The organism is Jiella avicenniae (genome assembly GCF_021390325.1).
In the GTDB taxonomy this organism is placed as follows: domain Bacteria; phylum Pseudomonadota; class Alphaproteobacteria; order Rhizobiales; family Rhizobiaceae; genus Jiella; species Jiella avicenniae.
The window spans coordinates 110,845-166,182 of record NZ_JAJUWU010000015.1 but is presented as its reverse complement, the minus strand read 5'-3'; the positions used below and the strand labels follow the sequence as shown (position 1 = coordinate 166,182).

56 protein-coding genes (2 of these 56 cut by a window edge) are annotated in these 55,338 nt (G+C 67.1%); 25 read left to right on the top strand and 31 right to left on the bottom strand.

The features are described from left to right. The 4 genes from dapB to LZD57_RS15210 all read left to right on the top strand — a co-directional run. Positions 1-352, top strand: partial view of a 4-hydroxy-tetrahydrodipicolinate reductase gene (gene dapB, locus LZD57_RS15225; protein ID WP_233720332.1) — the end only. 458 nt of this gene lie to the left of the window's left edge; the window shows 352 of its 810 coding nt (coding positions 459-810); its start codon lies off the left edge, out of view; the stop codon is at positions 350-352. 68 nt (positions 353-420) lie between these two features. Continuing rightward, positions 421-1,041, top strand: a complete 621-nt coding sequence (locus LZD57_RS15220) for a 2,3-bisphosphoglycerate-dependent phosphoglycerate mutase (RefSeq protein WP_233720331.1) — start codon at positions 421-423, stop codon at positions 1,039-1,041. Between the two features lie 83 nt (positions 1,042-1,124). Then, positions 1,125-1,673, top strand: a complete 549-nt coding sequence (gene fae / locus LZD57_RS15215) for a formaldehyde-activating enzyme (RefSeq protein ID WP_233720330.1) — start codon at positions 1,125-1,127, stop codon at positions 1,671-1,673. Between the two features lie 142 nt (positions 1,674-1,815). Next, entirely contained in the window at positions 1,816-2,079 is a 264-nt protein-coding gene (locus LZD57_RS15210; protein WP_233720329.1) for an HNH endonuclease, read from the top strand. A gap of 94 nt (positions 2,080-2,173) precedes the next feature. On the opposite strand, the gene LZD57_RS15205 is transcribed toward LZD57_RS15210, so the two are convergent. The 10 genes from LZD57_RS15205 to LZD57_RS15160 form a co-directional block, all read right to left on the bottom strand. Further along, a complete protein-coding gene (locus LZD57_RS15205) occupies positions 2,174-2,323 on the bottom strand; it encodes a hypothetical protein (RefSeq protein ID WP_203560823.1) in 150 nt (49 codons plus the stop codon). Between the two features lie 330 nt (positions 2,324-2,653). Beyond that, positions 2,654-2,917 (bottom strand): cell division topological specificity factor MinE, encoded by a 264-nt coding sequence (gene minE, locus LZD57_RS15200; protein WP_163460530.1) that lies wholly within the window; start codon positions 2,915-2,917, stop codon positions 2,654-2,656. After that, positions 2,914-3,729 carry a septum site-determining protein MinD gene (gene minD, locus LZD57_RS15195; protein ID WP_233720328.1) on the bottom strand — a complete coding sequence of 272 codons (816 nt, stop codon included), beginning with the start codon at positions 3,727-3,729 and terminating at the stop codon, positions 2,914-2,916. Before minD ends, minE begins: the two co-directional genes overlap by 4 nt. Before the next feature lie 34 nt (positions 3,730-3,763). After that, on the bottom strand, positions 3,764-4,534 hold the full coding sequence (minC, locus tag LZD57_RS15190) for a septum site-determining protein MinC (protein ID WP_233720327.1): 771 nt from the start codon (positions 4,532-4,534) through the stop codon (positions 3,764-3,766). 155 nt (positions 4,535-4,689) lie between these two features. Continuing rightward, positions 4,690-6,531: an ABC transporter ATP-binding protein gene (locus LZD57_RS15185; protein WP_233720326.1), complete on the bottom strand. Its 1,842-nt coding sequence runs from the start codon at positions 6,529-6,531 to the stop codon at positions 4,690-4,692. A 19-nt stretch (positions 6,532-6,550) separates the two neighbouring features. Continuing rightward, on the bottom strand, positions 6,551-7,537 hold the full coding sequence (locus LZD57_RS15180) for a hypothetical protein (protein ID WP_233720325.1): 987 nt from the start codon (positions 7,535-7,537) through the stop codon (positions 6,551-6,553). Then, a complete protein-coding gene (locus LZD57_RS15175; protein WP_233720324.1) occupies positions 7,534-8,910 on the bottom strand; it encodes a M20 family metallopeptidase in 1,377 nt (458 codons plus the stop codon). The genes LZD57_RS15180 and LZD57_RS15175 overlap by 4 nt, the downstream gene beginning before the upstream one ends. Then, positions 8,907-9,827 (bottom strand): ABC transporter permease, encoded by a 921-nt coding sequence (locus LZD57_RS15170; protein ID WP_233720323.1) that lies wholly within the window; start codon positions 9,825-9,827, stop codon positions 8,907-8,909. The genes LZD57_RS15175 and LZD57_RS15170 overlap by 4 nt, the downstream gene beginning before the upstream one ends. A 5-nt stretch (positions 9,828-9,832) precedes the next feature. Further along, positions 9,833-10,672, bottom strand: coding sequence for an ABC transporter permease (locus LZD57_RS15165; protein WP_233720322.1), 840 nt, complete (start codon positions 10,670-10,672; stop codon positions 9,833-9,835). A gap of 3 nt (positions 10,673-10,675) precedes the next feature. After that, positions 10,676-12,169 (bottom strand): ABC transporter substrate-binding protein, encoded by a 1,494-nt coding sequence (locus LZD57_RS15160; RefSeq protein ID WP_233720321.1) that lies wholly within the window; start codon positions 12,167-12,169, stop codon positions 10,676-10,678. Between the two features lie 134 nt (positions 12,170-12,303). On the opposite strand from LZD57_RS15160, the gene LZD57_RS15155 reads away from it, so the two are divergent. Next, a complete protein-coding gene (locus tag LZD57_RS15155; protein WP_233720320.1) occupies positions 12,304-13,011 on the top strand; it encodes an FCD domain-containing protein in 708 nt (235 codons plus the stop codon). A 38-nt stretch (positions 13,012-13,049) separates the two neighbouring features. Here LZD57_RS15155 and LZD57_RS15150 read toward each other — a convergent pair whose 3' ends face one another. From LZD57_RS15150 to LZD57_RS15125, 6 genes are all read right to left on the bottom strand, one after another. Beyond that, positions 13,050-13,592, bottom strand: a complete 543-nt coding sequence (locus tag LZD57_RS15150; protein WP_233720319.1) for an adenine phosphoribosyltransferase — start codon at positions 13,590-13,592, stop codon at positions 13,050-13,052. Positions 13,593-13,614: 22 nt separating this feature from the next. After that, positions 13,615-13,935, bottom strand: a complete 321-nt coding sequence (hmuQ, locus tag LZD57_RS15145) for a heme-degrading protein HmuQ (RefSeq protein ID WP_233720318.1) — start codon at positions 13,933-13,935, stop codon at positions 13,615-13,617. 216 nt (positions 13,936-14,151) lie between these two features. Next, positions 14,152-15,090, bottom strand: a complete 939-nt coding sequence (locus LZD57_RS15140; RefSeq protein WP_233720317.1) for a cytochrome c1 — start codon at positions 15,088-15,090, stop codon at positions 14,152-14,154. 22 nt (positions 15,091-15,112) lie between these two features. Continuing rightward, positions 15,113-16,408 carry a cytochrome b gene (locus tag LZD57_RS15135; protein ID WP_233720316.1) on the bottom strand — a complete coding sequence of 432 codons (1,296 nt, stop codon included), beginning with the start codon at positions 16,406-16,408 and terminating at the stop codon, positions 15,113-15,115. A 19-nt stretch (positions 16,409-16,427) separates the two neighbouring features. Next, positions 16,428-17,045: a ubiquinol-cytochrome c reductase iron-sulfur subunit gene (petA, locus tag LZD57_RS15130; RefSeq protein WP_233720315.1), complete on the bottom strand. Its 618-nt coding sequence runs from the start codon at positions 17,043-17,045 to the stop codon at positions 16,428-16,430. 299 nt (positions 17,046-17,344) lie between these two features. Then, positions 17,345-17,518: a hypothetical protein gene (locus LZD57_RS15125; protein WP_233720314.1), complete on the bottom strand. Its 174-nt coding sequence runs from the start codon at positions 17,516-17,518 to the stop codon at positions 17,345-17,347. Between LZD57_RS15125 and LZD57_RS15120 the strand changes: the two genes are divergently transcribed. The 3 genes from LZD57_RS15120 (at position 17,517) to LZD57_RS15110 (ending at position 22,866) form a co-directional block, all read left to right on the top strand. Next, complete coding sequence (locus LZD57_RS15120; protein WP_233720313.1) at positions 17,517-18,527, top strand: helix-turn-helix domain-containing protein; 1,011 nt, start codon at positions 17,517-17,519, stop codon at positions 18,525-18,527. The genes LZD57_RS15125 and LZD57_RS15120 overlap by 2 nt on opposite strands. Positions 18,528-18,734: 207 nt before the next feature. Then, entirely contained in the window at positions 18,735-22,235 is a 3,501-nt protein-coding gene (locus LZD57_RS15115) for a S8 family serine peptidase (protein ID WP_233720312.1), read from the top strand. A gap of 196 nt (positions 22,236-22,431) precedes the next feature. Beyond that, positions 22,432-22,866 (top strand): response regulator, encoded by a 435-nt coding sequence (locus LZD57_RS15110; RefSeq protein WP_233720311.1) that lies wholly within the window; start codon positions 22,432-22,434, stop codon positions 22,864-22,866. 97 nt (positions 22,867-22,963) lie between these two features. On the opposite strand, the gene LZD57_RS15105 is transcribed toward LZD57_RS15110, so the two are convergent. The 3 genes from LZD57_RS15105 to betI are packed head-to-tail and all read right to left on the bottom strand — an operon-like array spanning position 22,964 to position 25,946. Continuing rightward, positions 22,964-23,665 carry an endonuclease III domain-containing protein gene (locus LZD57_RS15105; RefSeq protein ID WP_233720310.1) on the bottom strand — a complete coding sequence of 234 codons (702 nt, stop codon included), beginning with the start codon at positions 23,663-23,665 and terminating at the stop codon, positions 22,964-22,966. Continuing rightward, positions 23,644-25,332, bottom strand: coding sequence for a choline dehydrogenase (betA, locus tag LZD57_RS15100; protein ID WP_233720309.1), 1,689 nt, complete (start codon positions 25,330-25,332; stop codon positions 23,644-23,646). The genes LZD57_RS15105 and betA overlap by 22 nt, the downstream gene beginning before the upstream one ends. Continuing rightward, complete coding sequence (betI, locus tag LZD57_RS15095; protein ID WP_233720308.1) at positions 25,329-25,946, bottom strand: transcriptional regulator BetI; 618 nt, start codon at positions 25,944-25,946, stop codon at positions 25,329-25,331. The genes betA and betI overlap by 4 nt, the downstream gene beginning before the upstream one ends. 259 nt (positions 25,947-26,205) lie before the next feature. On the opposite strand from betI, the gene LZD57_RS15090 reads away from it, so the two are divergent. Together LZD57_RS15090 and LZD57_RS15085 are read left to right on the top strand one after the other, a co-directional pair. Next, positions 26,206-27,807 carry a bifunctional metallophosphatase/5'-nucleotidase gene (locus LZD57_RS15090; RefSeq protein WP_233720307.1) on the top strand — a complete coding sequence of 534 codons (1,602 nt, stop codon included), beginning with the start codon at positions 26,206-26,208 and terminating at the stop codon, positions 27,805-27,807. A gap of 109 nt (positions 27,808-27,916) precedes the next feature. Beyond that, positions 27,917-28,501, top strand: coding sequence for a DUF2585 domain-containing protein (locus LZD57_RS15085; protein ID WP_233720306.1), 585 nt, complete (start codon positions 27,917-27,919; stop codon positions 28,499-28,501). Positions 28,502-28,559: 58 nt separating this feature from the next. Here the strand turns inward: LZD57_RS15085 and LZD57_RS15080 are convergent, their stop codons facing one another. From LZD57_RS15080 to LZD57_RS15070, 3 genes are all read right to left on the bottom strand, one after another. Continuing rightward, a complete protein-coding gene (locus LZD57_RS15080) occupies positions 28,560-30,179 on the bottom strand; it encodes an alanine/glycine:cation symporter family protein (protein WP_233720305.1) in 1,620 nt (539 codons plus the stop codon). A 92-nt stretch (positions 30,180-30,271) separates the two neighbouring features. Further along, positions 30,272-30,703, bottom strand: a complete 432-nt coding sequence (locus tag LZD57_RS15075; RefSeq protein ID WP_233720304.1) for a universal stress protein — start codon at positions 30,701-30,703, stop codon at positions 30,272-30,274. 278 nt (positions 30,704-30,981) lie between these two features. Next, complete coding sequence (locus tag LZD57_RS15070; RefSeq protein WP_233720303.1) at positions 30,982-32,211, bottom strand: ROK family transcriptional regulator; 1,230 nt, start codon at positions 32,209-32,211, stop codon at positions 30,982-30,984. 298 nt (positions 32,212-32,509) lie between these two features. On the opposite strand from LZD57_RS15070, the gene LZD57_RS15065 reads away from it, so the two are divergent. From LZD57_RS15065 to LZD57_RS15055, 3 genes are all read left to right on the top strand, one after another. After that, positions 32,510-33,499, top strand: coding sequence for a sugar ABC transporter substrate-binding protein (locus LZD57_RS15065; RefSeq protein ID WP_233720361.1), 990 nt, complete (start codon positions 32,510-32,512; stop codon positions 33,497-33,499). A gap of 83 nt (positions 33,500-33,582) precedes the next feature. Then, positions 33,583-34,668 carry an ABC transporter permease gene (locus tag LZD57_RS15060; protein WP_255699973.1) on the top strand — a complete coding sequence of 362 codons (1,086 nt, stop codon included), beginning with the start codon at positions 33,583-33,585 and terminating at the stop codon, positions 34,666-34,668. Continuing rightward, on the top strand, positions 34,644-35,450 hold the full coding sequence (locus LZD57_RS15055; RefSeq protein WP_420844821.1) for an ATP-binding cassette domain-containing protein: 807 nt from the start codon (positions 34,644-34,646) through the stop codon (positions 35,448-35,450). The genes LZD57_RS15060 and LZD57_RS15055 overlap by 25 nt, the downstream gene beginning before the upstream one ends. Positions 35,451-35,652: 202 nt before the next feature. Here LZD57_RS15055 and LZD57_RS15050 read toward each other — a convergent pair whose 3' ends face one another. From LZD57_RS15050 to LZD57_RS15025, 6 genes are all read right to left on the bottom strand, one after another. Continuing rightward, positions 35,653-35,907: a BQ00720 family protein gene (locus tag LZD57_RS15050; protein ID WP_233720300.1), complete on the bottom strand. Its 255-nt coding sequence runs from the start codon at positions 35,905-35,907 to the stop codon at positions 35,653-35,655. A gap of 34 nt (positions 35,908-35,941) precedes the next feature. Further along, on the bottom strand, positions 35,942-36,394 hold the full coding sequence (locus tag LZD57_RS15045) for an Hsp20 family protein (protein WP_233720299.1): 453 nt from the start codon (positions 36,392-36,394) through the stop codon (positions 35,942-35,944). A 278-nt stretch (positions 36,395-36,672) separates the two neighbouring features. After that, the gene (gene msrB, locus LZD57_RS15040; RefSeq protein ID WP_233720298.1) at positions 36,673-37,167 is read right to left on the bottom strand and encodes a peptide-methionine (R)-S-oxide reductase MsrB; all 495 of its coding nucleotides are present in this window, start codon (positions 37,165-37,167) and stop codon (positions 36,673-36,675) included. Between the two features lie 212 nt (positions 37,168-37,379). Next, the gene (locus tag LZD57_RS15035; RefSeq protein WP_233720297.1) at positions 37,380-37,988 is read right to left on the bottom strand and encodes a fasciclin domain-containing protein; all 609 of its coding nucleotides are present in this window, start codon (positions 37,986-37,988) and stop codon (positions 37,380-37,382) included. A 512-nt stretch (positions 37,989-38,500) separates the two neighbouring features. Continuing rightward, on the bottom strand, positions 38,501-38,935 hold the full coding sequence (gene arfB / locus LZD57_RS15030; RefSeq protein WP_233720296.1) for an alternative ribosome rescue aminoacyl-tRNA hydrolase ArfB: 435 nt from the start codon (positions 38,933-38,935) through the stop codon (positions 38,501-38,503). A gap of 293 nt (positions 38,936-39,228) precedes the next feature. Then, complete coding sequence (locus tag LZD57_RS15025) at positions 39,229-40,830, bottom strand: phosphoenolpyruvate carboxykinase (RefSeq protein WP_420844822.1); 1,602 nt, start codon at positions 40,828-40,830, stop codon at positions 39,229-39,231. 647 nt (positions 40,831-41,477) lie between these two features. Here LZD57_RS15025 and LZD57_RS15020 point away from each other — a divergent pair. The 5 genes from LZD57_RS15020 to LZD57_RS24170 all read left to right on the top strand — a co-directional run bounded on the left by LZD57_RS15020 (position 41,478) and on the right by LZD57_RS24170 (position 45,719). Further along, on the top strand, positions 41,478-42,185 hold the full coding sequence (locus tag LZD57_RS15020; RefSeq protein ID WP_233720294.1) for a response regulator transcription factor: 708 nt from the start codon (positions 41,478-41,480) through the stop codon (positions 42,183-42,185). Between the two features lie 193 nt (positions 42,186-42,378). Then, complete coding sequence (locus LZD57_RS15015; RefSeq protein WP_233720293.1) at positions 42,379-44,199, top strand: sensor histidine kinase; 1,821 nt, start codon at positions 42,379-42,381, stop codon at positions 44,197-44,199. Further along, complete coding sequence (locus tag LZD57_RS15010; RefSeq protein ID WP_233720292.1) at positions 44,196-44,642, top strand: HPr kinase/phosphorylase; 447 nt, start codon at positions 44,196-44,198, stop codon at positions 44,640-44,642. The genes LZD57_RS15015 and LZD57_RS15010 overlap by 4 nt, the downstream gene beginning before the upstream one ends. Positions 44,643-44,908: 266 nt before the next feature. Further along, positions 44,909-45,310: a PTS sugar transporter subunit IIA gene (locus LZD57_RS15005; protein ID WP_233720291.1), complete on the top strand. Its 402-nt coding sequence runs from the start codon at positions 44,909-44,911 to the stop codon at positions 45,308-45,310. Positions 45,311-45,317: 7 nt separating this feature from the next. After that, positions 45,318-45,719 (top strand): HPr family phosphocarrier protein, encoded by a 402-nt coding sequence (locus LZD57_RS24170; RefSeq protein WP_338034706.1) that lies wholly within the window; start codon positions 45,318-45,320, stop codon positions 45,717-45,719. A 317-nt stretch (positions 45,720-46,036) separates the two neighbouring features. Here the strand turns inward: LZD57_RS24170 and LZD57_RS14995 are convergent, their stop codons facing one another. Next, the gene (locus LZD57_RS14995; RefSeq protein WP_233720290.1) at positions 46,037-46,408 is read right to left on the bottom strand and encodes a TIGR02300 family protein; all 372 of its coding nucleotides are present in this window, start codon (positions 46,406-46,408) and stop codon (positions 46,037-46,039) included. Positions 46,409-46,715: 307 nt separating this feature from the next. Here LZD57_RS14995 and aroA point away from each other — a divergent pair, with 307 nt between their 5' ends. The 4 genes from aroA (at position 46,716) to rpsA (ending at position 51,198) form a co-directional block, all read left to right on the top strand. Continuing rightward, complete coding sequence (gene aroA, locus LZD57_RS14990) at positions 46,716-48,074, top strand: 3-phosphoshikimate 1-carboxyvinyltransferase (RefSeq protein WP_233720289.1); 1,359 nt, start codon at positions 46,716-46,718, stop codon at positions 48,072-48,074. A gap of 21 nt (positions 48,075-48,095) precedes the next feature. Beyond that, complete coding sequence (locus tag LZD57_RS14985; protein WP_233720288.1) at positions 48,096-48,548, top strand: hypothetical protein; 453 nt, start codon at positions 48,096-48,098, stop codon at positions 48,546-48,548. Next, on the top strand, positions 48,545-49,198 hold the full coding sequence (gene cmk, locus LZD57_RS14980) for a (d)CMP kinase (RefSeq protein ID WP_233720287.1): 654 nt from the start codon (positions 48,545-48,547) through the stop codon (positions 49,196-49,198). The genes LZD57_RS14985 and cmk overlap by 4 nt, the downstream gene beginning before the upstream one ends. A 296-nt stretch (positions 49,199-49,494) precedes the next feature. Next, positions 49,495-51,198 carry a 30S ribosomal protein S1 gene (gene rpsA / locus LZD57_RS14975; protein WP_233720286.1) on the top strand — a complete coding sequence of 568 codons (1,704 nt, stop codon included), beginning with the start codon at positions 49,495-49,497 and terminating at the stop codon, positions 51,196-51,198. 107 nt (positions 51,199-51,305) lie between these two features. Here rpsA and LZD57_RS14970 read toward each other — a convergent pair whose 3' ends face one another. Beyond that, on the bottom strand, positions 51,306-52,385 hold the full coding sequence (locus LZD57_RS14970) for an alcohol dehydrogenase family protein (protein WP_233720285.1): 1,080 nt from the start codon (positions 52,383-52,385) through the stop codon (positions 51,306-51,308). Positions 52,386-52,454: 69 nt separating this feature from the next. On the opposite strand from LZD57_RS14970, the gene LZD57_RS14965 reads away from it, so the two are divergent. Then, positions 52,455-52,988, top strand: coding sequence for a TetR/AcrR family transcriptional regulator (locus LZD57_RS14965; RefSeq protein ID WP_233720284.1), 534 nt, complete (start codon positions 52,455-52,457; stop codon positions 52,986-52,988). Positions 52,989-53,020: 32 nt separating this feature from the next. Here LZD57_RS14965 and LZD57_RS14960 read toward each other — a convergent pair whose 3' ends face one another. Beyond that, positions 53,021-53,554 carry a glycosyl transferase family 2 gene (locus LZD57_RS14960; RefSeq protein WP_233720283.1) on the bottom strand — a complete coding sequence of 178 codons (534 nt, stop codon included), beginning with the start codon at positions 53,552-53,554 and terminating at the stop codon, positions 53,021-53,023. Positions 53,555-53,679: 125 nt separating this feature from the next. Here LZD57_RS14960 and LZD57_RS14955 point away from each other — a divergent pair, with 125 nt between their 5' ends. Together LZD57_RS14955 and LZD57_RS14950 are read left to right on the top strand one after the other, a co-directional pair. Next, complete coding sequence (locus LZD57_RS14955) at positions 53,680-54,837, top strand: PA0069 family radical SAM protein (protein ID WP_233720282.1); 1,158 nt, start codon at positions 53,680-53,682, stop codon at positions 54,835-54,837. A gap of 169 nt (positions 54,838-55,006) precedes the next feature. After that, positions 55,007-55,338 carry the 5' portion of a ribonuclease HII gene (locus LZD57_RS14950; protein ID WP_255699972.1) on the top strand. The gene runs 487 nt beyond the window's last position, so 332 of the gene's 819 nt are visible here — the first part of the coding sequence; the start codon lies at positions 55,007-55,009; its stop codon lies beyond the right edge, outside the window.

The following is a 55,338-nucleotide window of genomic DNA, read 5'->3' as shown; positions in this document are numbered from 1 at the left end:
GGAGATGCACCACAGGCACAAGGTCGACGCGCCGTCGGGCACCGCCCTCCTCCTCGGCGAGGCGGCGGCGACGGGCCGGGGCATCGCGCTGGCGGATCGTTCGGTCCGGGTCCGCGACGGCATCACCGGGCCGCGCGAACAAGGCACCATCGGCTTTGCGACGCTGCGCGGCGGCTCGGTGGTGGGCGAGCATTCGGTGATTCTCGCCGGCGAAGGCGAGCGCATCGAACTCTCCCACGCGGCCGGCGACCGGACGATCTTCGCCAGGGGGGCGATCAAGGCGGCGCTCTGGGCGAAGGAAAAGCCCGCCGGCCTTTATTCCATGCGCGACGTTCTCGGCCTTGCCGGCTGACGGCGCGGGACTTTCCGGTTCGCCCGCGCTACAAACTCATCCGACGATTCCATCGAAAGGCAGCCGCGATGTCCCGCATTCTCGTCCTCGTCCGCCACGGCCAGAGCGAGTGGAACCTGAAGAACCTCTTCACCGGCTGGAAGGACCCGGACCTCACCGAGAAGGGCGTCGAGGAGGCGAAATCCGCCGGCCACAAGCTGAAGGACGAAGGGTTCGTCTTCGACACCGCCTTCACCAGCGAACTCTCCCGCGCCCAGCGCACTCTCGACCTGATGCTGGAAGAACTCGGCCAGACGGGGCTTGCCATCACCCGCGACGTCGCCCTCAACGAGCGCGACTACGGCGATCTCTCCGGTCTCAACAAGGACGATGCCCGCGAGAAGTGGGGCGAGGAGCAGGTGCACGTCTGGCGCCGCTCCTACGATACCCCGCCTCCGGGCGGCGAGAGCCTGAAGGACACCGGCGCGCGGGTCTGGCCCTATTTCATCCACGACGTCCTGCCGAAGGTGATGGCCGGCGGCACCGTGGTCGTCGCCGCCCACGGCAACTCGCTGCGCGCCCTCGTCATGGCGCTGGACGGGTTGACGCCGGACGAGATCGTCGGCGAGGAGATCGCGACGGGCGTGCCGATCGTCTACCGCCTGAACGCCGATACGACGGTGGCGGAAAAGCGCGTCCTGAAAGACTGACGGCGGCGTGGCCGCGCTCGACGTTTGAGAGCGCGGTCCCGGTCTGATACCCCCGGGCGCGGTGGGACAAGGAGTGATTTGTCATGAGCGAAAAGATCATCATGCGCACCGGTGAGGCGCTCGTCGCGGGCGGCCCTCCGGGGACTGCGGCCGAGCCCGAGGTCGTCATCGGCGCGCTGGACGGCCCGGTCGGTACGGCGCTGGCGACGCTGACCGGCGATCAGGTGAAGGGCCACAGCCGGGTCTTCGCGCTGCTCAACACCGACATCATGGTGCGCCCGGCGACGCTTTGCGTCTCCAAGGTCACGGTGGACGATCCGAAATACACCAACATCCTGATGGGCACGGTGCAGTTCGCCATCGCCAACGGCGTTCTCGACGCGGTGCGCGAGGGGCTTCTGCCGAAGGATCAGGTCAACGATCTCGGGATCATCTGCTCGGTCTGGCTGGCGCCGACGATCGTCGACGTGAAGGACCTCGACCACAAGGTGCTCTTCGACATCCACCGCGAGGGGATGAAGAAGGCGATCGCCAAGGCGATGCGGAACGAGCCGTCGATCGACTGGCTGCTCGAAAACCAGGACCAGATCGTCCACAAATACTACCAGATGGGCCTCGACGGGAAGATCTGAGACTTCGGCCACGGCCGGGACGAGGACACGCGGGTGACGCGGGCTTCGTCCCTTCCCATCTTCGCCGACGATGGCAAGACGACGAGCTGCGAGCGAGGCCTTTCGAGCCCGCCATACCGACCAGCCTGGCGCCCCTCACCCGGTGACCTGCTGGCTCTGCGCGCGGCCGCTCGGGCGCCGGGTCGAATGGCACCACCCGCTGCCCAAGAGCCGCGGCGGGCGGGTGACCGAACCGGTCCATCCGATCTGCCACCGCACGCTGCACGCCACCTTCACCAATCACGAACTCGCCCGGATGGCTGCGGCCGGCGAGCCGATCGCCGAACGCCCGGAACTGCAGCCGTTCCTGCGCTGGATCGCCGGCAAGCCGCCGGACTTCCACGCGCCGACGAAGCGGCGGCGGTGAAAAAGCCGAAGAGGCGCCCGCCACGGGATGTGACGGACGCCTCGAAAGTCACTTACGCCGGCCTTTCGGGCGCGGTTTTCATCCCCCCCGCGCCTCAGCGCTGGGCGGCTTCCTCGCAGGCCTGGACGTGCTTCTCCAGCGCCTCGTTGGGCAGGAAGCCGGCGATCGAGCGGATGTCGCGCTTTTCGAACTTCGGCATCTTCTGCAGTTCCTGCAGTCGAGTGATCAGCTGTGCTCGGCTCATCATTCTCTCCTTTCGACTTGCCGCTCCCCGGCCTCATGCCGGAAGGCGGCGCTTCAGAGCACGATCCCGAAAAGTTGCAGACTTTTCGGACCAGATCGTGCGCAAAACCAATGCACGATCCCGAAAAGTTGCAGACCTTTCGGGCCAGATCGTGCGCAAAACCAATGCACGATCCCGAAAAGTTGCAGACCTTTCGGACCGGATCGCGCGAAAGAACCATGCACGGCCCCGGAAAGTCTCGGACTTGCCGATGGGCCATGCATCATTTGAATGTCCCGGAGCGCGATCGGCTCCCGAGAAATCCGATCGCTCCGGTGGAACTTCGGGGCGTCAGGCCGCCCGGACGCTGGCCGTCACCGGGATCTCGATGTCGACCTCGAGGGTCGAGACGTTTTCGCCCCGCTGCATCGTCACGTTCACCTTGTCCTGGTCGAGCTGGACGTGGCGGGCGATGACGGCGAGGATCTCCTCGCGCAACAGGCCGACGAGATCGGAATGGCCGACCTGGGCGCGTTCGTGGGCGAGGAGCACCTGCAGCCGCTCGCGCGCCATCGGCGCGGAGCTCCGCCTGTTCAGAAAGCTGAAGAGGCTCATGCGGCCCTCCGACCGAAAAGCTTGTTCATGAAGCCGCGGCGCTCGCCCGGGATGGTCATCGGCACCTGCTCGCCGGCGAGCCGGCGGGCGGCGTCGCGATAGGCGAGCGCGGGTGCGCAGGCGGCGTCGGCGAGCGTGACCGGCGAGCCGAGGTTGGAAGCGCGCAGGACGTCCATCGATTCGGGGATGATGCCGAGCAGCGGGATCGACAGGATCTCCAGGACGTCGTCGACCTTCAACATGTCGCCGCGCTCGGCCCGCGTCGGGTCGTAGCGGGTGAGAAGCAGATGCTTTTCCATCCGCTCGCCGTTCTCGGCCTTCTTGGTCTTGGCGTCGAGGAGACCGATGATGCGGTCGGAATCGCGCACCGAGGAGACTTCCGGATTGGTCACCACGACGGCGGTGTCGGCATGGCGCATGGCCAGCGTCGCGCCGCGCTCGATGCCGGCGGGCGAATCGCAGATGATCCAGTCGAAGGTCTTGCGCAGTTCGTCGATGACCTTCTCGACGCCCTCAGCCGTCAGGTTGTCCTTGTCGCGGGTCTGGGACGCCGGCAGAAGATGCAGGGTCTCCAGGCGCTTGTCGCGGATCAGGGCCTGGCTGAGCTTGGCGTCGCCCTGGACGACGTTGATCAGATCGTAGACCACCCGGCGCTCGGCCCCCATCACGAGGTCGAGATTGCGCAGACCGACGTCGAAGTCGACGACGACGGTCTTCTCGCCCCGCTGGGCGAGGGCAGCCCCGAGGGCGGCCGTCGACGTCGTCTTGCCGACGCCACCCTTGCCCGATGTCACCACGATCACTTTCGCCATTTCAGTCTCCTGCTATTGCCCGGCCGTCATGGCCTCAGGCCAGCCTTTCGGCCTTGATGGTGTCGCCTTCGAGCCAGACCACGACGGGCTGGCCGCGATGTTTGGGGTCCATGTCGTCGGGCATCTTGTAGAGCCCGTCGATCGCCAGAAGCTCGGCCTCGAGCTTGCGGCAGAAGATCCGCGCGGAGGCATTGCCCACGGAGCCCGCCAGCGCCCGGCCGCGCAGCGTGCCGTAGATGTGGATCGAACCGCCGGCGACGACTTCGGCGCCCGAGGCGACGGAGCCGAGAATGGTGACGTCGCCCTCAGGGAAGATGATCGACTGGCCGGAGCGCACCGGCTCGGTGATCACGATGGAGGAGGCCGCGCGCTGCGCATGGACCTCGATGGCGGGCTCGGCCTTCTTCGCCGGCTCCGGGGCCTTGCCATGGCTTGCCGCAGGGGCCGGCGCAGGATCGGGTTCGGGCTCGATGTCGCCGGCCGGCCGGCCGCCCTTCATCAGCGGCGGCATGTTGGGGGCAAGGACCGAGCCTCGCACGCCTTCGATCCCCATCACGCGGACGCCGCGTTCGCCGAGTTCGCCGAGCAGGTCCTTGAGGTCGGCCTGGGTGACGTCGACGCCTTCGAGGTCGAGGACGATCGGACGGCCGAGAAAGAAGCCGGTCGAACGGGCGGCGAGATCGTCGAGCCGCTCCAGCCAGTTGGAGAACGGCAACTCGGGCGACAGCACCAGCGCGAGGAAAGACCGTCCCTTGAGGCGGATCGGGCGGGTGTCGGTCAGCGTCTTGGCAAGCGTCTTCGTCATGGTCCACGGTATCTGTTGGCGAAAGGAGCCGGTTAACGATGGTTAACCATTGGAGTTTGCGCCGGGCTGACTCTGACGCCGTCGGGCGGTGGCCGGCACGGCCGCCCTGCCGGGAGCTTCGCCCGATCGGCACGAGACGGACGCCAGGCCGTCGCTCAGGCGGCTCCGGGGCGGTCGTGCCATTCCTTGCCGAACACCTGCACCTCATGGCCGGGCGAGACCGTTCGCCACTGCCGCAGCGGCGGAACATGATCGACCGGGCGGATCGGGTTCTTCACCTCGGTCTCGTCGATCACCCGGCGCAGGCCCTTTCGGGCGGGGTCGGGGATCGGCACGGCGGCGAGCAGGCGCCGGGTGCAGGGATGCTGCGGGTTCTCGAAGATCGCCGCGCGCGGCCCGATCTCGACGATCTCGCCGAGATACATGACGGCGACCCGGTGAGCGATGCGCTCGACCACGGCCATGTCGTGGGAGATGAACAGAAAGGCGAGGCCGAAATCCTGCTGCAGGTCGAGCATCAGGTTGATGACCTGCGCCTTGATCGAGACGTCGAGGGCAGAGACCGCCTCGTCGGCGACGATCAGCTTCGGCGCCAGGGCGAGCGCGCGGGCGATGCAGATCCGCTGGCGCTGGCCGCCGGAGAATTCGTGCGGATAACGCGCGGCCATGGCGGGATCGAGTCCGACGCGCGGCAGGAGTTCCGCGACCTTTTTCCGGGCGTCCTCCCGGCTCGCGAGGCCGTGGACGAGCATCGGCTCGGCGATCGCCGCGCCGATGCGCATGCGCGGATCGAGGCTGGCGAACGGATCCTGGAAGATCATCTGAACCCGCTCGCGCAGGAAGCGCAGTTCGGCGCGCTTCAGCGCCAGGACGTCGCGGCCTTCGAGCTCGACCTTGCCGGACGCCGCCTCGGTCAGCCGCATGATCGCCCGGCCCGTCGTCGACTTGCCGCAGCCGGATTCGCCGACGAGCGCCAAGGTTTCGCCGGCGAAGAGATCGAAGGAGACGTTTTCCGCCGCATGAACCCGGCCGGTGACGCGGCCGAAGAAACCGGACGCCATGTCGAATCGGGCCGAAAGATCGCGGACCCGAAGGAGCGGCGTTTCCGCCGCCGGCGGCGATGCGACGGGCTCCCCGGTGCCGTCTGTCTTCCCGGTTCGCGGGTCGACCAGCGGAAAGCGCGCCGGCAGGCGCGTGCCGCGCATCGATCCGAGCCGCGGCACCGCTGCGAGCAGCGCTCGCGTATAGGGCTCGCGCGGCGCGCGGAACAGCGCCGCGGTTTCGCCGGCCTCGACCACCCGGCCGTTCGCCATCACCGCCGTGCGATCGGCGATCTCGGCGACGACGCCCATGTCGTGGGTGATGAACAGGACGGCGAGATCCTCCTCTTCGCGCAGCGCCTCGATCAAAGCGAGGATCTGCGCCTGGATGGTCACGTCGAGCGCCGTCGTCGGCTCGTCGGCGATCAGGAGCTTCGGCCGGCAGGCGAGCGCGATGGCGATCATCACGCGCTGGCGCATGCCGCCCGAAAGCTGATGGGGATATTCACGGAAACGCCGCGCCGCCGCCGCGATTCGCGCCTTGTCGAGCAGTCGCAGGGTCTCGGCCCTCGCCTCGCGGAACGACATCGCCCGATGCTGGACGAGCACTTCGGAAATCTGGTCGCCGACGGTCAGCGCCGGGTTGAGGCTGGACATCGGCTCCTGGAAGATCATCGCGATCTCGTTGCCGCGCACCCCCCGCATTGCCGCCTCCGACATCGCCAGGAGATCGCGGCCGGCGAGAGAGACGCGGCCGGTGATGCGCGCGGTCTCCCGCGGCAGAAGCCGCATCATCGCCAGTGCCGTGACGCTCTTGCCCGAACCGGATTCGCCGACCAGCGCCAGGGTCTCGCGCGGCGCGATGTCGAAGGACACGCCGTGGACGACCCTTTGCGAGGTGCCCTGCCCGAAGAACGACACCTCGAGGTTCTCGACGCGGATGATCGGTTCGCTCATCTTTCCGCTCCGGCCGGGATCAGACGAACGGCAGGAGGGCGCCGATCCCCTCCGCCTCTGCGCGCCGCAGCACGCGGGCAGCGAGTGCGATGTCGAACAGGTTGAGCCCGAAGCTCGACCCGTAGACCGACGCCCCGGCTGGAGGACGCCAGCCGTCGACGACGACGGCGGCGAGGTCGGCGGCGACCCGGCCGGGCTCGAACCGACCGGCCCTGTACATCTTGAAAAGGCTCTTGGCGCTCCGATCGGCGAAGTCGCCCCAAAGGTCGACGACGACGTGGTCGAAGGCATCGATCGCGTCGAAGAACACCTCGTGATAGCCGATCTGGACGACCAGCCGGCCGGCGCGGACGACGTCCGGCCCGAGGAGCGGTTCGGGCGACGTCGTGCAGCAGAGGACGACGTCGGCCGGCTCCACCGCCGCCCGGATCGTCTCGGCGGGACGGAGCGCCGGGTCTTCGCCTTCGAAGACCTCGGCAAGCAGTGCGTCGCGCCGCCCGGCCGTGCGGTTCCAAAGGCGGATTTCCGCGACCTCCGGAAACAGCGCCCGGACCATCTCCACATGCGCCCGCGCCTGCGCTCCGGCTCCGAGCACCGCGACGGATCGGATCGATCCTTTCGGCAGCATCTCCATGGCGACCGCCGTGACGGCGGCCGTGCGCATGCGCGTCAGCAGCGCGCTCTCGACGAGGCCGAGCGGCCGGCCGTCGCTCAGCCGGTTGACGAAGGTGGCGCTGGTGATGCTCGGCCGGTCGCCGAGGGGTGCTGCCCGGTGCATCGCCCATTTGAGCCCGGCGGCATCGATGGCGCCGCCGAGCGAGGCCGGCAGGCCGTAGGCGTTTTCGCGGGCGTCGCAGCTGACGGGGAGGACGCTTTCGGCGACCATCGACGCTTCGCCCGCCCGCAACAACCGCGTCGCCGCCCGCACGTCCTCGACCGCCAGGCGAAAATCCGCACCGCCGGCGGCGATCACGTCGGCGCGGGACAGATAGCGGATCGCGATCATCCGGCCCCGCCTTCCGCCCGGCCCATGGCGCAGAGCCAGAGTTCGACGGATTTCAGGAAGCGGGGATAGCCCTCGAGGGTGAGGAATTCGTCGACGCCATGGGCGTTGCCGCCCCGCCCTGCCCCGCCGATCAGGAACGAGCCGGCATGCGGCGCGAAGGCATGGGCCGGCGCGGCGCCGATCGCCCAGGGCCAGATCTGCGGCGCCGCGGCAGTCTGCGCATAGGCCTCGATCAGCGCCGCGACACCGGCCGAATGGGGGGCGAAGCGATGGCCCGGATAGACGTCGGCGACGGCGAGGACGACGCCGTCGAGCCGGGCTTCGGCCAGTCTGGCGCGGTACGCCTCCAGAAACGTCGCGGGATCGAGCCCCGGCGGGCAGCGCAGGTCGAAGCCCGCTTCGGCGGATCGCGGGATCACCGCATCGCCGGCGGCCGGGTCGGTGGCGAGGGAGGAGATGGTCGCCGACGCCGTGGTCAGCACGTGAGCCAGCAGCGCCTCGGCATCGCCGCCCTGGGCATAGCGTGTCGTCTTGCGGAACCGCAGCTCGGCCTCGGGGTCGAAGGTCGTGGCGAGTTCGGCGACGAGCGCCCTCGCTTCGTCGTCCAGTTCGACGGCCCCGAGCCGACCGGTCGGCGGCTCCCCGAACAGCGCCAGCGCTTCGACGAGACGGCTCGCCGGATTGGCGATCCACGGGGCGTTGCTCGAATGGATCGGCGCCGACGGCCCGCCCCAGTCTCCGCCCTCGACGCGGATTCGGCCCTTGGCGATCCCGGAAAAGCCGAGATAAAGCCGCGGCGGCCCGCCGCCATATTCGCAGAAGGAGGGAAACAGCCCGCCGAGCGCCGGCCGGACGGGGCAATCGGGATCGCCCAGATAGCCGCGCAGCGCCCCGCTGCCGCTCTCCTCCTCGCCTTCGAGCAGGATCTCGACATTGACCGGCAGAACGCCCCGGTCGGCGAGATCCTTGATCACCGCCAGCATGCCGGCGAGCGGCCCCTTGTTGTTCTCCGCACCCCGCGCGACGAAGCTCGGCCCGATGCCGTCGAGATCGACGATGCCGCCTTCGAAGGGTGGGACCTGCCAGGCCGCGGCGTCGGCCGGCATCACGTCGTACATGTTGTAGAGGATCACGGTGTTCGCCGCGCCGGCGTCGAGCCGCGCATGGATCAGCGGCGGCCGGCCGCCGCGCGATGCGGCCGAGACGATCTCGGCGCCGAGGTCCGTGCAGAGCCAGTCCGTCAGGGCGTCGGCGTGCCGCTTCAGCCCGGCCGGATTCCCGCTGACCGAGGGGATGGCGCACCACGCCCGGGTCAGTTCCAGGGCGCGATCCGTCAGCACCCGCTCGGCCATGGCGTGCGAGACGGGCTTCAAAGACGGATCCTCGGATTGAGGAAGACATAGGCGACGTCGACGAGGAAGTTCGTCACGACGAAGGTGAAGGCCGCGAAGAGGACGACTGCCTGCACCACCGGAAAATCCTTCGTCTGGATCGAGTCCACCGCCAGCCGACCGATCCCGGGCCAGGCGAAGATGATCTCGGTGATCAGCGCACCGCCGAGCAGCGAGGCGAAATACATGCCCTGGACGGTCAGGACCGGGATCAGCGCATTGCGGAGCGCATGGTGGACGACGATCCGAAAGTTGGAAATGCCCTTGGCTCTCGCCGTGCGGATGTAGTTCTCGCCCAGCACCTCGATGAGGCTCGCCCGGACGAGCCGGGTGATCGCACTGAAATAATAGGCGCCGAGAGCGAGCGAGGGCAGGATCAGCTGCTGCGCCGTGCCGATGCCGCCGCTCGGCAGCCAGCGCAGGTTCAACGAAAACACGATGATGAGAAGCAGCGCCAGCCAGAACACCGGGATCGCCTGACCGAGCAGCGAGATCACGCGGATGACGAAGTCGACGGCGCCGTTCTGCCGGACCGCGGCGACGGTGCCGAGGACGAAGCCGAGCAGGGAACTCCAGAGCAGCGCGGTGATCGCGAGGAGCGCCGTCGCCGGCAACCGCTCGAACAGGAGGTCGACCGCCGGCCGCTGGAAGCGCAGCGACCGGCCGAAGTCGCCGGAAAGAACCCCGCCGGCGAAACGCAGATACTGGACGAGGATCGGATCGTCGTAGCCCATGGCGTGGCGGAATGCCTCGATCTCGGCACGGCTCGCCTCCGGCGGCATCATCACCGCCGCCGGGTCGCCCGTCAGGAACAGCGCGAAGAAGACGATCAGCGAGACCCCGATCATGACGATCAGCCCCTGCAGCGCGCGGCCGGCGATGAAGGACAGAGCTTTCAAGGAACCTACGCTGCCCTGCGGTCGGCCTGGCGGACCAGAAAGTCGCCGAGAAGGTTGCAGCCGACCACGAGCGCGCCGATCGCAAGGCCCGGATAGAGCACCAGCCAGTTCGCCAGGAGGATGAAGGATCGCCCCTCGCCGATGAGATTGCCGAGCGTCGGCGTCGGCGGCTGGACGCCGAGGCCGAGAAATCCCACCGAGGCTTCGAGGATGATCAGCCGCGGCAGGTCGAGCGTCAGGAGCACGGTCTGCGGGCCGAGGATGTTGGGCAGGACGTGGCGGGCGAGGATCGCGGCGTCCGAGACGCCGATGGCGCGACAGGCCTCGACATATTCGAGCTCGCGCAGCTCGAGCGTCCTGGCCCGCGCGACACGGGCGAAGACCGCCCAGCCGGTCACGCCGAGCACGAGGACGAGATTGCCGATCGACGGGCCGACCACGGCGACGACGAGCAGAATCAGCAGGATGAAAGGGATCGCCAGTTGCACGTCGACGGCGCGCATGACGAGAACGTCGACGAAGCCGCCGAAATAGCCCGCCACCATGCCGAGAAGCGTGCCGGTGACGACCGAGATGACGGCGGCGAGAAGGACGATGCCGAGCGAGATCGCCGTTCCGAGGCCGAGCCGGGCGAGAAGGTCGCGCCCGAGCTGGTCCGTGCCGAGCGGATGCAACTGGCCGTCCACCACCGACATCGGCGGCCGGAACGTCGCGGAAAGGACGCCGCGGGTCGGATCGAGCGGCCAGAGCAGCGGGACGATGACGCACATCGCCGCGACGGCCGCCAGAAGCGTCAGGGCGAGGATCGCGTCGGCGTTGCGGCGAACGCTCCGGAGCCGCGTCATCGCCTATCGGGTCAGCCTGATGTCGTAGACCGGGATGCGGGCGTCGGGCCGTCCGGCGAAGACGACGTCCCTGGCTTTGCCGTAGAGCGCATCCTCCTGATAGAGCGTCAGCAGCGGCACCTTTTCGGCGGCGACCTTCTGGATCTCCTGAAGGACCTTTTCCCGTGCCGCGGGGTCGACGATCTTCCGGCTTTCGTCGAGCAGCGCGTCGAGTTCGGGAACGTCGACGGTCGAATAGGGCTCGCCGCTGCGCATGATGGCATAGACCGCGGCGTCGGCGTCGAGGGTCTGGGTCGATCCCCAGCCGAGCATGTAGATCGGGCCGGGACGGGGCACTTCCTGCGTGTAGACCGACCAGTCGAGCACCTCCTGGTCCACCTGGATCCCGATGTCGCCGAACTGCTGGGCGATGGCCTGCGCGACCTCCGAATCCTTCATGTAGCGGTGCGTCGATTCCATCTTGATGGAAAAGCCGTCCGGGTAGCCCGCTTCCGCCAGAAGTTTCTTTGCCTTGGCGGGATCGTAGGGCGTCGGCGGGATCTCGAGATAACCGAAATCGGCCGGCCCCACCTGCGTGCCCTTCGGCGTCGCCATGCCGCGCAGGATGTTGTCGACGATGCCCTTTCGGTCGATGGCCGCGTCGAGGGCCTGGCGCACCTTCAGATCGTCGAGCGGCGCCTCCTTCATGACGAGACCGAGATAGACCGTCAGGCCGCCGTTCTTGACCAGCACGAGGTCGGCGTCGGGGCTCTGTTCGACCATCGGGGCGAGATCGACCGGAACGCTTTCGATGAAATCGGCCTCGCCGGTCAGGAGCGCCGTGACCCGGGCGGTGCCGTCGGGAATGGCCCGGAAGGTCACCTTGCCGATCGAAGGCGCGCCGCGCCAATAGTCCGGATTGGCCTTCAGGATCACGTGCTGATCGGGGATGAACTCGACGAACTCGTAAGGCCCCGTTCCGACCGGCTTGCGGGCGAACTCGTCGTTGCCGACCGACTTCACGTAATCCGGCGGCACGATATAGGTGGGGTAGCGGCTCATCCGCGTCGGCAGGAGCGGATCCGGCCCGTCGGTGGTGATGCGGACCGTCTCGGGGTCCACCACCTCGACGCCGGACACCGTACGGATGTAGGACAGCGTCGGCGAATTCGCGGCCGGATCGATGATACGATCGATGGTGAACTTCACCGCCTCGGCATCGAAATCCTCTCCATTATGAAATTTCACGCCTTTTTTGAGCTTGAACTCCCAAGTGGTGTCGTCGATCGGCTTCCACGACTCAGCGAGTCCTGACACAAGTTGCATGTTCTCGTCGCGCATCACGAGGGTGTCGAAGACGTTGTCGACGATCGTCGCCGCCTCGCGCAGGAAGCCGGGATCCATTGCCGTGGTCGAAACCGACCGCCCGATGGTGATCTCGCTCTCCTGGGCCGTGGCGAGCGAGACCGGGATCAACAACCCTGCGGCTGCCAGTAAAAGGGCTCTGACGTGTTTCATGACGAACGCATCTCCAAGTGGCGCGGGCAACGGACGCTACAGCGTGACCGACAGGAAGGGCAAGATCACATGGAATGTCTTACCGGACAGGCATTGCGTCGCCTGACGGGATTGCGAGAAACGAGGCGGAACGGTTGAAGAAGGAAGCAGCAGGCGCGTTGGGGCCGATCACCGTGGCGCCACGCAAGAGCCTCGTCACCCATGTCGAAGAAGCCCTTCGCCAGGCCCTGATCGAAGGCCGGCTGCAGCCCGGTGCGCGGCTCGTGACCCGTGAACTCGCCGAGAGCCTGGGCACGAGCATCACGCCGGTGCGCGAGGCGCTCGTCCGCTTCGCCGCATCCGGCGTTCTCACCGCCGAGCCGTCCCAATCGTTCCGCGTCCCGCGACTGACCGGAGAGCAATATTCGGAGATCGCCGAGGTTCGCAAATCGGTGGAAGGCCTCGCCGCGTCGAAGGCCGCCGAGCGGATCGCCGCGGACGATATCGAGCTGATGACGACCCTGCTCGAGCAGTATCTGGCCGCGAGGTCGGCGGATGATTCCCATCTTGCGCTTCGGCTCAACAAGGAATTTCGCTTCGTGCTCTATCGGGCCGCGAACATGCCGACCCTGCTCGGCTTGATCGAGATGCTCTGGCTGATGGCGGGCCCTGGTTTCAACTATCTCTTCGTGGGCGAACGCCCACCGCCGATCGAACACAGGAATTACGACGATTTGTTGAACGCCCTGAGGTCAAGACAACCGCTGGAAGCAAGCATCGCCATCCATCGGGCGATCGACGACGGTGCCGCGCGGGTTCTGGACGCGATCGCCAAGCGAGACGGATCGAACAGCCCCGCCTGACGGCTGCCGGCGCGAAGGCAGGGCCGCTTCGAAGGCGATCAATGCCCCTCGAAGGCGACGAGGGTCTTGACCGAGACGCCGAGGTCTTCGAGCCGCTTGCGGCCGCCGAGTTCCGGCAGATCGATGACGAAGCAGGCACCGACGATCTCGGCGCCGAGTTCACGCAGCAGCTTGACGGCGCCTTCCGCCGTTCCGCCCGTCGCGATCAGATCGTCCGTCAACAGGACCCGCGTACCCGGCGCCACGGCATCGCGATGCATCTCCATCTCGTCGACGCCGTATTCGAGGCTGTAGGCGACGCGGATCGTCTCGTGCGGCAGCTTGCCCTTCTTGCGGATCGGCACGAAGCCGGCGGCGAGCTGGTGCGACAGGGCGCCGCCGAGGATGAACCCCCGCGCCTCGATCCCCGCCACCAGCGCCACCCCCTCGTCCTTGTAGGGCGCGACGAGGGTATCGACCGCAGCCCGGAAGACCTCCGGGCTCGCCAGCAGCGTGGTGATGTCGCGAAACATGATGCCGGGCTTGGGATAGTCCGGAATCGTCCTGATCGCGGCGGCGAAGTCGATCGGCGTCTGCACCATGAAACTCAACCTCGCTCTCGGCTCAAGCGTCGCCGGCGATCGTCTGGATGACCTCGAAACCCTCGAAATTGGGGTGGCCGTCGTAGAGCGGACGCGTGCCGCCGGCGCTGCCGTGTGCGGCGCGGAAAGCCTCCGAGCGCGTCCAGGCGACGAAGGCCTCCTCGCTCTCCCAGATCGTGTGCGAGGAATAGAGCCGGTGCCCCTCGCCTTCCGGCCCCTTCAGCATGTGGAACTCGACGAAGCCCGGAACCTCCTTGAGCTTCGAATCGCGGTTCAGCCACATCGACTCGAATTCCGCCTCGGCGCCGGGCAGGACCTTGAAGCGGTTCATCGCGATATACATCGAATACTCCTCTGGCAGTCGGTGGCGGCAGATCCGCTCTCAAACCTCGAGAGGCTTTTCGGCTCTCGGCCCGGCGAATGCAACCCGTTCCCGCGAGCGGCGGGTTCAACTCCAACGGTCGCCCCAGGCAGCCGGGGACGGGCCATGCCGGCCAACGAAAAAGGGGCCTCGGCGGCCCCTTTTCAACGTCTAAAATTTCGAGATCCGCGTCGCGGCTCAGTGCGGCGTGCCCGCCCAGACCCGGCGCTTCACGACGAACAGCAGCCCGGCGAAGACGACGAGGAAGATCATCGCCACGAAGCCGGTCGCCTTGCGTTCGGCGAGGTGCGGCTCGGCGGCCCACATCATGAACGCCGCGACGTCTCGCGAATACTGGTCGACCGTCTGCGGCGAGCCGTCCGGATATTCCACCTGATCGTCGGCGATCGGCGGCGGCATGGCCAGCGCCGGACCCGAGATGAAATACGGGTTGTAGTAGGTGCCCGGCTGGATCAGCGGCTCGACCGCTGCCGGCGGCTCCTGACCATAGCCGGTCAGAAGCGCATGGATGTAGTCCGGTCCGGCTTCCTGATACTGGGTGCCGAGGTCGAAGAGGAAGGTCGGGAAGCCCCGCGTCACCGCCCGGGCCTTGGCGAGGAGCGAGAAGTCCGGCGGCGCCGCGCCGTTGTTGGCGGCGGCCGCGGCCTCGGGGTTCGGGAAGGGAGACGGGAAATAGTCGGACGGAATGCCCGGCCGATCGAACATTTCGCCGTCGCCGTTCGGGCCGTCCTGGACCGTGTATTCGGCGGCGAACGCCTTCACCTGCTCTTCGGAATAGCCGAGATCATCGAGATTGCGGAAGGCGACGAGACGCATGCCGTGGCAGGCCGAGCAGACTTCCTTGTAGACCTTCAGGCCGCGCTGCAGCTGGCCGACGTCCCAATGTCCGAACGGGCCGGCGAAGGACCAGGACAACTGCTCCGGATGCTTCAGCGGATAATGCGGCGTCTCGGCATGGCCCTCTTCGGCCGCCTCGGCGCCGGCGTCCTGTCCGGCGGCCGCCTCTTCGGAGGAGGCGGCGTTCTGCGCCGGTTCCTGGCCGTCTTGAGCCCGTGCGAAGCTCAGCGGAGCGAAAGCGAGCCCGGCAGCCAGCAGGGCTGGCAGGAGTTTCTTCATCGGTCGTTCCCCCACTCGTCCGTCAGCCTTTGGTTTCCGGTGCCGCCGCGGCGTGCGCGGGCGTCCCGCCCCCGGCATTCCTGGCCAGCACCGCCTCGGTGATCGACCCCGGCAGCCGCCGCGGCGTCTCGACGAGCCCGAGCACCGGCAGAATGATCAGGAAGTGGCCGAAATAGTAGATCGTGCCGATCAGCGCCAAGGTCGGATAGATGCCCTCGGCCGGCTGTGATCCGAGCCATCCGAGAAAGATGCTGTCCGCCACCAGGATCCAGAAGAAGATCCTGTAAAGGGGGCGGAACGCCGTCGAGCGGATGCGCGACGTGTCGAGCCAGGGCAGGAAGAACAGCACGATGATCGAGCCGAACATCACGAGGACGCCGCCGAGCTTGGAATCGATCGGCCCGATGTTGAAGGTGATCGCCCGCAGCATCGCGTAGAACGGCAGGAAGTACCACTCCGGCACGATGTGCGACGGCGTCTTCAAGGGGTTCGCTTCGACGTAGTTGTCCGCATGGCCGAGATAGTTCGGCATGTAGAAGACCATGTAGGCGAAGAACACCAGGAACACGACCATGGCGAAGCCGTCCTTCACCGTCGCATGCGGCGAGAACGGCACGGTGTCCTTCGACGACTTGACCTCGACGCCGGTCGGGTTCGTCTGGCCCGTCACATGCAGCGCCCAGACGTGCAGGATGACGACGCCGGCGATCATGAACGGCAGCAGATAGTGCAGCGAGAAGAAGCGGTTGAGCGTCGCATTGTCGACCGCGAAGCCGCCGAGCAGGAGCTGCTGGATCGGATCGCCGACGAGCGGGAAGGCGGTGAAGAAGCCGGTGATGACCGTCGCGCCCCAGAAGGACATCTGCCCCCAGGGCAGCACGTAGCCCATGAAGGCCGTCGCCATCATCAGAAGGAAGATGATCACGCCGAGGATCCACAGGATCTCGCGGGGCGCCTTGTAGGAGCCGTAATAGAGACCGCGGAAGATGTGGACGTAGACGGCGATGAAGAAGAACGACGCGCCGTTGGCGTGCATGTAGCGGAGCAGCCAACCCCAGTTGACGTCGCGCATGATCTTCTCGACCGAATCGAAGGCGATGGCCGAGTTCGCCGCATAGTGCATGGCGAGCACGACGCCGGTCAGGATCTGCACGCCGAGGAACAGCGCCAGGATGCCGCCGAACGTGTAGGCGTAGTTCAGATTGCGCGGCACCGGATAGGCGACGAAGGAATCGTAGACCAGCCGAGGAAGCGGCAGCCGGGCGTCCAGCCACTGCATCAACCCCTTGGAGGGGACGTAGGAAGAATGACCACTCATCGGTATTGCTGCCCCCCGGTCAGCCGATTCGGATATTGGTGTCGGTGGTGAACGCGTAAGGCGGGATCGCCATGTTCTCCGGTGCGGGCCCCTGCCGGATGCGCCCGGCGGTGTCATAGGCCGAGCCGTGGCACGGGCAGAACCAGCCGTCATAGGGGCCGGACTGGCCGAGCGGGATGCAGCCGAGATGGGTGCAGACGCCGACCATCACGAGCCACTGTTCGCGGCTCTGGGACATCCCTTCGCCGGCGCCCGCGCCTTCGCCTCCCGCGGGCTGTGCGCCGCCGCCGGTGGCGCGGTTGGTGTCGGTCGCCGGGGCATCGGCCGGAAGGTTGGCGTTGCGGGCGACCGGATCCTTGAGGTCGCCGAGGTCGACCGCCTTCGCTTCCTCGACTTCCTTGGCCGTGCGGTGGCGGATGAAGATCGGCTTGCCGCGCCACTTCGCGGTGATCGACTGGCCTTCGGCCACCTGGCTGACGTCGACGTCGATCTCGGCCAGCGCCAGCGTCGCGGCGTCCGGGTTCATCTGATCGATGAACGGCCAGACCGCGGCGAGGGCACCGACGGCACCGACGGCTCCCGTGGCGATGTAGAGGAAATCCCGGCGATTCGGTTCGGCGGTGTCGTGGACGCTCACGGTCGCTGCAACTCCCTGGACAACGGACAGGCCGGACCGGCCAGCCGACTGACGAATTCGGCATCGCCGCGACATGCAGATGGCCAGAACACGAGCAACCACGCCCCCCGCCGCGATGATTGGAGCGGTTCTATGCGGGAACCTCGGCGCTTGTCCAGTACCGATGCTGCCGCAATGGCACCGTTTCGCTGCATTGCAAGGGCGAGACTTGCGCAAAGCTGCCGACTGGGGAAGCCCGTGCGCCCGCCTGCGGCGAAAAGCCGGGGGACGAGCCTCTTAGGCGTGGTTGGCAAGTCTCGTCAAACCGTTGTTAACTGCGATTGCTTTCGTCTAAATGCTTGTAACGACGAGCGATTGGCCGGCGGCGGGTCGATGTCGAGGCAGTTCGCGGGGAGGTCGGCGATTTCATCGATGAATGGAGAGGCACCGGGGCGCGGATTGCCGCCGTCTCCCGTCAGCGCGTCGCTCAGCATGCAGGCACTTCGGGGGGAGGACAAGTTCGAGATGTGGCGCACGCTCGTGCGCCCGCTGTTCGACGTCAAACCCATCGGCGGAGACGTCGCGAATTTTTCCGGGGGTGCCGACATCCTGCATGCCGGAACGGTGCTTCTGTCCCGCACCGCCGCGACCGCCCAGCACTTTCGCCGCGAGGTTCCGAAATACGCGGCGCCCGAATGGGATCACATCGTCGTCCAGCTCTACGAGACGGGCGGCTATGTCGGCGACTGCGCCGGCGAGGCGATCGGCATCGCGGCCGGCGAAATCAGCGTGCTCGATCTCGGCCGCCCTTTCGAGACCGCCGCCAGCGACTTTTCCAACGTGACGCTCGTCATCCCGCGCGAGGTCTGCGCCAGAGCCCAAAGCGGGCTCTTCCACGGCCGCCGCCTCGGGCACGAGTCGGTGATGACGCCGCTGGTGCGCAGCCATCTGACGTTCCTCGCCGACAACGCGTCCCGGCTGACGAGCGCCGAGATGGGCGCCGGCGTGGAAGCGCTGCTGACATTGATGAACGCTTCGGCCGGCCGCGAAGGAGACGCGCGGGCGCGGGCGGCGCTCGCCGCCAGCCTCAGGCAGAAGATCGTCCAGTTCATCGACGAGCGGCTTGCCGATCCGGAACTGTCGCCGGCCGCCATCGCCTCCGCCTGCGGGTTGTCCCGGGCGAGCCTCTACCGGCTCGCGGAGGTCGACGACGGCATCGCGTCCCTCGTCCAGTCGCGCCGCCTCTCCCGCGCCTTCGACCTGATCGCCGATGCTTCGGCCCGCGCCGTCCGGATCGACGACGTCTGCCATTCCGTTGGCTTTGCCAGCGCGGCGCATTTTTCCCGTGCCTTCAAGGCGTGTTACGGCGTTTCGCCGCGGGACCTCAGAGCGCTCGCCGGCCAGCATTTCGACTGCTCCTTCCTGAAGCGTGACCACCGTCTTGCCGACTGGACGGTGTCCATGCGGCAGCTCTACGAGCGTCTGCTTGCCGGGGGCCGCTGAAAGTCTCCGCTGATCGTAGAGGATCCGACCTCGTCTCCTTTTCGACCGTTGCGAAAGTGCAACTGCGTCGGGTTTTGGGACCCGAAGTCAGGTCCCTGAGACGCTGGGTCAAGTCGTCAAGCCCACTTCGCGCTATTGCCGGCGCGGCCGGCCGGGGAGCGCGGCGATGGGCGCTCGACGCCCGGATCTTAGGGGACTGACGCTTTCATGCGTGTCGAAATTCTCTGTGGCACCGTCCTTCGCACGGTACTCGCTGCAACGACAGCGCTCGTCGCGCCGAACATGGTCTGCTCCGTCGCCGCCCAGCCGCTCTCGGCGGTGAATCTCGACGTCCAAGCGGACGACGGCGCCGCCATCGAAAGAGCGTTGGCAGAAGCGGCGAATCACGGCGACCGCTCGCTCGTCGCGTCGGTGATCGAGAACACGCGGCTGACCCCCTGGCGGTCGGCACGGCTCCTCGATGCCGCGCGGGCGCAGGCCCCTTCCCTGACGACCAAGCTCGAGCGGGCGTCGCAGGCCGGCCTGGAACTCGCGCGCCGCACCTATGTCGACAGGGCCGAGGCGACGGACGAGCCGTTGCCCCCGGGCGGCGACGGCTGGGTGCCGATCGAGGACGTGTCGGAAGAGGATCGCAATTTCGGCTGGAGGATGATCGGTGCCGACAAGGCCGACGAGCTCGGGCTCACGGGAGCCGGGGTGACCGTCGGCATCGTCGACACCGGTATCGACGTCAGGCCCGACGGGATGACCCATCCGGAATTCGAAGGCAGGGTCGATCCCCGATCCTACAGCGACCTGTTCTGGGTCAACAAGCACCTGACACTGACGCGCCTTCCCGACGGAAGCTTCGACCCGGCCTCCGTCGCCGCCATGTTCGACCAGCTTGCCGTCAACGGTTCGATGGACGTCGACGGGCATGGAACCCACGTCACCGGCATCATCGGCGCCGGTCACAACGGCTTCGGCATGGTCGGCGTTGCGCCCGGCGCCAATCTTCTGGGCATCGGAGCGATCGCGACAGGCGGGGTCGTCACGACGCCAGACGGCGAGCCGATCATGATCAACGGTGAGCCTCTGACGTTCGGCGCGCTCAATTATTGCGGCCCGCAGTTCCTCGATGGTGGTCGCTGCGATGTGCGGGAAGGCATGCCGTCGGCATCGGCCACCGCGATCGATTATCTCGCCACTCAGGCCGACGTCCGGGTCGCGAACGGGTCCTTCGGACCGTTCGTCGCGGCGGGCGCCGTCACGTCCGACATCAGCAACGACCTTCAGGACGGCGAAGCGGTCCGCCGCTTCGTCGAGGCCGGCAAGATCTGGGTCTCGGCTGCCGGAAACGAATACGGAGAGGCTCCGGTCGCCGCATCGAATCCGTCGGGCATCGGCCTCCTGCCCTTCGTTTCGCCCGACACCGCCGATGCGCGCAACGACAACGGCGATCTCATCTACGAGGGCGGCGACGAGAATACCGACTTTTCCGATCTGACGCCGGAAGCCCTGGCAGCCCGCGAAGCCGACACGGGCGAAGCCCTCGGCCGGGTGGTCGTCGTGGTCGCGGTCGACGCGGCGAAGCAGATCGCCAGCTATTCCAACCGGTGCGGCGTCACGGCCGACTGGTGCCTTGCGGCACCGGGCGGAGACACCTATTTCGACGCCGACAATTTCCGGTCGTTGCGCGGCATTTTCTCGACCGTCCCCGTGGACGTCGCGGAGACCCAGGAAATCGAACCCGGTGCCGGCTACGACATCTACCAGGGCACCTCGATGGCGGCGCCCCACGTCGCCGGCGCGCTGGCGATCCTGATCGAGGCCTATCCGCACTTCGCCCCCGGCAAGCTCGTCGACATCATGTTCCAGACCGCCGAGGATCTCGGCGAGGCCGGCGTCGACGTGGTCTACGGCCAGGGCCTGCTGCGGCTCGACCGCGCCTTGTCCGGTCCCATCGGCATCGATCCGAACTCGACCGACGACTACGTCACCGACATTCCCTTCGACCACGAGTGGCTGTTCGACTTCGCGTCGGCTGGCGGCATGGTCAAGGCGGGCGACGGAACGCTGGCGGTCGGGCGGGAGGCGGCCGTCGCCTTCGCCGGACAGACCTCGGTCGAGGACGGCACGTTCCAGATCGACGGCTACTACCAGACCGCCGGCACCGAGGTCGGCGCGAACGGCACGCTCGGCGGGACCGGCCTCATCGCAAGCGACGTGACGGTCGCCGGAACGCTCGCGCCCGGCAACTCGCCCGGCACCCTCACCGTCGCCGGCAACGTCACCCTCACCCCGACGGCGCGGACGGAAATCGAGGTCGACGGCGCGGGCACGGGCAACGGCGCGGGCAATTACGACCGGCTCGTCCTCCTCGGCAATGGCTCGACCTTCACCGCCGACGGCATCCTCGCGCCGACGCTGCGGGGCATCTCGGCGCCGGCCACCAACGCCTACACGCCGCCCCTCGGCATGCCCTATTCGATCGTCCTCGCCTCCGACGGGCAGGTGGCCGGGTCGTTCGACGGCATCGAGCAGCCGACTGCCGGCCTTCTCACCGGCTCGCGCTTCGACGTCGTCTACGGCTCGCAGTCGATCGCACTCGTCGCGACGCCGAGCGACTACCGCGATCTCGCCGCGCTCGGGCTTTCCGAAAGCGAGGCCGCCCGGGCCATCGGCGGCGCCCTGCAGTCGCTACGCCCGACGGCGGGCGTGCGTCCGAGCGACGACGTCGCGGCCCTTCTCGACCCGGTCTATCTGGCGAGCGCCGACCAGCTCGCCGCCGGCCTCGATGCCAGCGCCGGGACGATCTACGTCGATGCCGGACAGGAGAGCCTGCGCTCGATCGGCCGTTTCGCCGATACGATCGGCCATCACCAGCGGGACGGCCAGTTCGCCAAGGACGGCGCGACCGCGGACCCCTTCTGGAGTGCGGTGATCGGCTCCTCGGTCGACGTCGACGACGCCGGCGAGGGCTACGAGGCCAAGACCGGCGGCTTCGTCCTCGGCGCCGAAGGCGAACTCGGCAGCACGTTCGCGGGTCTCGAATCCGTCTGGCTCGGCGGTGCCCTCTCCTACACCCGCACGGATCTCGACGACGACCACGGTTCCGCGGATCTCGACGCCTATCAGGCGGCCCTCTACGGCTCGGCCAGGCTGGACGCCTTCGTCCTGCGTGGCTCCCTCGGCTTCGGCCATGTCGAGGCGGATCTCGTCCGCTCGACCCTGCTCTCCGGCAAAAACGCGTCGCCCGACGGCAATGGCGGCTTCGCCGAGGTCAGTCTCGGCCTGCCGCTGGCGAGCGAGGTCGGCACCTTCCTGCCGAGCGTCGGCGTCGGCTATCGCGGCTTCCGGCGCGGTTCGGTCTCGGAAGACGGCGCCTTCGGCCTCGATCTGGCGGCCAAGACCTTCGAGGAAGGTTACGTCACGGCGGGGCTCGCCTGGCAGCAATCATACCTGCTGAACGGCGTGACGCTGAAGCCCACCGTCTCGCTCGCCTATCGCGGCGACTTCCTCGACATCGCCGATTCCCAGAGCGCAACGCTGCTGGGCGCCGGCTTCGAGAGCGCCGGCGCCGACATCGGGGCGAACGCCCTCCTCGCTTCCGCCGGCGCGGAAATCGCCTTCAGCGACCAGCTATCGGCGGGACTGCGTTACGAGACGGAGCAACGTGCGCATCTTTCCGAGCATGCAGTAAAGTTCGACTTCAGCTTGCGCTGGTGACGATCGGGGGACGGCCTCGACCAGAGGCCGTGCCGTCTCGCCACCACCGCCGGAGAGACGGCGCCGGTCCCGATCACGCCCCGAGGCCGGCGCCGTCCGATTTTGCCCACAGGGTTCGAGGCCCTGCGATGCCTGCGATGGCGCCGACTTTTCGCAGCCCTCGACGCCGCCGGATCGACCTTACCAAACTGTAACCATGTTCCATTGGATTGTCGGGATTCTCTTTCCAGCAACGCAACCAAAGCGGACGCCGAACATTGGTTGGCGAAGGAAGGGCAAACTCATGACCATACTCATTCTGGAAGACGAACCGATCATCGCCGTCGATCTCGAGGAGATCGTGTGCGCTTGCCAGACGAGCAACGTCGTCGTGGCAGCAACGCTCGCCGATGCCTTGCGCTACGTTGCGGAATCGGGCGGCGACATCGACTTCGCCCTGCTCGATCTGCAGCTCGGGCGCGATGGCTCGACCTCGCTGCCGCTCGCCCGGATGCTGATGCACTCGAACGTTCCGTTCTGCTTCGTCTCCGCGACGACGGAAGCCATTCCCAGCGAGATGGACACCGTTCCGCAGATCGCAAAGCCTTTCGAACCCGCTGAAATCGAGGCCGTGCTGCCGCTGGCTGCCTGACCGTCTAAACGTCCTTCGTATGCATAGAGGCCGGTGCGCAAACGCGCGCCGGCCTCTATGCATCGAGAGCACCCTTATCGCGGCGACGCGCCCGGCTTCACCCGGTTGCGGCAAAGTACCGGCAGTGGTCGTTCACGAAGCACGTCTCGCATTTCGGCCGGCGCGCCACGCAGACGCTCTTGCCGAACTGGATCAGCCAGAAATGCCCGTCGCACCGTGCCCAGCGCGGCGCCCGATCTTCGAGCTGGCGTGCCGTCTCGTCGGCGGTGCTCGCCACCGTCAGGCCGATGCGGTTCGACACCCTGTCGACATGGGTGTCGACCGCGATCACGTCCTCGCCGAACGTGAAGCTGAGAACGATGTCGGCGCATTTGCGGCCGATCCCCGGAAGCCGCATCAGCCCCTCGCGCGTCCGCGGCACCACACCGCCGAGATCGTCGATAAGGAAACGGCAGAGACGGCGAATGTTCTTTGCCTTCACATTGTAGAGGCCGCAGGGCTTGATGGCGGCGGCGATGGCGTCTTCGGGAAGGTCGAGCATCGCTTCGGGCGTCGTCGCGAGAGCGAACAGCGCGGTCGTCGCGGCGGCGGTGTTCACGTCTCGGCTCTGGGCCGAGAGCAGGCACGAGACCAGCGAGCGGAAGGGATTCGGCTGATCTTTCGGCCCCTTGGCGGTCGGCGTCCGGCCGGGCATGCGCTCTGAGAGGCGGCGAAAGACGATCTCGATCTCCTCCGCCGACAATCCGTTGCCTGAAGCCGGCATCGGCCGCGCCGCCATCAGCGTTGGCTTGTCCGCCAATCCGGATTGATCCAGGGTTTCGCCTCCGGCTCCGGCGCCAGCATGCCTTCCCCGAGGATGTGGTCGGCCGCCTTCTCGCCGACCATGATCGACGGGCCGTTGAGGTTGCCGTTGGTGATGCGCGGGAAGATAGACGAATCGGCGAGGCGCAGGCCCTCGACGCCGATCACCCGGCACTCGGGGTCGACCACCGCCAGAGGATCGTCGGCGGCGCCGATGCGGGCGGTCCCGCAGGGATGATAGGCGCTCTCGGCATGCTCGGCGACGAAACGATCGAGATCGGCGTCGGTGACCGCATCGGCGCCCGGCTGGATCTCCGGGCCGCGATAGGGGGCGAAGGCTTTCTGGCCGTAGATCTCCCGCGTCAGCCGGATGGCCGTGCGGAACTCCTTCCAGTCGTCCGGATGGGACATGTAGTTGAAGCGGATCGACGGGTGGTCCGTCGGATCGGAACTCCTGAGACGGATCTCGCCGCGCGATTTCGAGCGCATCGGCCCGACATGAGCCTGATAGCCGTGGCCGGGCGCAGCAGACTTGCCGTCGTAGCGGATCGCGCCGGGCAAGAAGTGATACTGGATGTCCGGATATTCGATGCCGGCGTCCGAGCGGATGAAGGCGGCGGCCTCGAAGTGATTGGTGGAGCCGTGGCCGGTGTGGAGCATCATCCATTCGAGGCCGATCCGGCCTTTCGAGAACAGCCCGAGATAGCCGTTGAGGGTGATCGGCTGGATACAGCTCTCCTGGATGTAGAGTTCCAGGTGATCCTGCAGGTTCCGGCCGACGCCGGAGCGCGGCGCCACGACGTCGATGCCGTGGCGGCGCAGTTGCGCCGGATCGCCGACGCCGGAATGCATCAACAGCATCGGCGAGTTGATCGAACCGGCGGCCAGCACCACCTCGCGCCGCGCCGCGATGACGCCCGAGGCGCGCTTGCCCGAGCCGACGACGACGCCCCTCGCCCGGCCCGTCCTGCCGTCGATGTCGACCCGCAGCGCATGGGCCTGGACCAGCCGGCAATTGTCGCGCTTCAGCGCGTCGCGCAGATAGGCGTTGGCGGCCGACCAGCGCCGCCCCTGCCAGATCGTCTGCTGCATCGGGCCGAAGCCTTCCTGGCGCTCGGCATTGTAATCCTGGGTCTCCGGATAGCCGGCCTCTTTGCCGGCCTCGACGAAGGCCTCGTAGAGCGGGTTCTGCATGTCGCCGTTCTTGACGTGCAGCGGGCCCGACGTGCCGCGCCACTTCGGATCGACGCCCCGCCCCGCCCCGCCGTGGAAGTTCTCCATGCGCTTGAAATAGGGAAGCACGTCGGCATAGGCCCAGCCGGCCGCGCCGCTCGCCGCCCAATGCTCGTAGTCGAGCGCGTGGCCGCGGACATAGACCATGCCGTTGATCGAGGAGGATCCGCCGATGACCCGGCCGCGCGGCGTCACCAGCCGGCGCCCCGCGAGCGTCTTCTCCGGCTCGGCTGCATAGCCCCAGTCGTAGCGGCGCATGTTCATCGGAAAGGACAGGGCGCCCGGCATCTGGATGAACGGCCCGGCATCGGTGCCGCCGGCCTCCAGCACCAGCACCTGGTAGCGGCCGTTTTCGGAGAGGCGATAGGCAAGAGCCGAGCCGGCCGAGCCGGAGCCGACGATGACGTAGTCGGCTTCGTCGATAGTCTTCATTGCTTGAGCTCCGCGTCGATGAAGCGCTCGACCATTTCGGCGGCGCCTCGGGGATCGGGCCGGGTGAGAGGGGTGAGCGCCTGGCGCAGCCAGACGCCGTCGATCATCGCCCCGGCCGCGGCGGCGATGCGGGCCGCACGCGGCATGCCGACGAGTGGTCTCAGCGCAGAAACGAGATTGGTCTCGAGCCGGCGGAAATAGATCCTCAGAAGCCGCGCCGCCTCCCCCGAGCGCCGGGCATAGAGATAGAACACCAGCCAGGCGGAGACGCTTTCCCGGCTGAACTGGCTGGGCGCGAAACTGCCCTCCACCACGGCCGTGACGCGTTGGCGCGGGCTTTCCGCAACGGCCAGCCGGCGCGCCACCTCGCCGCGATATTGCCGCAGCAGACGGCGCATCGCGGCAATCATCACGTCGTCCTTCGAACCGAAATAGTGATGGATCAGGGCCGGCGAGATGCGGGCCCGGGCGGCGATGCCGGCAACCGTGACGTCGAGCGAACCGACCTCGTCGATCGCAGCGATCGTCGCGGCGATGACGGCTTCGCGGCGCGCCTGCTCGACGGGACGGCGCTCGCCCTCGCGGCGCGGATGCTGGCGTATGGCCTCGGTCATAGCCGCAAACGTAGCAAAGTTGATTGACGAGTCAATCAACGAAACCGGGAGTTCACGGTCGCACCGCTCGGGTTCGAGGTGCCGGGAACGCCGCCCGTCCTCCGCAAAACCGCGTCTCCCGCGACACCCGTTTCACGCGCTATCCAGACGTCGCAGTCACGGCTTATCCTGATGGCCGCGAAAGCCCCGCGACGGCTTCGCAGAACCCCGCCGCCTTGCTAGACTTCCACCGGTCGATGCTACCCAAAGGACGTTCACGATGAAGCACTTGCTCGGATCGGCCGCCGTCATGGCGCTGCTGGCCTTCGGCACCAACGCGGCCTTCGCCGACTACACGCTCACCATCCTCCACACCAACGACTTCCACAGCCGGGTCGAGCCGATCAACAAATACGATTCGACCTGCGAGGGCGAAGACGTCACCGAGAACAAGTGCTTCGGCGGCTCGGCGCGGCTCTTCACCGCGATCGGGGCCGCCAAGCAGGCAGCGAAGAACCCGATCCTTCTCGACGGCGGCGACCAGTTCCAGGGCACGCTGTTCTACACGCAGTACAAGGGCAAGGCCGCGGCCGAGATGATGAACGCCCTCGGCTACGAGGCGATGACCGTCGGCAATCACGAATTCGACGATGGCCCGAAGGTTTTGCGGGACTTCATCAAGGCGGTCGACTTTCCGGTTCTCCTCGCCAATGCCGACGTCTCGAAGGAACCCGAGCTCGCCGAATCCGTGAAGCCCTCGGTCGTCGTGGAGAAGGACGGCCAGAAGATCGGCCTCCTCGGCGTCGCGCCGGCCGATACCGGCGAATTGTCGAGCCCCGGCAAGCAGATCACCTTCTCCGATCCGGTCGAGGCGCTGAAGCGCGAGGTGAAGGCGCTCACCGATAAGGGCGTCGACAAGATCGTCCTCCTCAGCCATTCCGGCTACAAGGAGGACCAGCGCATCGCCGCCGAAGTGCCGGGCCTCGACGTCATCGTCGGCGGCCACAGCCACTCTCTCCTCTCCAATACCGACGACAAGGCCGAAGGCCCCTATCCGACCATGGTGAAGGGCCCGGACGGCCACGACGTGCCGATCGTCCAGGCCTATGCCTACGGCAAGTATCTCGGCGAGTTGACGGTGACCTTCGACGACGACGGCGTGGTGAAGTCCGCCTCCGGCCAGCCGCTGATCCTCGACGGGAAGATCGCCGAGGATTCGGACCTCGCGAAACGGGTCGCCGAGCTCGCCAAGCCGCTCGAAGAGATCCGAAAGAAGGTCGTCGCCGAGACGACCGCGCCGATCGACGGTTCGCGCGATTCCTGCCGGGCGGGCGAATGCGAAATGGGCGATCTCGTCGCCGATGCGATGCTCGACCGGGTGAAGGATCAGGGCGTCCAGATCGCCATCACCAACGGTGGCGGCCTCAGGGCCTCGATCGACGCCGGCCCCGTCACCATGGGCGAGGTGCTCACCGTCCTGCCCTTCCAGAACACGCTGGCGACCTTCAAACTCAAGGGTGCCGACATCGAGGCGGCGCTCGAAAACGGCGTCTCCCAGGTGGAGGACGGCGCCGGCCGGTTTCCGCAGGTGGCGGGTCTGCAGTTCACCTGGTCGAAATCGGCCAAGCCGGGCGAGCGGATCAAGGAAGTGATGGTCGAACGGGACGACGAGACCGTGCCGATCGACCCCGACGAGACCTATCTCGTCGTTTCGAACAACTACATGCGGACCGGCGGCGACGGCTACGCCGTCTTTGCCGAGAAGGCGACCGACGCCTACGATTTCGGGCCGGGCCTCGACGAGGTGCTGGCCGACTATCTCGCCAAGGACAACATTCCCTACGAGCCGTATACCGACGGCCGGATCACCGAGGCGCCCTGAGCGCAGCCCTCGGCCGGTACCGCCGGGCGGTTTGCCGATCGCAAGCAAGCCAGCTAAGCAACGCGAAGGCCCGCCCCCGGCGGGCCTTCGCCCGTCTGGAGCCGCCTCTTTGTCCAACGTCTCGACCGCCCGGTCCCGCCGCCTGCCGTATTTTCTCGCCGGCCTCGCCATCGTCGCGGCGACGGCCGCGGTCCTTCTCGCCATGGGGCGCAACCCGATCTGTCCTTGCGGCGAGGTCAAGCTTTGGTGGGGCGCCGTGAACAGCCCGGAGAACTCCCAGCATCTGTCGGACTGGTATTCCCCCTCCCACCTCATCCACGGCTTCCTGTTCTGCGGCGCGACCTGGCTCGTCCTCCGGCGCTGGGGCTTCGCATCCCGGCTGGTCGTCGCGCTCCTCGTCGAATGCGCCTGGGAGATCGTCGAGAACACCGACGCAGTGATCCAGCATTACCGGGAAACGACGATCTCGCTCGACTATGCCGGCGATTCGGTCCTCAACTCCCTCTCCGACGTCGGCTTCATGGCGTTCGGCTTCTGGCTCGCCGGCAAGCTCCTGCCGGTCTGGCTGACGGTCGTGATCGCAATCGGGATGGAGCTTTTCGTCGGCTACTGGATCCGCGACAATCTCGCTCTCAACGTCCTGATGCTGCTCTGGCCGATCGAGGCGGTGAAGACGTGGCAGGGCGGCGCCTGACGAGCACGAGAAAAGCGCGCACCGCCGGCGATGCCTTCTCGCGCCGGGATCAGCACGCTCAGGCGACCGAACCGCCGGCGCTCGCCGTCTTGGCGTATTTCGGGATCTCGCCGCCGCGCAGCTTGGCGATGTAGCTGGTCATCTCCCGCTTGACGATCGGCATCAGGAAATACAGGCCGACGATGTTGAAGATGCCCATGGCGAACAGCGAGGCGTCGGAGAAGTCGAGCACCGCGCCGAGGCTGACCGCGGCGCCGAGAATGACGAACAGGCAGAACAGCAGCTTGTAGATCAGCTCCGAGACGAAATTGTCGCCGAACAGGAAGCACCACGCCTTCACGCCGTAATAGGACCAGGAGATCATCGTCGAGAAGGCGAAGAGCACGACGGCGAGACCGAGGACATAAGGGAACCAGGTGATTCTGCTGCCGAAGGCGGCCGAGGTCAGCTCGACGCCGGAAAGATCGTTCGCCGTGGCGATCTGCCCGGCGGCCTCGTCCCAGACGTAGAGCCCCGTCGCCGGGTCCTGCTGGAGGACGCCCGAGATGGTGATGACGAGGGCCGTCGCGGTGCAGATTATCACGGTATCGATGAACGGCTCCAGCATCGAGACGAAGCCCTCGGTCACCGGATGCCTGGTCTGCACCGCCGAATGGGCGATCGCGGCCGAGCCGATGCCGGCCTCGTTGGAGAAGGTCGCGCGCCTGAGCCCCTGGATCAGCGCACCGATCAGGCCGCCGGCGACGCCGAGGCCGGTGAAGGCGCCCTCGAAGATCTCCGCGAAGGCGGCGCCCAGCTGGTCGATGTTGGCGATGATGACGACGAGCGCCGCGCCGAGATAGAGGACGCCCATGAACGGGACGAGCTTCTCCGTCACCCGGGCGATCGACTTGATGCCGCCGACGATGACGAGGAAGACGACGACGGCCATGACGAGGCCGGTGATCCAGCCGCGATCGGCGAGGAAGCTGGCGTCGCCGCCGGTGATGACGACGAGCTGGGAATGGGCCTGATTGGCCTGGAACATGTTGCCGCCGCCCCAGGAAGCGAGAACGCAGCAGACCGCGAAGCAGACGGCCAGCACCTTGCCGAGGGTGGTGTGGCCGATCTCCGCCATGCCTTTCTTCAGATAGTGCATCGGCCCGCCCGACACCCGCCCGTCCTCGTATTCGGTGCGGTATTTGACGCCGAGGGTGCACTCGGTGAATTTCGAGGCCATGCCGAGAAGACCGGACAGGATCATCCAGAAGGTCGCGCCCGGCCCGCCGACCGACACGGCGACCGCGACGCCCGCGATGTTGCCGAGCCCGACCGTGCCGGAAACGGCCGTCGCCAGCGCCTGGAAATGCGTTACTTCGCCGGCCGCATCGGGCGACGTGTAGTGGCCGCGCACCAGCTGGATCGCATGGGGGACCATGCGAAACTGGACGAAGCCGAAATAGACCGTGAAGATCGCCGCCGCGGTGATCAGCCAGAGCACGATCCACGGCAGATCGGTCCCGGGGATCTGGGCGAAGACGAAGTCAACGAAGGGCGTCGTCACCGGCCCGACGATGCTGTCGACCCATGCGTCGACCGACGCCGTGCCGCTCCCCTCCTCGGCGGCTTCCTGCGCCAGGGCCGGGCCGGCGAAGAACAGCGGCACGAAGAAAGAAAGCAGCGGGCCGGACACGCGCATGGGCTGACACCTCGATGATGGACGGGAGGGCGTATGGATGTGGAGGCGATCCGAAAGGCGCGACGATCGCTCGCGTTCGCCACGCCCGGTGCTCATGGCACGATCACCGTCGGGATCGTCGCCGCCTGGGCGAGGCCGAGAGTGACGCTGCCGAAGATCTTGTTCTCGATCCCCGACTTCGACGAGCGGCCGACGAAGATCTGGCAGGCGCCCTTCTCCGCCGCGACCTCGAGGATGACGGCGGTGGGCGAGCCGAAGCGGATCTCGCTCTCGATCGGGAGCCCGGCCGCCTGCAGTTCCGCGACGACCGGATCGACGAGTGCGGTCTTTGCCCGCTCCAGTTCCTGGCGGCGGCGCATCTTGCGCTCCTCCAGCTCCTCCGGCGTCAGGAACGCATAAGGCGACCACTGCAGGACATGGACGAGACAGAGCGCGGCGCCGTTCGCCTTCGCCCGCGTGGCGGCATAGTCGACGGGGTTTCGGTCGAGGCCGTCGTAGGCGACGAGGAAGATTTCAGCTGCCATCTTGCCACTCCAGGTGGCGAGCCGACGCCCGCTGTTGCAATCCATCAATTCCGCTTACGGTAGCATCAATCTTTCGAATGGCAACGGCTTGGGCACTATCGAACCCTGCCGCAGAAACGGGCACTTTGCGTCCGCGCACATAGAGGATTGATTCGACGATCGAAACGCGGATCGCACGCTCGATGAGAACACGCCGGGATTTCCTTGCCGGACATCACGGCGATGGAGCCGGCGAGACCGGACGCCGTCCGCGCCCTTCGGCACGATCCGCGAACGCCTCAGTCGGGGTCGGTGAGAAACACGCCGTGGTCGAGCAGATAGTGGGCGAAGAAGGGCAGGCTGGCCGAGCCGATCTCGCGGGCGTCGGCGCCGATGGTTCCGGCCCGCACGGCGACGGGTGAAAGGCCCTGCCGGTTGATCCGTTGCATCGCCGCCTCGGTCCGCTCGACCAGTCGCTGGCGCACGTTGCCGGGGAAACGGCCGTCGATCACCGCGGCCTCGAAATCGTAGACCGAGGTCGCCGAAACGATCGCATGGGCGAGGCCGTAGGCCGCCTTGTCGAGCCATCGATCGAGCAGCGGGCCGAAGCTGTCCCAGGACACCTTGCCGCGCCAGAGCGCCAGCGCGTCGCCGCCCTCGGCCTCATAGGCCTTTTCGAGCAGGTGCAGGGAGGCGAAGTTGATGAGCTGGGCCGTCCCACCCTCCTCGCGCGGCACGGGCATCGAGCCGATGGCGCCGGCATTGTCCAGCCGGCCCGAGACGAGATCGCCATTCATCACGATGCCGCCGCCGACGAAGGCGCCGACGAAGAAATAGACGAAATCGGCCGAGCGACCGGCGCCGAAGACGTTTTCCGCCGCGCAGGCCGCCGTCGCGTCGTTGGCGACGTCGACGGCGAGATCCGTCGCAACCGCCAGGGTCGACTGCACGTCGAGGTCGCGCCACTCTTCCATCACCGCCGGCGGTGCGCCGATCTCGTCGGCCCACGACCAGAGCTCGTAAGGCAGTGCGACGCCCAGTCCGGTGATCCGCCGTTCGAGCTTGGCCGGCAACAGCGCCCGCAGCCGCGGCTCGGCGACGGCGACGAAATCGAGCACCTCGCGCACCCGCGGGAACGGATAAGGCACCCGCTCGTGCCCCCTGATCCGGCCGGTGAAATCCATCAGGACGAGGTCGACGGAGCGCCGGCCGATCTTCAGGCCCAGCGAGAACGCCCCGTCCGGATTGAGCCGCATGGGGATCGACGGCTGCCCCACCCGGCCGCGCTGCGGCTGATCCCGCAGCACCAGTTCCTCGGCCTCGAGCGCGCGCATGATCACCGAGGCCGTCTGCGGCGACAGGCCGGTGCGCCGGGCGATTTCCGCCTTGGCGAGTCGGCCGTGGCGCCGGATCAGCGACAGGACGGCGCGCTTGTTGTGCGCCCTCAGCCCCGACTGGTTGGAGCCGCGCATGCGGCTTTCGGCCGCGTCGCGCCGCTTCTTGAGAAACTCCGAACTCGATGACTCCATCGTCAAACTCCCGAGACACCAGGCTCATTCGATCGCAGCAGCGGACGAATCGATCGGCACGCAATCCTCGGCTGTGACGCTATCACGGCTTCCGACGGGCCACTACTCATTCTAATCGCTGACGAATCTTATATATAAATCTACCTGAATTATGTTTGTTGACAATGGCGATTCCATGGTGTTCCCTTCGATCGTCCGGTCGATGGGAGCACGACCGGCGGCGCCGGAAAGATCCGGCACAACCAACGGATTCGGGAGGAAATCACACGTGACCATCCGCACTCTCATCGCCGGATCGATGCTGGCTTCCGGCGCCCTCTTCGCCGTCCCCGCCTCGGCTGCAGACGTCGGCGCCTGCCTGATCACCAAGACGGACATCAATCCGTTCTTCGTCAAGATGAAGGAAGGCGCCACCGCCGAAGCGCAGAAGCTCGGCATCCGGCTCTCGTCCTACGCCGGCAAGGTCGACGGCGACCACGAAAGCCAGGTCAACGCCATCGAGACCTGCATCGCCGACGGCGTGAAGGGCATCCTGATCACCGCTTCTGACACGTCGGCCATCACAGACGTGGTGAAGCGCGCCCGCGACCGCGGGATCCTGGTGATCGCGCTCGATACCCCGCTCGACCCGGTCGATGCCGCCGACGCCACCTTCGCGACCGACAACTTCGAAGCCGGCCGGCTGATCGGCGCCTGGGCGAAGGCGAGCGTCGAGGACCCGGAGAACGCCAAGATCGCCATGCTCGATCTGAACGAGAGCCAGCCGACCGTCGGCGTCCTGCGCGACCAGGGCTTCCTCGAGGGCTTCGGCATCGACACCGGCGACGAGAAGCGCTGGGGCGACGAGACCGACCCGCGCGTCGTCGGCCATGAAGTCACCCAGGGCAACGAGGAAGGCGGCCTGCGGGCGATGGAGAACCTGCTCCTGCAGGATCCCGAGATCAACGTCGTCTACACGATCAACGAGCCCGCGGCGGCCGGCGCCTACGAGGCGCTGCAGTCGGCAGGCCGGGCGGGCGACGTTTTGATCGTCTCGGTCGACGGCGGCTGCCCGGGCGTCAAGAACGTCCAGGACGGGGTCATCGGGGCGACGTCCCAGCAATATCCCCTCGACATGGCCCGGCTCGGCATCCAGGCGATCGCCAAATTCGCCGAAACCGGCGAAAAGCCCAAGACCTCGGAGGGCCTCGACTTCACCAATACCGGCGTCAACCTCGTCACCGACAAGCCCGTCGACGGCGTCCCGTCGATCCCGGTCGCGGAGGGCCTCGACCGCTGTTGGGGTTGATCCCGCTCCGAGACTGAACTCCAGTCGAGACGGCAGGCGCGCCTCAGGCGAGGCGCGCCGTCACTCCATCGAAAGAGGCGAGGATGGTCAGCCAATCAACCGATCACGAGCATTCCGCCCGTGACGCAGACACGAGCAGCCCCGTGTTCGATCGGCCGAAGCGCTCGTGGATGGGACAGATCCAGCATCTGCTCCACAACAATCCGACGCTCGTTCCGGTTCTGATCCTGCTCGCCTCGGTGATCGTCTTCGCCATCGCGACGGACGGGCGGCTGATCACCGGCCTCGCCATCAAGATCACCCTCGAGCAGGTTTCCATCGTCGGCATTCTCGCCTGCGCGCAGACGCTGGTGATCCTGACCGCCGGCATCGATCTGTCGATCGGCGCCGTGATGGTTCTCAGCTACGTCGCCATGGGCCATCTCGCCGTCACCTACGGCCTGCCGGCGCCCTTCGCCCTCCTCGGCGGCTTCGGCGTCGGGATGGGCCTCGGCGCCATCTCCGGCCTGTTGGTGACGCGGGTGAGGCTGCCGCCCTTCATCGTCACGCTCGGCATGTGGCAGATCGTCCTCGCCACCGTCTATCTCTACACCGGCTCGCAATCGATCCGCAGCCAGGCCATCGACGCCACCGCGCCGCTGCTCAAGCTGTTCGGCGAACGCGTCTCGATCGGCGGCTGGAACCTGACGATCATGGGCGCCCCGGTGATCTACGCCGTCGTCCTGATGGTCCTGATCTTCGCGGTGTTTTCCTACATCATGCGGCTGACCGCCTGGGGGCGACACGTCTATGCCGTCGGCGACGACAAGGAAGCGGCCGATCTCGCCGGCGTCCGCTCGGACAAGGTGGTGTTTTCGGTCTACGTCGTCGCCGGCTTCATCGCCGCCTTCGCCGCATGGGCGGCGATCGGCCGCGTCGGGTCGATCTCGCCGTCCTCCTTCGCCGAGGCCAATCTCGACTCGATCGCCGCCGTGGTGATCGGCGGCACCTCGCTCTTCGGCGGGCGCGGCACGATCCTCGGCTCCTTGTTCGGCGCCCTGACCGTCGGCACCTTCGCGACCGGGCTGAAGCTCGCGGGCGCCGATCCGCAATGGGTTCTCTTCGCCTCCGGCTGTCTGATCATTCTGGCGGTCGCACTCGACCAATGGATCCGGAGGATTTCGGCATGAGCGCCAGGCAACCCGTCCTTTCCGGGCGCAACATCGTCAAGCACTACGGGCGCGTCACCGCCATCGACCATGCCGACTTCGATCTCTACCCCGGCGAAATCCTCGCCGTGATCGGCGACAACGGCGCCGGCAAGTCGTCGCTGATCAAGACCCTGTCGGGCGCAGTCGTACCCGACGAGGGGGAGATCCGGCTGAACGGCGAACTCGTGCGCTTCACCTCGCCGATGGAGGCGCGCGAAGCCGGCATCGAGACCGTGTATCAGAACCTTGCCCTGTCGCCGGCCCTGTCGATCGCCGACAACATGTTCCTCGGCCGCGAAATCCGGAAAAGCGGCTTCGCCGGCAAATATCTGCGGATGCTCGACCGCAAGGCGATGGAGCGCATCGCCCGCGAAAAGCTCTCCGATCTAGGGCTGATGACCATCCAGAACATCGCCCAGGCGGTGGAGACCCTGTCCGGCGGCCAGCGCCAGGGCGTCGCCGTTGCACGCGCGGCCGCGTTCGGCTCGAAGGTGATCATCCTCGACGAGCCGACGGCGGCATTGGGCGTCAAGGAATCGCGCAAGGTCCTGGAACTGATCCAGGACGTCCGCTCCCGCGGCCTGCCGATCGTCCTGATCTCTCACAACATGCCGCACGTGTTCGAGGTCGCCGATCGCATCCACGTGCACCGGCTCGGCAAACGGCTTTGCGTCGTCGATCCGAAAATGGCGACGATGAACGACGCGGTGGCGTTGATGACGGGTGCGAAAAAGCCCGAGACTTCGATGATGGCGGCCTGAGCGTCCGAGATCCCGTTTCTTCCGTCGCCGCGGCTATCCGAAGGGGGGCGCGTAGCGCGCGGCTGGGCGAAGATACCTCCACCTGCCGGACCGTCGAGTTGAGACCGCAGATCACCCCTTCTTGACCCGCCTCGACGGCGTCGAGCAGACGTCCCGGCAGCGACGGCCCCGACGGGGTCGTCGCTGAACGGACCATCCGCCGTCAGTGGAGGCTGACGGTCTGGAGCTCGTTTTGGGAAGCGCTGGCCAAGATGCTCGACCGGTCGTCGGAGACGGCCAGCGGGGTCCCGTCGGCGCCGAACAGCGCCCAGAGCTTCAGCCCGGGCTGGATCGACTTGGCGGCGGGAAACCGGGCGCGCATCTCGTCGGAAGACATCTGGCGCATATAGGCGATCTGCCCCTCGCCAAAGGCGGCGAGGTCGAAGGAGGCAGGATTGCCGGAAACATGATCGGTCATGGTCGTCTCCTTTCAAGGCAAACGCGAGATCCGCTCATTCGTTGACCGCGATCTCGATTCTCCTGACGATGCGTTCGGGTTCCGGTTTCGCCAGATCGATCAGGAGCAGCCCGTTCTTCAGCTGCGCCCCGATCACCCGCATGCCATCGGCAAGCAGAAAACACTTCTGGAACTGCCGCGCGGCGATGCCGCGATGCAGGTATTCGCGCCCGCCGTCCTCTTCGCTCTGGCGGCCGCGGATGAGGAGCTGGTTCTCCTCCACGGTCACTTCGAGGTCTTCCGGCAGGAAGCCGGCGACGGCAAGCGTGATGCGGATGAGGTCCCCGGCATCGCAGTCCCGGTCCCGATCCAGCGAAGCGTCCTTGCGGATGCGCTCGATGTTGTACGGGGGATAGCCGTCACCGCCCTTGGCGATCCGCTCGAGCGTCTTCTCGACGCTGTCGAAACCGAGCATCAACGGGCTGGAGAAAGGCGTCATGCGAGACATCGGTCAAAGCCCTCGTTCAAGCGACTTCACAGGCGACGGCCCGTAAGCGGCACCGTCCGCACAACCGATCATATGGCGACGGCCGGGTGCCGCTTCAATGTCGCGAGCGAAGCTGCCTTCCCCATCCTGGGCCGAAAATGTTCAGAAGAGTTGAAGAAACGGACCTGCCGCCCGGTTCGCAAGCCGCAGGTCCTGCCGGGCTCCGATCGCGGGATCCCAACGGGTCCGGCCCGTCATCCTTCCTTCTGGCGGACGGGCGCGCCGTCAAGCGCGGCTCGTCACGAGGCCTGGGCGGCGCCCGGGTTGAACTTCAGCGCCACCCCGTTGATACAATGGCGCTTGCCGGTCGGCTTCGGGCCGTCGTCGAAGACGTGGCCGAGATGACCGCCGCAGGTGGCGCAATGGACCTCGGTGCGCGGATAGATCAGCTTGTAGTCGGTCGTCGTGCCGACGGCTTCGGAGGAGATCGGCGCCCAGAAGCTCGGCCAGCCCGTGCCGGACTCGAACTTTGTCTCCGACGAATAGACCGCCGTGTCGCAGCCGGCGCAGTTGTAGACGCCGGCTTTCTTGTTGGCGTTCAGCGGGCTCGAAAACGGCCGTTCCGTCGCCTCCTGGCGGAGCACGGCGTACTGGTCGGGCGAAAGCAGCTTCTTCCACTCGGCCTCGGTGTGGGACACCGGAAACTTGCCTTCGGCCGCATCCGCCGCCTTGCGCCCCAGCGCCACGGCACCGACGGCGGCAACACCGGCCTTGAGAAAATTGCGTCTGATCATCGCCAAAAGCTCCATGGTAGCCCACCACCTCGTTCGCGCGAGGATTGAGATGGTGCGTCTTCGTCCGGACGCCAGCGATCGCGGCGCCGCGGCTCTTCACGAATGTGTTCGGGGGCGCGGCAAGGCACGTTACGCCCTGCCCCGCCCCCGTCGCCGAAAAAGCGGCCGGCCGGAAACGTGGCCAACCGGCGAGGCCGACTTCTTCGCGGCGATTACATCTTCGGCATCAAAACCGTATCGATGACGTGCACCACGCCGTTCGACTGCATGACGTCGGCTTGGGTCACCACCGCGCCGTTGCCGCTGGCATCGATGACCACCAGATTGTCGCCGTCCATGCGCAGGGTGATCGGCTCACCCTCGACGGTCTTCACCGTGTGGGCGCCGCCGTCGTCCTTGATCATCTGCATGGCCGCCTCGGAGGTCGCCTTGGCCGGCACCACGTGATAGGTCAGGATCTTCGTCAGCTTGTCCTTGTTCTCCGGCTTCAGAAGGTCGTCGACGGTGCCCGCCGGCAGCTTCTCGAAGGCCGCGTTGGTCGGTGCGAACACCGTGAAGGGGCCGTCGCCGCTCAGCGTCTCGACGAGACCGGCAGCCTTCACCGCAGCGACCAGCGTGGTCAGGTTGTCGGCCTGCGAGGCATTTTCCGGGATCGTCTTCTGCGGATCCATCGGTGCGCCGCCGACCATCGGCATGTCGCCGGCCATCGCGCCGGTGTCGGACTTCATGGTGTCCTGCGCGAGGGCGGCAGGGGCGACGGCCAGCGAGCCGGCGGCGACGAGCGTCGTGACGGCGGCGGCACGGATCATGGACTTCAACATGTTCGAGTTCTCCCGTTTGAAACGTTGTTTCGAACCCTCTCGACGGAGGATGTCGAAGTTACGCACTCGCACGGTCACGGCTTCCGAGTATTCTTTCACGCATTATTGACCATGCCCGGCTCGCGCCATTCTTCGGTCACGATCGAACAGATCTTTTGGCCCACGCCAGCGCAAATTGTAGAAAAAATCCACTGCAAGGCGCTCCAAGGCATGGCGAAATTCTATTTCGCCGCAAGCCGAGCGGAGATGGCACTCGAAGATTCAGGAACGAATTCGCCTCGATACTTGCAGGATGCGTCAAGTTGACGCCACCCGCCGACCGCATCCGGACGAGATTTCGAACGTAGCGCATCCGCCGGGCCCGTCGGCGGCGCCGGTCTCACGCTGCAGATGGCGACGGCCATACGCCCCTCGCCTCGGAGCGATTTCGGTCGAGACAGCCGTCGGACGGCAGCATCCGGCAGGAGCCGCTACCCTCCCCGGCCGTCCAATGGCGGGGACGAGGCCTTTTCTCAGTCTCCGACGGAGCGGCGCATCGCCTTGATCTTCGAGCGGCCCTTCTTTTCCTTGATGCGGCGCTCGACCGCGCCTTTGGAGGGCCGCGTCTTCTTGCGCGGCGGCGGCGGGGGCCGCAGCGCCTCGCGCACCAGATCCGCCAGCCTTTCGCGCGCGTCCTCGCGGTTGCGCTCCTGGCTGCGGAAGCGCGACGCCTCGATCAGCACGTCGCCGTCCTTCGTGGCCCGCTGTCCGGCCAGGCGATGGAGCCGGCGCTTCACCTCCGGTGATATGGCTTCGCACCGGCCGGCGAGGAAACGCAGCTGAACGGCGGAGGAGACCTTGTTGACGTTCTGGCCGCCCGGCCCGGACGCCCGGATGAACTGCTCCTCGAGGTCGGCCTCCGGCAGGACGACCGCATTGCTGATCCTGAGATCTCGTGTTTCGGCCATGGTCCTTTCCGTCGTCGCACCGTTGCCCCGGTCGCAGATCGGCGCAGCGGCTCCTCCGGACAGTCTGAAGCACGGCGGGGCCGCCGCGTGAAGGGCGACCGTCGAATCTCGCACCACAGCCGCGACGGTCGTGCCCTGCCGGCAGCGCTCGCCCCCGCGGCCGGCCGGAGCGCCAAACGCATTCGGCACCGGCCGGCGCCTGCGAAGATGCAGCGCCAGCCGATGCCGTGTTCCCTCCCAGGAAAGTGTCGGATCGCCGACGCAGGGATGCGCCGGCGTCGTCGCCCGTCGATCTACTCGGCGGCCATCGGCAGGGCCGGCGCCGCCTGCACCACCTGCTCGTCGACATGGTCGACGAACCGCTCGAAGTTTTTCCGGAACATCGAGACGAGCTTGGCCGCCTGGCGGTCGTAAGCCGCCGCATCGCTCCAGGTCGAGCGCGGATCGAGGATGCCCGGATCGACGCCTTCGACCGCGACCGGAACCTGGAAGCCGAAATTCGGGTCGCTGCGGAACTCGGCGGCGCTCAGGCTGCCGTCGAGGGCAGCCGCGAGAAGCGCCCGCGTGACCTTGATCGGCATGCGCTTGCCGGTGCCGTAGGCCCCGCTCGTCCAGCCGGTGTTGACCAGCCAGCAGTTCGTGCCGTGGGAGGCGATGAGATCGCGCAGGAGGTTGCCGTACTCGCTCGGATGGCGCGGCATGAAGGGCGCGCCGAAGCAGGTCGAGAACGTCGCCTCGGGCTCGGTGACGCCCTTTTCGGTGCCGGCGACCTTGGCCGTGTAGCCGGACAGGAAGTGATACATCGCCTCGGCCGGGGTGAGCTTGGCGATCGGCGGCAGGACGCCGAAGGCGTCGGCCGTCAGCATGATGACGTTCTTCGGATGGCCGCCCCGGCCGGTTTCCGAAGCATTGGGGATGAAGTGCAGCGGATAGGCCGCACGGGTATTTTCGGTGAGCGAGCCGTCGTCGAAGTCCGGGACGCGGTTCTCGTCGAGAACGACGTTTTCCAGCACCGTGCCGAAGCGACGGGTGGTGGCGAAGATCTCCGGCTCGGCTTCGGGGGAGAGGCGGATGGTCTTGGCGTAGCAGCCGCCCTCGAAGTTGAAGACGCCGTTTTCGCCCCAGCCATGCTCGTCGTCGCCGATGAGGGTGCGGTGCGGGTCAGCCGAAAGCGTCGTCTTGCCGGTGCCGGACAGGCCGAAGAACACCGCCCCGTCGCCCTGCGGGCCGACATTGGCCGAGCAGTGCATCGGCATGACGCCGTTCGCCGGCAGACGCCAGTTGAGCGCCGTGAACACCGACTTCTTCATCTCGCCGGCATAGGAAGTGCCGCCGATGAGGACGATGTTGCGGGTGAGGTCGCAGGCGATGACCGTCTCGGAGCGGCAGCCGTGGCGCTCCGGATCGGCGGTGAAGGACGGCAGGTCGATGATCGTCATGTCCGGCACGAAGCTCTTCAACGCTTCGGTGGAGGGACGGATCAGAAGATTGCGGATGAACAGCGAGTGCCAGGCATATTCGGTGACGACACGGACCTTGATGGCGTTTTCGGGATCGGCGCCGCCGATCAGATCCTGCACGAAGAGGTCGCGCCCCTTCGCCGCCTGCTTGAAGTCCTCGTAAAGCCGCTCGAAGGCTTCCGGCTCCATCGCGGCATTGTTGTCCCACCATACCGCCGGCTCAGTATTTTCGTCGCGAACGACGAACTTGTCCTTGGCCGAGCGGCCGGTATGCTTGCCGGTGGTGGCGACGAGGGCGCCATGGGCGCTCAGCCGTGCCTCGCCGCGCTTGACGGCGATCTCGACGAGCTCGGCTTCCGGCAGGTTCCAGCGAACGGAGGAGAGCCCCTCCAGCCCCGTCGATTCGATCCCGACTTGCGGATTTCGCGTCCCGATCTGATCCACCACTCGCCTCCTGAAAACTCGCTCGACCCACCCTGGATTTCACGACAGATAGACGACAGCCCAGTCAGCCGCAAGCACTTTCACCATTAAAACTTAACGATATCAGTAATTTAATCGATTAAGTCGGGTTTGCTGGTGATCTAATCGTTTCGATGCTTAAATCCGCACCGATACTTCATTCCAGAAACGATCGCCCCCTCGGGGCGCCCTCGGACGTTCGAGCGTGGCAGGCGACGTGGGCCGCCACCCCACCCCCCGGGCTGTATTCCCGCCGTCTTCTGTTATAATGCGCGTCGATCAGCCTCGGCGACGCGCCTCGTGAGCGTCAGCGAAAAGATGGGTCGCGACGCCGAGATGGCGCGGCCGAAGCTTCGGGACGAGCCGGATCGAGCCGCCCGGCAGACGCATCGAGGCCATAACATCGGGCCCCGTTGCCGATTTCGCGGCGTGCCACATTTTTATGCGGATTGATGTCGAGTAAGGGGCTTATCTCATGCGATGGCATGGTTCGAAATCGGCGGAGGCAGGCGAGCCTGCAGCGCCGGCCGGTCGCGCCTCCGCCACGCCAGATCCGGCGGCCTTCACCGTGCGGCACGCATTGCGAACTGCAGCCGGATCGAAGACTGGAGAAGTTTGAAATGCCGACAATCGCCCTCGTGGACGACGACCGAAACATTCTGACGTCCGTCTCGATTGCTTTGGAAAACGAGGGTTATCGGGTCGAGACCTACACCGACGGCGCATCCGCGCTGGAGGGGCTGCAATCGAGCCCGCCGCATCTCGCCATCTTCGACATCAAGATGCCGCGCATGGACGGGATGGAACTCTTGCGCCGCCTGCGCCAGAAGTCCGACCTGCCGGTGATCTTCCTCACCTCCAAGGACGAGGAGATCGACGAGCTCTTCGGGCTGAAGATGGGCGCGGACGACTATATCCGCAAACCGTTCTCGCAAAGGCTCCTGGTCGAACGCGTCCGTGCGATCCTGAGGCGCGGCGCGCCGCGGGACGTCACGGCCAAGCCCGGCGCGACGGCAGCCCCGGAATCCTCCCTGGAGCGCGGCCAGTTGGTGATGGACCAGGAGCGCCACACCTGCACCTGGAAGAGTAAGCCCGTGACCCTGACGGTCACCGAATTTCTCATTTTGCACTCGCTGGCGATGCGGCCGGGCGTGGTGAAGAGCCGCGACGCCCTGATGGACGCCGCCTATGACGAACAGGTCTATGTCGACGACCGCACCATCGACAGCCACATCAAGCGACTGCGCAAGAAGTTCAAGGCGATCGACGACGATTTCGACATGATCGAAACCCTCTACGGGGTGGGCTACCGCTTCCGCGAGGCGTAACCGGTCGTACTCGCCGAACTTCGCGGTCATGCGCAGGATCGCGGGTGGCCGAAGCCCGGCCGCCGACGGAGCCGGAAACCGCGACGATGCGGGGCGACGGCGCGACAACCCCGGCTGAACGCGCCCCGCAAGCGATCAGCGCCCGGCAGCGCCGGAGGCGCCCCGAGATCCCCCTCGCGAGACATGAAGGTTCATGGTTTCGGTTTTGGAAGGCGAAGAGAAGCAGGATCAGGAGGCGCGCGACAGGCGCCAGCGCCGCGACGCGGCGTTGCGCAAGCGCCTGCGCCGGCTGCCGTTCATCCGCCGCGTGCTCTATCGGGTGCGGTGGCTGCTCGGCCACTCGATCTTCTCGTCGCTGACCCGGCGCATCGTCTTTCTCAACCTCGTGGCGCTGATCGTCCTCGTCACCGGCATCCTCTATCTGAACCAGTTCCGCGCCGGGCTGATCGACGCCCGCGTCGAGAGCCTGCTGACCCAGGGTGAAATCATCGCCGCGGCGATCGCCTCCTCGGCGACGGTCGAGACCAATTCGATCACCCTCGACCCGGAAAAGCTGCTCGAACTGCAGGCCGGGGACACGCTCGCGCCCTCGGCCGAGGCGACGGAAAGCCTCGACTTTCCGATCAATCCCGAACGGGTCGCGCCGCTCCTAAGGCGGCTGATCTCCCCGACCCGCACGCGCGCGCGGCTCTACGACCGGGACGCCAATCTCATCCTCGATTCCCGCCACCTCTATTCCCGTGGCCAGATCCTGCGCTACGACCTGCCGCCGGTCGCCCAGGACGAGCCCGATCCCGCCGGCCGGTTCCTCGACTACCTGCGCAGCATCTTCACCGGCAGCGACCTGCCGATCTATCACGAGGCGCCCGGCGGCTCCGGCACCTCCTATCCCGAGGTGATGAACGCCCTGACCGGCGGACCGGCCACCGTCGTGCGGGCGACCGAGAACGGCGAACTGATCGTCTCCGTCGCCGTGCCGATCCAGCGCTTCCGCGCCGTCCTCGGCGTGCTCCTGCTGTCGACCCAGGGCGGCGACATCGACAAGATCGTCCAGGCCGAGCGCATGGCGATCGTGCGCGTCTTCGGCGTCGCCGCCCTTGTCGTCATCGTCCTGTCGACGCTGCTCGCCTCGACCATCGCGACGCCCCTCCGCCGGCTGTCAGCCGCCGCCATCCGGGTGCGCCGCGGCGTCAAGGACCGGGCCGCGATCCCCGACTTCGGCGACCGCACCGACGAGATCGGCAATCTCGCCCGCGCCCTGAGCGAGATGACGCGCTCCCTCTATGCCCGGATCGACGCGATCGAATCCTTCGCCGCCGACGTTTCCCACGAGCTGAAGAACCCCCTCACCTCCCTGCGCAGTGCCGTCGAGACGTTGCCGCTGGCCAAGAACGAGACCTCCAAGAGCCGGCTGATGGAGATCATCCAGCATGACGTGAGGCGTCTCGACCGGCTGATCACCGACATTTCGGATGCCTCGCGCCTCGACGCGGAACTGGCGCGAAACGTCGCCGACAAGGTCGATCTCGCCGCGCTCCTGCGCTCGGTCGTCGACGGCGCGCGGGGCCATACGACGACGGGCCGCAAACTGACCATCAATTTCGAGGCGCAGAAGCTGCCGGCGACCCAGAAGCAGGGCTACGTCGTGTCCGGACACGACCTGCGACTGAGCCAGGTGTTCACCAATCTGATCGAGAATGCCCGCTCCTTCGTGCCGGCCGACGGCGGCCGCATCGACGTCCTGATCCGTCGTCGCGGTCCGCGGGTCGTCGTCTCGATCGAGGACAACGGCCCCGGCATCCAGGCCGAAGTGATCGACCGCATCTTCGAACGTTTCTACACCGACCGTCCCGCGGGCGAGGCCTTCGGCCAGAATTCCGGCCTCGGCCTGTCGATCTCGCGCCAGATCGTCGAGGCCCACGAAGGAACGCTCAGGGCGGAAAACATCGTCGATCCGGCGGCGCCCGGCGGGGTCCGCGGCGCCCGTTTCGTCGTCTCGCTGCCGGCCGGATGACCGCCGCCGTCAACCTCCACGCCTGTGCCGTCGCGCTCGCCGGCCGCGGCGTGCTGATCCGCGGGCCGGCAGGCAGCGGCAAGTCGGCCCTCGTCCTGGCGCTGTTGCGGCGCGGCGCCGGCGTCGAAGCCGAATTCGTCGCCGACGACCGGGTGATCGCCGAGCCATGCGAGGGAGCGATCAAACTTTCGGCACCCGCCGAGATCGCGGGTCTGCTCGAGATCGCCGGTCTCGGCATCGTCCGCGAACCCTTTCGGCCGAGCGTACCGCTCTGGCTGGTCGTCGATCTCGTGCCGCCCGCGGCGATCATCCGCCATCCGCCGCCGCGCACGGCCGAAATCCTCGGCCACCTCGCGCCGCTGCTCAGCCTGCCACAGCGCGATGCCGCGCTTTCCACCGACATTCTGACCACGCTGGCGATTTCGGGTCGGCTGCCTGATTGAAGCTTGCAACAGGCGCCACCCTGAATGCTCGCAAAAGCATCAGGGGAGCCTAGCCGGCAATCATTTCGCTTGCGCATTCACACAAGGCTGCCAAGATGCCGACCGACTGGCGCAGGCATGGCGCTTCCGCTCGAGAGCGGAGCCGTCTGCGCGGAAAGCCGGGTGGGGCGAAGCTGCCGCCCGACTTTCGGGGGCCATCGTCGGAGAACGGAGAAATCGTGCATGGCAAGTTCCGGTCGAAAACGGATTTGCGAGACGGCGCCTCGATGATCGGACTGGTCCTCGTCACCCACGGCCGGCTGGCCGACGAGTTCCTCAACGCCGTCGAGCACGTCGTGGGGCCGCAAGACGCTTTCGAGACGATTTCGATCGGCCCCGAGGACGACATGGAGCAGCGGCGGATCGACATCGTCGAGGCGGTGGCGCGCGCCGAGCGCGGGTCGGGCGTCATCATTCTCACCGACATGTTCGGCGGCACGCCGTCGAACCTCGCGATCTCGGTGATGGAAGGCAGCCGCATCGACGTCCTCGCCGGCGTCAATCTGCCGATGCTGATCAAGCTCGCCAGCGTGCGCGAGGAAAAGCCGATGTCCGAAGCGCTTCTCGCCGCCCAGGAGGCCGGCCGGAAGTACATCAACGTCGCCAGCCGAGTGCTCAGCGGGAACTGAACGAACCGTGCGAAACTTCGAGCACAAGAGCGGCCACGAGGGTCGATCCGAAACGCCTCCCTGCGGTGCCGCGTCCTCCTCCGGGTCCGAACCGGCCGCCCCCCCATCGAACGAGGGCGAAGGGCCGCGAAAGGGCGGAGAGACCCGCCGGACATTCCCGATCGTCAACAAGCGCGGGCTGCATGCGCGGGCCTCCGCCCGCTTCGTCGAGACGGTCGAGAATTTCGAGGCCGAGGTGACGATCACCCGCGACGGCATGAGCGTCGGCGGCCTGTCGATCATGGGCCTGCTGATGCTCGCCGCCAGCCAGGGCACGACGATCGACGTCAGCGCCAGCGGCCCCGAGGCGGTCGCCGTGCTCGACGCGCTGCAGGAGCTGGTGGCAAACCGCTTCGGCGAGGACGGCTGATCCGACGAGGCGCGATGGCAGCGCCTCGCCCACTGGCGGAAAGTTCGGGCACCCGGCTCGGCACGAAGGGGAGCGAGCGCTCGAAAGCCGGCGCCCCCGCGTCCGGCCCGTCAGCGTCGTGGCCGGACGCCCGGCCGCATCGCTGCATCGCCGCATGCCTCCGCGCGACGTCGGCTCGGGGTGAAAGCCGTTGCGACCCGCAGACATAAAGAAAGCCGGGGGACCGTCGGGCTCCGCCGGCTTTCGAGTTTCGAGGCCCTCCATCGTCGGGGACCCCGTCGAACGCCGACCCGCCGGACACGGCGGATCGGACGATCTCAGTCCTCGTCGTCCTCGCGACCGCCGCCGATGATGTCCGACACGTCATCGTCGTCTTCCTCGTCCTCGAGGAAGGTGTCATCGTCATCGCCATCGTCGGAATCGTCGTCGACGTCCGGCAGGCCGTCCACGTCGGAATCGTTCTCTTCCTCGGCGACGTCCTGCAGCGAAACCGTATCCGGCGACGCCTCGACCTCGACGGTCTCGGTCTCCTCGGCTTCTTCTTCCTCGACGACCTTGGCCCCCTCGAAATAGGAGCGGGGGTAGGACTTCTTTGTGAAGGGGGAGACGATCGGATCCTTGTTCAGGTCGTAGAACTTGCCTCCGGTTTCCGGGTCGATGCGCTTGGTACCGAGTTCGGGCTTTGCCATGATTGCCTCGTCATTCCTGTCTGAATTTCCTGATGCCGGCAGCGGCGGCGGGTGCCCTCGATCGCCGGCCGGCGCAACTTTCGCCAAGGCTCTCATGCCGGTGATCGCGGATTTCGAGCAAAAACCTCTCCGCTCGCCGCGCCAGGCCTTGGTCCTGCAAAATCGGCTGGTCCATACGGCCTCGTCCAGCCCTTGTCAAAGGCCGATTGGAACGACAGAAAGGGCGCCATCATCGGGGCCGCGCCAGCGCTCCCCGACAACGCTCGACGGCGCCGCCGGGCCGCACCGTCGCGAGGGAGTGAAGACCATGCAACCAATCGATCAGGCATCCCGCCCCCTCGCCTCCCGGCGGGCCGGAGCGCTGACCGGCCGGGTCCGCGTCCCGGGCGACAAGTCGATCTCCCACCGCGCGTTCCTCTTCGGCGGCCTTGCGGCCGGCACCACCCGGATCAGCGGGCTGCTCGAAGGCGAGGACGTGCTGGCGACGGGGCGCGCCATGGCCGCGATGGGTGCCCGGATGAAGAAGGACGGCGACGTCTGGATCGTCGACGGCGTCGGCAACGGCGCCCTCCTCGAACCCGAGGGCGTCATCGACTTCGGCAATGCCGGAACCGGCGTGCGGCTGACCATGGGCCTCGTCGGTTCCTATGATTTCGCCGCCACCTTCGTCGGCGACGCCTCCCTGTCGCGTCGTCCGATGGGCCGCGTGCTCGATCCGTTGCGGCTGATGGGCGTGCAGGTGGTGGCGCGCTCCGGCGATCGGCTGCCCCTGTCGATCCACGGGCCGCGGGTCGCCGCGCCGATCTCCTACCGGGTGCCGATGGCCTCGGCCCAGGTGAAGTCCGCCGTCCTCCTCGCCGGCCTCAACGCGCCCGGCGTGACGACGGTGATCGAGCCGGTGGCGACGCGGGACCACACCGAGAAGATGCTTCTGGGCTTCGGCGCGAAGCTCGACGTCACGCTCGACGCCGAGGGCGCACGGCACATCGCCCTGGAAGGTCAGGGTCCGCTGCGCGCCGCCGGCGACCTGACGGTGCCGGGCGACCCGTCCTCCGCCGCCTTCCCGCTGGTCGCGGCGCTGATCACGCCGGGCTCCGACGTCGTCATCGAGAACGTCCTGATGAATCCGACCCGGACCGGCCTCATCGAGACGCTTCTCGAAATGGGCGCCGCGATCGAGATCGCCGATCGCCGCAACGAAGGCGGCGAGGACGTCGCGGATCTGCACGTGCGCCACTCAGACCTGAAGGGCGTCACCGTGCCGCCGGAGCGCGCGCCCTCGATGATCGACGAATATCCGGTGCTGGCCATCGCCGCCGCCTTCGCCGAGGGCACGACGCTGATGCAGGGCCTCGACGAACTTCGCGTCAAGGAAAGCGATCGGCTTTCGGCCGTCGCCAAGGGTCTGGAGGCAAACGGGATTTCCCATGTCGAGGGCAAGGACAGCCTGTCCGTGACCGGCCGACCCGGCGGCAAGGGGCTTGGCGGCGGCCGGGTCGACACCCATCTCGATCACCGGATCGCCATGAGTTTCCTGGTTCTCGGCATGGCGAGCGAGGCGCCGGTCACCATCGACGACGTCCGCATGATCGCCACGAGCTTTCCGGAATTCGTGGCGATGATGGCAGGACTGGGCGCTGCGATGGAGCCGGGAGCGCGGAACTGAGGTCTGGACGGAGCCACTTCGATGTCGTTGATCGTCGTCCTGCTGTGCTTTTTCGCGCCGATGGCGGTCATCTACGGCAGGCGCCGAGCCTATGTCATCTCGACGCGGACGGGCAGGCTGTCGCAGAAGCTGCTGAGGCTGTTGGTGGTACCCGCGGTTGTCGCCGTTTCGATGCCGATTGCAGTCTTCGAATTCGTCCAGGGCTATGCGGCCGGCAGCCGAGCGGAAGCGAATTTCGTTACGGGAGCCGATATAGCGGGCGGAGATGCCATCGCGGCAAGCGATCATGGCGGGGTAGCCGAACTCGTGATTTCGATTCTGGCATGGATCGGCGTTAGTTCGATCGTCCTGTTTTTCGTCGCTATTCCCTATGTTCTCGGCAGCGTCTACGCAGCTGCCCTTCTCATTCTGAATGGCTTGGGCAGAATCAGGATTGAACCGCCGCAGGAACAAACCGTAGAGCCCGTCTCATGACCCCGCCGCTGACCATCGCCATCGACGGGCCGGCGGCCGCCGGCAAGGGAACGCTGGCAAAGCGCGTGGCGGAGCACTACCGCCTGCCCTATCTCGACACCGGGCTGATCTACCGGGCCGTCGGCCGCCAGATCGCCGATGCCGGCGCCGATCCGGACGATGCGGATGCGGCCGGCCTGTTCGCCCGCCAGCTCGACGTCTCCCATCTGAACGATCCGACGCTGCGCGGCCACGAAGCCGGCGAGATCGCCTCCCGCGTCGCCGTGCATGCGCCGGTCCGCGAGGCGCTCGTCGCCTTCCAGCGCGGCTTCGCGGCCCGCCCGGAAGGCGCCGTCCTCGACGGGCGTGACATCGGGACGGTGATCTGTCCGAACGCCCGGGTGAAGATCTTCGTCACCGCCTCGGCGGAAGTCCGGGCCCGCCGCCGCACCGACGAACTTCTCGCCCATGGTCGCAAGGACGTCGACTACGACCGGATCCTCGCCGAAGTCCGCGCCCGCGACGAGCGTGATTCCGGCCGCAACGTCGCGCCGCTCAAGCCGGCCGTCGACGCCCACTTGCTGGATACCAGCCATTTGGATATAGATGGCGCATTCCGTGCCGCCTGCGAGGTCGTCGATCGCGCACTGGCGACGCTGGACCAGCATTGAGGGGCCGCATCCTATAGGGAGGCGTGCCCTTTTCGGCTATGCAGGGTGGGCTATCCCGCCCGACGCGGCCGGGCTGAAAAAATTCGTCCGGTCCAGGCTTTTCGAGCGCCGGCCAGCTTTGCGCCCACCGCCACGCAGTCGCGGCCGGGCCACCCTGGGGGTTTCAGACGATCGGTCGTCGAAACCGTGAGCCTGGAAGGGACGATCCGTCAACGATGAACCCGCGCGGGGCGGATACCCCGAGGCGCATGCCCTTCCCGACGAGACGCGTGAGGAAGGGTCCCCAAGGAGAACGAATGTCTAACCTCAATCCCTCGCGCGAAGACTTCGCTTCGCTGCTCGAAGCCTCCTTTCACGAGCAGGACGTTGCCGAAGGCATGGTGGTCAAGGGCACCGTCGTCGCGATCGAAAAGGACATGGCCGTCATCGATGCCGGCCTGAAGGTCGAAGGCCGCGTGCCGCTGAAGGAATTCGGCGCCAAGGGCAAGGACGGCGAGCTGAAGATCGGCGATACCGTCGAGATCTATGTCGAGCGCATCGAGAACGCGCTGGGCGAAGCCGTCCTGTCGCGCGACAAGGCGCGCCGCGAAGAGAGCTGGGTCAAGCTCGAGAAGCAGTTCGAGGCCGGCGAGAAGGTCGAAGGCCAGATCTTCAACCAGGTCAAGGGCGGCTTCACCGTCGATCTCGACGGCGCCGTCGCCTTCCTGCCGCGTTCGCAGGTCGACATCCGGCCGATCCGCGACGTCACGCCGCTGATGAACACGCCGCAGCCCTTCCAGATCCTCAAGATGGACAAGCGCCGCGGCAACATCGTCGTTTCGCGCCGCACCGTCCTCGAAGAGAGCCGTGCCGAGCAGCGCTCCGAGATCGTCCAGAACCTCGAAGAGGGTCAGGTCGTCGAGGGTATCGTCAAGAACATCACCGACTACGGCGCCTTCGTCGACCTCGGTGGCATCGACGGCCTGCTGCACGTCACCGACATGGCCTGGCGCCGCGTCAACCACCCGACCGAGATCCTGCAGATCGGCCAGACCGTGAAGGTCCAGATCATCCGGATCAACCAGGAAACCCACCGCATCTCGCTCGGCATGAAGCAGCTCGAGGCGGATCCCTGGGACGGCATCGGCGTCAAGTACCCGATGGGCGTCAAGGTCACCGGCCGCGTCACCAACATCACCGACTACGGCGCCTTCGTCGAGCTGGAGCCGGGGATCGAGGGCCTCATCCACGTTTCGGAAATGTCCTGGACGAAGAAGAACGTCCATCCGGGCAAGATCCTCGCCACCTCCCAGGAGGTCGAGGTCGTGGTTCTCGAGGTCGACCCGAACAAGCGGCGCATCTCGCTCGGTCTCAAGCAGACCCTGCAGAATCCGTGGGAAGCCTTCCGCGACAAGTTCCCGATCGGCACCCAGGTCGAGGGCGAGGTCAAGAACAAGACCGAGTTCGGCCTGTTCATCGGCCTGGAAGGCGACGTGGACGGCATGGTCCACCTTTCCGACCTCGACTGGAACCGTCCGGGCGAGCAGGTGATCGAGGAATTCAACAAGGGCGACATGGTCAAGGCCCAGGTTCTCGACATCGACGTCGACAAGGAGCGCATCTCGCTCGGCATGAAGCAGGTCGCCGGCGATCCCTTCGTCGACGCGGCCGAGGCCGGCGAAATCCGCCGCGGCTCGGTGGTCACCTGCGAGGTCACCGAGATCAAGGACGGCGGCATCGAGGTGAAGCTGGTCGATACCGACCTCACCGCCTTCATCCGCCGCTCCGATCTCGCCCGCGACCGCGACGAGCAGCGTCCCGAGCGCTTCCAGGTCGGCCAGAAGGTCGATGCCCGCGTCACCCAGTTCGACAAGAAGGCCCGCAAGGTCGGCGTGTCGATCAAGGCGCTGCAGATCGCCGAAGAGAAGGAAGCCGTGCAGCAGTACGGGTCGCAGGACTCGGGCGCTTCGCTCGGCGACATTCTCGGCGCCGCTCTGAAGAACCGCGGCGACGACGAGTAAGATCTCGGCCCGCCGGCGGGCACCGCTCCGCCGGCAGCCGACCGGACATGAACGAGCTCGCGGCGAGCGATCGCCGCGGGCTTTTCGTTGCGACGGGAGAGGCTACCCTATCCGTCCGCGACGACGAGGCCGATCTTGCCGACGTGGCGCTTCTCCAAAAAGGCCGTCTGCGCCGCCCGTATGTCGCGCAGCGGGTAGGACTTCGCCACGGTCGGCCGGATCTCGCCCGCCTCGATGTATCGGACGAGATCGGTGAAGACGTTCTCCGGCTGGTTCGTGCTTCCGAGAAGCGACAGGTCCTTGAGATAGAGCGTGCGCAGGTCGAGTTCGACGATCGGGCCGGCGATCGCCCCGGCGGCGACGTAGCGGCCGAAGGACTCGAGGCTGCCGAGAAGTTCCGGCCAGCGCGGCCCACCGACGAGATCGAGCACCACGTCGAAGGCATCGTCCGGGAAGGGCTCGTGGCGATTCAGGATGTCGTCCGCTCCGATCCGGCGCAGCTCCTCGGCCTTGTCCGCACTCGTCAGCGCGGTGACATGGGCACCGCGGCGCTTGGCGAGCTGGATCGCCGCCGAGCCGACGCCGCCCGACGCGCCGGTCACGAGGACGCGCTCGGCACCGAGCCGCGACCGCTGGACCATGCCCTCCGCCGTCGAGAAGGCGCAGGGGAAGCTCGCCAGCTCGACGTCCGAAAGATCCGACGAAACGGCGACCGCGTCGCTCGACGCGGCGAGCGTGAATTGCGCGAACGCCCCGTCATGTTCCGAGCCGAAGGTGATCGTGCGCGGGCGTCCGTCGTCTCCGACCACGGACTGCAGCGCCCGCACGAGGACGCGCTCGCCGAGCCGGGTTCGATCGACCCCCTCGCCCACTTGGACGATCTCGCCGCAGCAGTCGGCACCCTGGACGAGCGGAAAGGCCAGCGGCGCGCCCGTCCAACTGCCGCTTGCCGCCCCGTCCTCGCCGGCCGACGCGACCGCCGCCTCGGTGTCGCCGCGGACCGCCTTGGAATACCAGCCGATCCGGGTGTTGATGTCGGTGTTGTTGACCGCCGAGGCCAGCACCCGGATCAGCACCTCGCCCCGCCCCGGGATCGGTTTCGGCAGGTCGTCGCGCCATTCGAGACGGTCGAGGCCGCCATGGCCGGTCAAGACCACGCCGCTCATGGTGCCGGGTCGTTCGATCATCGTGACGCTCCTCTTGTAAAACGATCGCTCTACTTGAACAGGTAAAGCGAGCGTTCTACTTCGTCAACCATGAGCGATTCGACCAGGACTGCCATCGTCACCGGCCTCGAACGGGCTTTCGTATGCCAGGGCTTTGCCAGGCCGGGCGTCGACGATCTGCGCGCCGCCGCCGGCGTCAGTCTGCGGACCCTCTACAAATATTACCCGTCGCGCGAAGCGATGATCCTCGGCGCGCTGGAGCATCGCCACCGCCGCTATGTGCAGCGTCTCCTCGACGGGCTGCCCGCCGATCCGCGCGAGGCGCTGGACGCGGTCTTCGAACGGGTCGCGGGCTGGATGCGGACGGAAGCGAGCCATGGCTGCCTCTTCCACGGCGCCGTCGCGGCCGTGCCGGACAGCGCCGCACTCCGGGAGCTTCTGGAACGTCACAAGGAGGAGGTCGCCCGGCGCACGGCCGCGGCGGCCGATCTTCGCGGATGCGAGGCCGAGTTGACCCTCATCCTCGAGGGGCTCACCCAAAGCTGGACGCTGAACGGCGACGAAGCGCTGCGGGCGGCCAAGCGGCTGGGCGCCTGTCTCGTGGCCGCGAAAGGCCGCAACTGAGGAAACCGCGCGCCGGACGGACGCTCGGCGGCTCAGCCGCGATGGGTCGGCCGGATCTCGGCGTCGAGCCGCGTCACCGCGACGCCCCTCGCCATGCCCTCGAGCGTCGGCACCGAGGCGCCAAGCCCCGCCAGGCCGATCGCCTGGGTCTTCGCGACCAGGAACCCTTCCGCCAGCGCCGTCCTGATTTCGCGAAGGCGCTGCAGGAAACGCGGCCGGTCGATCGCCGCCCGGCGAAACCGGGCCGATGGCATCTTCGCCCGCCCCTCCTGGACCCGCTCGACATGCTCGACCACCGCCGGGATCCATCCGGAAACGAGCCGGGCGCCGGGCTCGAGCAGCAGCAGCCAGTCGCCCTTGGCCGTCCGGATCGCGTCGCGCAACGCCTCCGGCGCGATGACCCGGCAGCCGGTGTGCTCGGCGACCTTGCGCGCATCCGCCCCCATGCCGCGGTCGACCAGCACGACCTCGCGGACGATCCCCTCGACCGCCCCCGGCACGAGACTTCCCAGTGTCGAGGCCAGCTTGTGGTCGTCCGGCCCGCAGTCGATGAAAACGCTCAGCATTCCTCTCGCATAACCGCAATCGCGCGGTCTCGCCAACCCCGATCGCATTTTGTTCTTGTATTGTTCGCGCTTTGGCGTTAGCTGTTTGTTCACGGTATCCGAGGCTCGTGCCAGGAGGCGGAAACATGCAGCAGATCATCGCGGCCGACCGCGCGGCGTTTGCCGGCGCGAACGGCGTCGAAGTCGCCAACCACATCGTCGACGGCGCCAATCTCCGGCTGCCGGCCGAACTCCGGCGGGGGCGCGGCGCCGGGGTCAATCCGTCCGGCCGCTACGAGCCCTTCGCCCGATCGAGCTTCGACGACGGCTGGGACACGCTCGAAGGCCTGCCGGCGCTGAAGACCGAGGTGCAGGTGGAAAAGCCGAAGACGATCATCACCCGCAATTCGTCGCCGGACATTTCCTTCGACCGCTCGATCAATCCCTATCGCGGCTGCGAGCACGGCTGCGTCTACTGCTTCGCCCGGCCGACCCACGCCTATATGGGGATGTCGCCCGGCCTCGACTTCGAGACGCGGCTCTTCGCCAAGCCGAATGCCGCCGAGCTTCTGGAGCGCGAGCTGGCGAAGCCCGGCTACGAGGTGAAGTCGATCGCCATCGGCACCAACACCGATCCCTATCAGCCGATCGAGAAGGATCGGCGCATCATGCGCGAGATCCTCGAGGTCCTGGAGGCGGCGAACCATCCCGTCGGGATCGTGACGAAATCGGCGCTGGTCATGCGCGACATCGACATTCTGTCGCGCATGGCGGCGAAGGGCCTCGCCAAGGTGGCGCTGTCGGTCACCACCCTCGACCGGACGCTGGCGAGGGCGATGGAGCCGCGGGCGGCGACGCCGCCGCGGCGTCTCGAAGCCATCAGGGCTCTCGCCGAAGCCGGCATTCCGGCGATGATCATGACGGCGCCGATCATTCCGGGGCTCAACGACAGCGAGATCGAGCGCCTGCTCGAAGCCGGCGTCACGGCGGGTGCGAAGGAGGCCGGCTACGTGCTGCTTCGCCTGCCGCTGGAGGTGGCACCGCTCTTCAAGGACTGGCTGCTGCGCCATTACCCGGACCGCTATCGCCACGTCCTCTCGCTCCTGCGCTCGATGCGCGACGGCAAGGACTACGACGCCGAATGGGGCAAGCGGATGCGCGGCTCGGGGCCTTACGCCTTCCAGATCCGCCGTCGCTTCGAGATGGCCGCACGGCGCCTCGATCTCAACGCCGACCGGGTCAAGCTGAGGACCGACCTCTTCACGCCGCCGAAGAGCGCCGGCGTCCAGCTCGCGCTGTTGTAGAAGACGTCAAGTCAAGCCGGCAGGGGCTGCCGCATCATCCCCGGCCGGCGGACCGGCGGCGTTCCAGCCGCCGACGGGTCCACCCGAACCCGGCGCTTCCCCCGAGGCGCCCGGCGCGCGAAAGTGGACCTTGCATGGGATCGGAGGATGCGCGAGTCTCCGCCGCACGATGACCGCGCATTCCTCCGATTCTCCTGCCCTCACCGACGATGCGGACGCCCAGCGGGCGACGGGCCGGCGCGGCGCGAACACGCGAACCGCCGCCAAGACCCGCGCAGCAAAGCCCGCCGCCGCGAAGTCCGGCACCGAAAGGCCCCGGACGGCCAGGAAGCCGGCAGGTCGGGCGCCCGGCGACAAGGGCTCCGTACCCCGGCCCGGCCCGGACTTTTCCCGCGAGCGCCAGCTCATCGCACTCGGCCGGCGCTTCGTCGCCGGCGTCGACGAGGCGGGGCGCGGACCGCTCGCGGGGCCGGTGACGGCCGCCGCCGTCATCCTCGACCC

What these genes read in the sequence shown, in the direction of transcription:
- LZD57_RS15220 (WP_233720331.1), top strand. Translation starts at nt 421, where the DNA reads ATGTCCCGCATTCTCGTCCTCGTCCGCCACGGCCAGAGCGAGTGGAAC.
- fae (WP_233720330.1), top strand. Translation starts at nt 1,125, where the DNA reads ATGAGCGAAAAGATCATCATGCGCACCGGTGAGGCGCTCGTCGCGGGC.
- LZD57_RS15205 (WP_203560823.1), bottom strand. Translation starts at nt 2,323, where the DNA reads ATGAGCCGAGCACAGCTGATCACTCGACTGCAGGAACTGCAGAAGATG.
- minE (WP_163460530.1), bottom strand. Translation starts at nt 2,917, where the DNA reads ATGAGCCTCTTCAGCTTTCTGAACAGGCGGAGCTCCGCGCCGATGGCG.
- minD (WP_233720328.1), bottom strand. Translation starts at nt 3,729, where the DNA reads ATGGCGAAAGTGATCGTGGTGACATCGGGCAAGGGTGGCGTCGGCAAG.
- minC (WP_233720327.1), bottom strand. Translation starts at nt 4,534, where the DNA reads ATGACGAAGACGCTTGCCAAGACGCTGACCGACACCCGCCCGATCCGC.
- LZD57_RS15185 (WP_233720326.1), bottom strand. Translation starts at nt 6,531, where the DNA reads ATGAGCGAACCGATCATCCGCGTCGAGAACCTCGAGGTGTCGTTCTTC.
- LZD57_RS15180 (WP_233720325.1), bottom strand. Translation starts at nt 7,537, where the DNA reads ATGATCGCGATCCGCTATCTGTCCCGCGCCGACGTGATCGCCGCCGGC.
- LZD57_RS15165 (WP_233720322.1), bottom strand. Translation starts at nt 10,672, where the DNA reads ATGACGCGGCTCCGGAGCGTTCGCCGCAACGCCGACGCGATCCTCGCC.
- LZD57_RS15160 (WP_233720321.1), bottom strand. Translation starts at nt 12,169, where the DNA reads ATGAAACACGTCAGAGCCCTTTTACTGGCAGCCGCAGGGTTGTTGATC.
- LZD57_RS15150 (WP_233720319.1), bottom strand. Translation starts at nt 13,592, where the DNA reads ATGGTGCAGACGCCGATCGACTTCGCCGCCGCGATCAGGACGATTCCG.
- hmuQ (WP_233720318.1), bottom strand. Translation starts at nt 13,935, where the DNA reads ATGTATATCGCGATGAACCGCTTCAAGGTCCTGCCCGGCGCCGAGGCG.
- LZD57_RS15140 (WP_233720317.1), bottom strand. Translation starts at nt 15,090, where the DNA reads ATGAAGAAACTCCTGCCAGCCCTGCTGGCTGCCGGGCTCGCTTTCGCT.
- LZD57_RS15135 (WP_233720316.1), bottom strand. Translation starts at nt 16,408, where the DNA reads ATGAGTGGTCATTCTTCCTACGTCCCCTCCAAGGGGTTGATGCAGTGG.
- LZD57_RS15120 (WP_233720313.1), top strand. Translation starts at nt 17,517, where the DNA reads ATGCAGGCACTTCGGGGGGAGGACAAGTTCGAGATGTGGCGCACGCTC.
- LZD57_RS15125 (WP_233720314.1), bottom strand. Translation starts at nt 17,518, where the DNA reads ATGCTGAGCGACGCGCTGACGGGAGACGGCGGCAATCCGCGCCCCGGT.
- LZD57_RS15115 (WP_233720312.1), top strand. Translation starts at nt 18,735, where the DNA reads ATGCGTGTCGAAATTCTCTGTGGCACCGTCCTTCGCACGGTACTCGCT.
- LZD57_RS15110 (WP_233720311.1), top strand. Translation starts at nt 22,432, where the DNA reads ATGTTCCATTGGATTGTCGGGATTCTCTTTCCAGCAACGCAACCAAAG.
- betA (WP_233720309.1), bottom strand. Translation starts at nt 25,332, where the DNA reads ATGAAGACTATCGACGAAGCCGACTACGTCATCGTCGGCTCCGGCTCG.
- betI (WP_233720308.1), bottom strand. Translation starts at nt 25,946, where the DNA reads ATGACCGAGGCCATACGCCAGCATCCGCGCCGCGAGGGCGAGCGCCGT.
- LZD57_RS15090 (WP_233720307.1), top strand. Translation starts at nt 26,206, where the DNA reads ATGAAGCACTTGCTCGGATCGGCCGCCGTCATGGCGCTGCTGGCCTTC.
- LZD57_RS15080 (WP_233720305.1), bottom strand. Translation starts at nt 30,179, where the DNA reads ATGCGCGTGTCCGGCCCGCTGCTTTCTTTCTTCGTGCCGCTGTTCTTC.
- LZD57_RS15075 (WP_233720304.1), bottom strand. Translation starts at nt 30,703, where the DNA reads ATGGCAGCTGAAATCTTCCTCGTCGCCTACGACGGCCTCGACCGAAAC.
- LZD57_RS15070 (WP_233720303.1), bottom strand. Translation starts at nt 32,211, where the DNA reads ATGGAGTCATCGAGTTCGGAGTTTCTCAAGAAGCGGCGCGACGCGGCC.
- LZD57_RS15065 (WP_233720361.1), top strand. Translation starts at nt 32,510, where the DNA reads ATGCTGGCTTCCGGCGCCCTCTTCGCCGTCCCCGCCTCGGCTGCAGAC.
- LZD57_RS15060 (WP_255699973.1), top strand. Translation starts at nt 33,583, where the DNA reads ATGGTCAGCCAATCAACCGATCACGAGCATTCCGCCCGTGACGCAGAC.
- LZD57_RS15055 (WP_420844821.1), top strand. Translation starts at nt 34,644, where the DNA reads ATGGATCCGGAGGATTTCGGCATGAGCGCCAGGCAACCCGTCCTTTCC.
- LZD57_RS15050 (WP_233720300.1), bottom strand. Translation starts at nt 35,907, where the DNA reads ATGACCGATCATGTTTCCGGCAATCCTGCCTCCTTCGACCTCGCCGCC.
- LZD57_RS15045 (WP_233720299.1), bottom strand. Translation starts at nt 36,394, where the DNA reads ATGTCTCGCATGACGCCTTTCTCCAGCCCGTTGATGCTCGGTTTCGAC.
- msrB (WP_233720298.1), bottom strand. Translation starts at nt 37,167, where the DNA reads ATGATCAGACGCAATTTTCTCAAGGCCGGTGTTGCCGCCGTCGGTGCC.
- LZD57_RS15035 (WP_233720297.1), bottom strand. Translation starts at nt 37,988, where the DNA reads ATGTTGAAGTCCATGATCCGTGCCGCCGCCGTCACGACGCTCGTCGCC.
- arfB (WP_233720296.1), bottom strand. Translation starts at nt 38,935, where the DNA reads ATGGCCGAAACACGAGATCTCAGGATCAGCAATGCGGTCGTCCTGCCG.
- LZD57_RS15020 (WP_233720294.1), top strand. Translation starts at nt 41,478, where the DNA reads ATGCCGACAATCGCCCTCGTGGACGACGACCGAAACATTCTGACGTCC.
- LZD57_RS15015 (WP_233720293.1), top strand. Translation starts at nt 42,379, where the DNA reads ATGGTTTCGGTTTTGGAAGGCGAAGAGAAGCAGGATCAGGAGGCGCGC.
- LZD57_RS15010 (WP_233720292.1), top strand. Translation starts at nt 44,196, where the DNA reads ATGACCGCCGCCGTCAACCTCCACGCCTGTGCCGTCGCGCTCGCCGGC.
- LZD57_RS15005 (WP_233720291.1), top strand. Translation starts at nt 44,909, where the DNA reads ATGATCGGACTGGTCCTCGTCACCCACGGCCGGCTGGCCGACGAGTTC.
- LZD57_RS14995 (WP_233720290.1), bottom strand. Translation starts at nt 46,408, where the DNA reads ATGGCAAAGCCCGAACTCGGTACCAAGCGCATCGACCCGGAAACCGGA.
- aroA (WP_233720289.1), top strand. Translation starts at nt 46,716, where the DNA reads ATGCAACCAATCGATCAGGCATCCCGCCCCCTCGCCTCCCGGCGGGCC.
- LZD57_RS14985 (WP_233720288.1), top strand. Translation starts at nt 48,096, where the DNA reads ATGTCGTTGATCGTCGTCCTGCTGTGCTTTTTCGCGCCGATGGCGGTC.
- cmk (WP_233720287.1), top strand. Translation starts at nt 48,545, where the DNA reads ATGACCCCGCCGCTGACCATCGCCATCGACGGGCCGGCGGCCGCCGGC.
- rpsA (WP_233720286.1), top strand. Translation starts at nt 49,495, where the DNA reads ATGTCTAACCTCAATCCCTCGCGCGAAGACTTCGCTTCGCTGCTCGAA.
- LZD57_RS14970 (WP_233720285.1), bottom strand. Translation starts at nt 52,385, where the DNA reads ATGATCGAACGACCCGGCACCATGAGCGGCGTGGTCTTGACCGGCCAT.
- LZD57_RS14965 (WP_233720284.1), top strand. Translation starts at nt 52,455, where the DNA reads ATGAGCGATTCGACCAGGACTGCCATCGTCACCGGCCTCGAACGGGCT.
- LZD57_RS14960 (WP_233720283.1), bottom strand. Translation starts at nt 53,554, where the DNA reads ATGCTGAGCGTTTTCATCGACTGCGGGCCGGACGACCACAAGCTGGCC.
- LZD57_RS14955 (WP_233720282.1), top strand. Translation starts at nt 53,680, where the DNA reads ATGCAGCAGATCATCGCGGCCGACCGCGCGGCGTTTGCCGGCGCGAAC.